The sequence below is a fragment of the uncultured Tenacibaculum sp. genome (assembly GCF_947499065.1).
In the GTDB taxonomy this organism is placed as follows: Bacteria; Bacteroidota; Bacteroidia; order Flavobacteriales; family Flavobacteriaceae; genus Polaribacter.
Map to the genome: position 1 here is coordinate 346,029 of NZ_CANMMT010000002.1, position 57,671 is coordinate 403,699.

At 30.3% G+C, this 57,671-nt stretch carries 52 protein-coding genes (2 of these 52 cut by a window edge); 14 read left to right on the forward strand and 38 right to left on the reverse strand.

The window, feature by feature from the left end; translation table 11 throughout:
• The 12 genes from Q0958_RS05845 to Q0958_RS05900 form a co-directional block, all read right to left on the reverse strand.
• Nucleotides 1-308, reverse strand: partial view of a SusD/RagB family nutrient-binding outer membrane lipoprotein gene (locus tag Q0958_RS05845; RefSeq protein ID WP_299120923.1) — the 5' portion only. Its footprint begins 1,114 nt before the window's first position; the window shows 308 of its 1,422 coding nt (coding positions 1-308); its start codon is at nt 306-308; the stop codon falls past the left edge of the window.
• Nucleotides 309-325: 17 nt separating this feature from the next.
• Nucleotides 326-3,493, reverse strand: a complete 3,168-nt coding sequence (locus Q0958_RS05850; RefSeq protein WP_299120926.1) for a SusC/RagA family TonB-linked outer membrane protein — start codon at nt 3,491-3,493, stop codon at nt 326-328.
• Nucleotides 3,494-3,900: 407 nt separating this feature from the next.
• Nucleotides 3,901-4,620 carry a suppressor of fused domain protein gene (locus Q0958_RS05855; protein ID WP_299120929.1) on the reverse strand — a complete coding sequence of 240 codons (720 nt, stop codon included), beginning with the start codon at nt 4,618-4,620 and terminating at the stop codon, nt 3,901-3,903.
• 66 nt (nt 4,621-4,686) lie between these two features.
• Nucleotides 4,687-6,294, reverse strand: a complete 1,608-nt coding sequence (locus tag Q0958_RS05860) for a class I SAM-dependent methyltransferase (protein ID WP_299120932.1) — start codon at nt 6,292-6,294, stop codon at nt 4,687-4,689.
• A 158-nt stretch (nt 6,295-6,452) separates the two neighbouring features.
• The gene (locus Q0958_RS05865) at nt 6,453-8,567 is read right to left on the reverse strand and encodes a BspA family leucine-rich repeat surface protein (RefSeq protein WP_299120935.1); all 2,115 of its coding nucleotides are present in this window, start codon (nt 8,565-8,567) and stop codon (nt 6,453-6,455) included.
• Between the two features lie 99 nt (nt 8,568-8,666).
• A complete protein-coding gene (locus Q0958_RS05870) occupies nt 8,667-9,416 on the reverse strand; it encodes a LytTR family DNA-binding domain-containing protein (RefSeq protein WP_299120939.1) in 750 nt (249 codons plus the stop codon).
• A gap of 1 nt (nt 9,417) precedes the next feature.
• Complete coding sequence (locus Q0958_RS05875) at nt 9,418-12,276, reverse strand: histidine kinase (protein WP_299120942.1); 2,859 nt, start codon at nt 12,274-12,276, stop codon at nt 9,418-9,420.
• A 144-nt stretch (nt 12,277-12,420) separates the two neighbouring features.
• Nucleotides 12,421-13,044, reverse strand: coding sequence for a hypothetical protein (locus Q0958_RS05880; RefSeq protein WP_299120944.1), 624 nt, complete (start codon nt 13,042-13,044; stop codon nt 12,421-12,423).
• Between the two features lie 28 nt (nt 13,045-13,072).
• Complete coding sequence (locus Q0958_RS05885; RefSeq protein WP_299120947.1) at nt 13,073-13,612, reverse strand: NUDIX domain-containing protein; 540 nt, start codon at nt 13,610-13,612, stop codon at nt 13,073-13,075.
• Nucleotides 13,613-13,650: 38 nt separating this feature from the next.
• Nucleotides 13,651-14,742 (reverse strand): M42 family metallopeptidase, encoded by a 1,092-nt coding sequence (locus Q0958_RS05890; RefSeq protein ID WP_299120950.1) that lies wholly within the window; start codon nt 14,740-14,742, stop codon nt 13,651-13,653.
• 21 nt (nt 14,743-14,763) lie between these two features.
• The gene (locus Q0958_RS05895; RefSeq protein ID WP_299120953.1) at nt 14,764-15,588 is read right to left on the reverse strand and encodes a lysophospholipid acyltransferase family protein; all 825 of its coding nucleotides are present in this window, start codon (nt 15,586-15,588) and stop codon (nt 14,764-14,766) included.
• A gap of 54 nt (nt 15,589-15,642) precedes the next feature.
• Nucleotides 15,643-16,272: a CoA pyrophosphatase gene (locus tag Q0958_RS05900; RefSeq protein WP_299120956.1), complete on the reverse strand. Its 630-nt coding sequence runs from the start codon at nt 16,270-16,272 to the stop codon at nt 15,643-15,645.
• Between the two features lie 103 nt (nt 16,273-16,375).
• On the opposite strand from Q0958_RS05900, the gene Q0958_RS05905 reads away from it, so the two are divergent.
• Complete coding sequence (locus tag Q0958_RS05905; RefSeq protein ID WP_299120960.1) at nt 16,376-16,672, forward strand: hypothetical protein; 297 nt, start codon at nt 16,376-16,378, stop codon at nt 16,670-16,672.
• A 59-nt stretch (nt 16,673-16,731) separates the two neighbouring features.
• Here Q0958_RS05905 and Q0958_RS05910 read toward each other — a convergent pair whose 3' ends face one another.
• Complete coding sequence (locus tag Q0958_RS05910; protein ID WP_299120963.1) at nt 16,732-19,578, reverse strand: endonuclease; 2,847 nt, start codon at nt 19,576-19,578, stop codon at nt 16,732-16,734.
• A gap of 181 nt (nt 19,579-19,759) precedes the next feature.
• Nucleotides 19,760-22,321 carry an endonuclease gene (locus Q0958_RS05915; protein WP_299120966.1) on the reverse strand — a complete coding sequence of 854 codons (2,562 nt, stop codon included), beginning with the start codon at nt 22,319-22,321 and terminating at the stop codon, nt 19,760-19,762.
• A gap of 170 nt (nt 22,322-22,491) precedes the next feature.
• On the opposite strand from Q0958_RS05915, the gene pheT reads away from it, so the two are divergent.
• Genes pheT through Q0958_RS05930 form a run of 3 tightly spaced genes read left to right on the forward strand, consistent with a single transcriptional unit; the run spans nt 22,492 to nt 26,617 of the window.
• Entirely contained in the window at nt 22,492-24,918 is a 2,427-nt protein-coding gene (gene pheT, locus Q0958_RS05920; RefSeq protein WP_299120969.1) for a phenylalanine--tRNA ligase subunit beta, read from the forward strand.
• A 46-nt stretch (nt 24,919-24,964) separates the two neighbouring features.
• Complete coding sequence (locus Q0958_RS05925) at nt 24,965-25,999, forward strand: quinone-dependent dihydroorotate dehydrogenase (RefSeq protein ID WP_299120971.1); 1,035 nt, start codon at nt 24,965-24,967, stop codon at nt 25,997-25,999.
• 3 nt (nt 26,000-26,002) lie between these two features.
• Complete coding sequence (locus Q0958_RS05930) at nt 26,003-26,617, forward strand: LysE family translocator (RefSeq protein ID WP_299120973.1); 615 nt, start codon at nt 26,003-26,005, stop codon at nt 26,615-26,617.
• A gap of 1 nt (nt 26,618) precedes the next feature.
• Here the strand turns inward: Q0958_RS05930 and Q0958_RS05935 are convergent, their stop codons facing one another.
• Entirely contained in the window at nt 26,619-27,302 is a 684-nt protein-coding gene (locus Q0958_RS05935) for a hypothetical protein (protein ID WP_299120975.1), read from the reverse strand.
• Between the two features lie 227 nt (nt 27,303-27,529).
• On the opposite strand from Q0958_RS05935, the gene lon reads away from it, so the two are divergent.
• Nucleotides 27,530-29,983 carry an endopeptidase La gene (gene lon, locus Q0958_RS05940; RefSeq protein ID WP_299120979.1) on the forward strand — a complete coding sequence of 818 codons (2,454 nt, stop codon included), beginning with the start codon at nt 27,530-27,532 and terminating at the stop codon, nt 29,981-29,983.
• A 128-nt stretch (nt 29,984-30,111) separates the two neighbouring features.
• Here lon and Q0958_RS05945 read toward each other — a convergent pair whose 3' ends face one another.
• The 3 genes from Q0958_RS05945 to Q0958_RS05955 all read right to left on the reverse strand — a co-directional run bounded on the left by Q0958_RS05945 (nt 30,112) and on the right by Q0958_RS05955 (nt 31,988).
• Nucleotides 30,112-31,344, reverse strand: a complete 1,233-nt coding sequence (locus Q0958_RS05945) for a radical SAM protein (RefSeq protein ID WP_299120981.1) — start codon at nt 31,342-31,344, stop codon at nt 30,112-30,114.
• A gap of 68 nt (nt 31,345-31,412) precedes the next feature.
• Entirely contained in the window at nt 31,413-31,646 is a 234-nt protein-coding gene (locus tag Q0958_RS05950; RefSeq protein WP_299120984.1) for a hypothetical protein, read from the reverse strand.
• Between the two features lie 135 nt (nt 31,647-31,781).
• On the reverse strand, nt 31,782-31,988 hold the full coding sequence (locus Q0958_RS05955; protein ID WP_299120987.1) for a hypothetical protein: 207 nt from the start codon (nt 31,986-31,988) through the stop codon (nt 31,782-31,784).
• 275 nt (nt 31,989-32,263) lie between these two features.
• Here Q0958_RS05955 and Q0958_RS05960 point away from each other — a divergent pair, with 275 nt between their 5' ends.
• On the forward strand, nt 32,264-32,452 hold the full coding sequence (locus Q0958_RS05960; RefSeq protein WP_299120990.1) for a hypothetical protein: 189 nt from the start codon (nt 32,264-32,266) through the stop codon (nt 32,450-32,452).
• A 9-nt stretch (nt 32,453-32,461) separates the two neighbouring features.
• Here the strand turns inward: Q0958_RS05960 and Q0958_RS05965 are convergent, their stop codons facing one another.
• From Q0958_RS05965 to Q0958_RS06030, 14 genes are all read right to left on the reverse strand, one after another.
• Nucleotides 32,462-34,177 carry a helix-turn-helix domain-containing protein gene (locus tag Q0958_RS05965; RefSeq protein ID WP_299120992.1) on the reverse strand — a complete coding sequence of 572 codons (1,716 nt, stop codon included), beginning with the start codon at nt 34,175-34,177 and terminating at the stop codon, nt 32,462-32,464.
• A gap of 104 nt (nt 34,178-34,281) precedes the next feature.
• Nucleotides 34,282-35,109, reverse strand: coding sequence for a M57 family metalloprotease (locus Q0958_RS05970; RefSeq protein WP_299120994.1), 828 nt, complete (start codon nt 35,107-35,109; stop codon nt 34,282-34,284).
• Between the two features lie 167 nt (nt 35,110-35,276).
• A complete protein-coding gene (locus Q0958_RS05975; protein ID WP_299120996.1) occupies nt 35,277-36,791 on the reverse strand; it encodes a hypothetical protein in 1,515 nt (504 codons plus the stop codon).
• 15 nt (nt 36,792-36,806) lie between these two features.
• Nucleotides 36,807-37,475, reverse strand: coding sequence for an SPOR domain-containing protein (locus Q0958_RS05980; RefSeq protein ID WP_299120998.1), 669 nt, complete (start codon nt 37,473-37,475; stop codon nt 36,807-36,809).
• 54 nt (nt 37,476-37,529) lie between these two features.
• Nucleotides 37,530-39,824 (reverse strand): FdhF/YdeP family oxidoreductase, encoded by a 2,295-nt coding sequence (locus tag Q0958_RS05985; protein ID WP_299121001.1) that lies wholly within the window; start codon nt 39,822-39,824, stop codon nt 37,530-37,532.
• Entirely contained in the window at nt 39,817-40,617 is an 801-nt protein-coding gene (gene fdhD, locus Q0958_RS05990) for a formate dehydrogenase accessory sulfurtransferase FdhD (protein ID WP_299121004.1), read from the reverse strand. Before fdhD ends, Q0958_RS05985 begins: the two co-directional genes overlap by 8 nt.
• 163 nt (nt 40,618-40,780) lie before the next feature.
• Nucleotides 40,781-41,959 (reverse strand): RsmD family RNA methyltransferase, encoded by a 1,179-nt coding sequence (locus Q0958_RS05995; RefSeq protein WP_299121006.1) that lies wholly within the window; start codon nt 41,957-41,959, stop codon nt 40,781-40,783.
• A 61-nt stretch (nt 41,960-42,020) separates the two neighbouring features.
• Nucleotides 42,021-42,707: a hypothetical protein gene (locus tag Q0958_RS06000; RefSeq protein WP_299121008.1), complete on the reverse strand. Its 687-nt coding sequence runs from the start codon at nt 42,705-42,707 to the stop codon at nt 42,021-42,023.
• 2 nt (nt 42,708-42,709) lie between these two features.
• Nucleotides 42,710-43,609: a hypothetical protein gene (locus Q0958_RS06005; RefSeq protein ID WP_299121010.1), complete on the reverse strand. Its 900-nt coding sequence runs from the start codon at nt 43,607-43,609 to the stop codon at nt 42,710-42,712.
• 22 nt (nt 43,610-43,631) lie between these two features.
• A complete protein-coding gene (locus Q0958_RS06010; protein ID WP_299121012.1) occupies nt 43,632-44,099 on the reverse strand; it encodes a CAP domain-containing protein in 468 nt (155 codons plus the stop codon).
• Nucleotides 44,100-44,138: 39 nt separating this feature from the next.
• Nucleotides 44,139-44,798, reverse strand: a complete 660-nt coding sequence (locus tag Q0958_RS06015) for a pyridoxamine 5'-phosphate oxidase family protein (RefSeq protein ID WP_299121016.1) — start codon at nt 44,796-44,798, stop codon at nt 44,139-44,141.
• Nucleotides 44,795-45,340, reverse strand: a complete 546-nt coding sequence (locus tag Q0958_RS06020; protein ID WP_299121019.1) for a GNAT family N-acetyltransferase — start codon at nt 45,338-45,340, stop codon at nt 44,795-44,797. The genes Q0958_RS06015 and Q0958_RS06020 overlap by 4 nt, the downstream gene beginning before the upstream one ends.
• Nucleotides 45,318-45,608 (reverse strand): DUF1272 domain-containing protein, encoded by a 291-nt coding sequence (locus tag Q0958_RS06025; protein WP_150898807.1) that lies wholly within the window; start codon nt 45,606-45,608, stop codon nt 45,318-45,320. Before Q0958_RS06025 ends, Q0958_RS06020 begins: the two co-directional genes overlap by 23 nt.
• Nucleotides 45,608-46,126, reverse strand: coding sequence for a DinB family protein (locus tag Q0958_RS06030; RefSeq protein ID WP_299121025.1), 519 nt, complete (start codon nt 46,124-46,126; stop codon nt 45,608-45,610). The genes Q0958_RS06025 and Q0958_RS06030 overlap by 1 nt, the downstream gene beginning before the upstream one ends.
• Nucleotides 46,127-46,206: 80 nt before the next feature.
• On the opposite strand from Q0958_RS06030, the gene Q0958_RS06035 reads away from it, so the two are divergent.
• Entirely contained in the window at nt 46,207-47,688 is a 1,482-nt protein-coding gene (locus Q0958_RS06035; RefSeq protein WP_299121028.1) for a PLP-dependent aminotransferase family protein, read from the forward strand.
• A gap of 76 nt (nt 47,689-47,764) precedes the next feature.
• On the opposite strand, the gene Q0958_RS06040 is transcribed toward Q0958_RS06035, so the two are convergent.
• The 6 genes from Q0958_RS06040 to Q0958_RS06065 all read right to left on the reverse strand — a co-directional run bounded on the left by Q0958_RS06040 (nt 47,765) and on the right by Q0958_RS06065 (nt 50,769).
• Nucleotides 47,765-48,010, reverse strand: coding sequence for a hypothetical protein (locus Q0958_RS06040; RefSeq protein ID WP_299121031.1), 246 nt, complete (start codon nt 48,008-48,010; stop codon nt 47,765-47,767).
• On the reverse strand, nt 47,997-48,371 hold the full coding sequence (locus Q0958_RS06045) for a hypothetical protein (protein WP_150898803.1): 375 nt from the start codon (nt 48,369-48,371) through the stop codon (nt 47,997-47,999). Before Q0958_RS06045 ends, Q0958_RS06040 begins: the two co-directional genes overlap by 14 nt.
• 22 nt (nt 48,372-48,393) lie before the next feature.
• Nucleotides 48,394-48,741, reverse strand: coding sequence for a hypothetical protein (locus Q0958_RS06050; protein ID WP_299121034.1), 348 nt, complete (start codon nt 48,739-48,741; stop codon nt 48,394-48,396).
• A 71-nt stretch (nt 48,742-48,812) separates the two neighbouring features.
• A complete protein-coding gene (prmC, locus tag Q0958_RS06055) occupies nt 48,813-49,694 on the reverse strand; it encodes a peptide chain release factor N(5)-glutamine methyltransferase (protein ID WP_299121037.1) in 882 nt (293 codons plus the stop codon).
• A gap of 11 nt (nt 49,695-49,705) precedes the next feature.
• Nucleotides 49,706-50,281, reverse strand: a complete 576-nt coding sequence (locus tag Q0958_RS06060) for a YIP1 family protein (protein ID WP_299121040.1) — start codon at nt 50,279-50,281, stop codon at nt 49,706-49,708.
• The gene (locus tag Q0958_RS06065; protein ID WP_299121046.1) at nt 50,278-50,769 is read right to left on the reverse strand and encodes a GNAT family N-acetyltransferase; all 492 of its coding nucleotides are present in this window, start codon (nt 50,767-50,769) and stop codon (nt 50,278-50,280) included. The genes Q0958_RS06060 and Q0958_RS06065 overlap by 4 nt, the downstream gene beginning before the upstream one ends.
• Nucleotides 50,770-50,807: 38 nt before the next feature.
• Here Q0958_RS06065 and Q0958_RS06070 point away from each other — a divergent pair, with 38 nt between their 5' ends.
• The 7 genes from Q0958_RS06070 to Q0958_RS06100 all read left to right on the forward strand — a co-directional run.
• Entirely contained in the window at nt 50,808-51,287 is a 480-nt protein-coding gene (locus Q0958_RS06070; protein WP_299121049.1) for an LEA type 2 family protein, read from the forward strand.
• Nucleotides 51,288-51,293: 6 nt separating this feature from the next.
• Nucleotides 51,294-52,346, forward strand: coding sequence for a bifunctional diaminohydroxyphosphoribosylaminopyrimidine deaminase/5-amino-6-(5-phosphoribosylamino)uracil reductase RibD (gene ribD / locus Q0958_RS06075; RefSeq protein WP_299121051.1), 1,053 nt, complete (start codon nt 51,294-51,296; stop codon nt 52,344-52,346).
• A complete protein-coding gene (locus tag Q0958_RS06080; RefSeq protein ID WP_299121054.1) occupies nt 52,339-52,947 on the forward strand; it encodes an HAD-IA family hydrolase in 609 nt (202 codons plus the stop codon). The genes ribD and Q0958_RS06080 overlap by 8 nt, the downstream gene beginning before the upstream one ends.
• Before the next feature lies 1 nt (nt 52,948).
• A complete protein-coding gene (locus Q0958_RS06085) occupies nt 52,949-53,812 on the forward strand; it encodes an EamA family transporter (protein ID WP_299121057.1) in 864 nt (287 codons plus the stop codon).
• Nucleotides 53,812-54,426, forward strand: a complete 615-nt coding sequence (locus Q0958_RS06090; RefSeq protein ID WP_272149066.1) for a YigZ family protein — start codon at nt 53,812-53,814, stop codon at nt 54,424-54,426. Before Q0958_RS06085 ends, Q0958_RS06090 begins: the two co-directional genes overlap by 1 nt.
• 570 nt (nt 54,427-54,996) lie before the next feature.
• On the forward strand, nt 54,997-55,365 hold the full coding sequence (locus tag Q0958_RS06095; protein WP_299121062.1) for a hypothetical protein: 369 nt from the start codon (nt 54,997-54,999) through the stop codon (nt 55,363-55,365).
• Nucleotides 55,366-55,371: 6 nt separating this feature from the next.
• A protein-coding gene (locus Q0958_RS06100) for a DUF6443 domain-containing protein (protein WP_299121065.1) crosses the window boundary here: on the forward strand, nt 55,372-57,671 show its 5' end (the start). The gene runs 3,451 nt beyond the window's last position; the window shows 2,300 of its 5,751 coding nt (coding positions 1-2,300); it begins with the start codon at nt 55,372-55,374; the stop codon falls past the right edge of the window.

Consider the following 57,671-nt stretch of genomic DNA (forward strand, 5'->3'; position numbering starts at 1 on the left):
AAATCAATTACTGTTTTAAGATCATATAAAGGATCAGCATAAAGGCCATAATATGACCAGTTTAAAGTAGCATATCTACTTTGATCTGGATATTGACCGTTTGCTAAATACTGTGTATAAAGCATTGGTGTCCTTTGAGTAACTTGCGTTCCTATAGATCTTAAAGCATTAGCTAATAATCCAGAGCTAGAAGCTACTGATGATTGGTTTGGGTTTATATTTGTATCTCCAAAATCAACTGTTTCACAACTTATTAGTAAAATACTAGAAAATAAGAACAGTAAAAATTTATTTATTATCGTTTTCATCGTATTGAATTTTTTAATTAAAATGTTAGTTTAGCATTCAGACCAATAGTACGAGCACTTGGTAATTGACCGTTTTCGATATAATTATAATTCCCACGACCTTCAATTTCAGAAGGATCCACTCCTTTTATATCTGATTTTATAAGCCAAACATTATTTGCAAATAAACCTAGGTTGATATTTGTAAAAGGTGTTTTTTCTAAAATAGCACTAGGTAAGTTATAATCAATTCTAATAGTTCTAAGTTTGATATAGGTAGCATCATTTATAAATTCTTCATGAACATTTCTTAAATTACTTCTCCATAAAACATACGGGTTTACTAAGAATTGTTGTGCTGCACCATTAGCATCTACACCAGATGTTAATTGCCCTCCTGAATTAGAGTTAGCATTTGCAAGATTTACAGACCATGGGACGCTAGTAGTACCTGTAATTGTGTTACGAACAGGGTTTCCTAAAGAGTTATTTCCTACAGTTTCAATACCTTGTCCTCCATAATTGCTATATCTTCTAGTAACTCCATAAAATTTACCACCAAATTGATAATCAAAACCTAAGGCTAGGTTAAAGTTTTTATAAGTAAAGTTAGTAGTTAAACCACCTGTAAAGTCAGGTAAAATTGAGCCTAGATATTTATTTGTATCATATTCATATAAACCATTAGATGTAAGTATTTTATTTCCATTAGCATCACGTCTATAAGCATTACCATAAATAGCTCCCCATTCTTCTCCTACACGTTCTTGTAACTGAGGTCCCCAGCTATTTAAAATATTAATATCTACACCATCTGCGATATAATCAACAGTTTTTTTAAGTGAAGCAATATTGAAGTCAATATTCCATTCAAAATTGTCTGTTTTTATAGGAACTAGATTTAATGAAAGTTCAAAACCTTTAGTAGTTTGTTTTCCGGCATTACTATAAAAACCAGTAATACCAGTAGAACCAGGTACAGTAACCCATGAAGGAAGTTCTTCATCATTTCTTTTAAAATAAGTAAAATCTAAACCAATCCTATTTTTTAAAAATTTAAGCTGAGTTCCAAATTCTATTTCTTTTTTATTTCCTCCTCTTAGTGTTGGATTAACTCCAGCGTTTGGCACTGTTGATGTTCCTGTAGATCCATAAGGGACTTCCGTAGTGTATGTTTGAGTTAAAGCATACGGATTAGGGAAATATGGAGCTTCTGCTAGTCCAACTCTAATTTTTCCAAAAGAAATAAGATCATTGTTTTTAATCAGTTTAGAAAAAACAAAAGAACCAGAAATACCAAAACTAGTAATTTTATTCTTGTTTGGATTTGCTGTAGAGCCCCAATCATTTCTGTAAGTACTTTCCACAAATAACATGTCTTTATATCCTACAGATAATGAGGTAAACAAAGCTTTTCTTTTTGTTTCTATTTTGCCTGCATCATAATCAGGTCTATTTACTGAAGTAGCAATGCTATAAAAATCAGGTGTTGTCATTCCTCCAACAGTATTAGTTACACTATACCTATCTAGTTGGTTTGTTATTTCAAAACCTGCATAAGCAGATAAATCAAAATCATTGAATTTTTTAGTATAATTTGCCATACCAGTAATTTCATCCTTGACTTCACTTCTAACATTTTCTAAATACCAAGGAAGGCCAGAGGTGTTAGAATTTAAACCACCCCAAGCTGCTCTATCATTATAGTTGTAACTGTTGTATGATTTTTTAAAAAGGATATCTACATTTAAATTTTCGTTGAATTTATAATTCGCACCAAAAGCTCCAAATAATGAATTTTTGTCTTCCTCTTTTAAGTTTTCATAAATTTCAAAATAAGGAGAATCCCAGTATAATGGCTTTGAATTTGTTGGAGAAGAAATGTTCCAAGAATAAATATTTCCATTATGCCTATAGTTTTTTAATCTATTCATGTCTAACTGACGTTGCCACCATTGATTAAAATTTGAACCTATGTTACCATAATTATTATCTGGATCGTTTTTTGTGTACCTATTTGTATAGTTAGCACTTACTCTGAAATTTAATTTTTCATTTATATCATAATCAGTATTAATACTAACAGTAATAGTTTTACGTTTTGTATTTTCTAAAATTAGTTCTTGATCAATTTTTGTTATAGTAGTTCTAATATTATAATCTTCACCACCTTTTAAAAAAGTTAAAGAGTTATTTTGAGTAATACCAGTTTGGAAGAAATCTTTGATATTGTTAGGATTTGCTGTCCATGCTCTTAATTTTCCATATTCACTAGTATTTGGTATCCATGAATCCCAATGACGTACCATTTGACCTTCTAACCTAGGTCCCCAAGATTCATCAGCGGAATATGTAGGGATTTTTTGACCATTATAATCTGTAAAGTAACCAATGGCATTAGTATCTCTTTCTGAATGACCTTTTGGTTTTCCATCATTTGCATAACCACCTCCATATTCATTCTGATATTCTGGCATTAAATACACATCAGAAAAAGCAACACTTGTGCTAAATTCAATAGAAGACTTACCGTCTTTAGCCTTTTTTGTAGTAATTACAATTGCTCCATTTCTACCTTCCGGACCATATATTGCTGTTGCTGCTAAACCTTTAAGTATTGTCATAGATTCAATATCTTCAGTATTAACATCAGAACTAGAATTTAATTTAATACCATCTACTACGTACAAAACATTACTTTCTCCTCTTAATCTAATGTTTGAATTTTTAAAAGTAGAAGTAGGTTGACCAGTAAATTGAACACCAGCGACTTTACCAGCTATTGCAGTACTGATATCTGTTTCTTTTGTCCTTGTAAGATCTTCTCCTTTTACGGTTTGTTGAGAATAACCTAATGCTTTTGCCTCTCTTTTTATTCCTAGACCAGTGATAACAACTTCATTAAGAAGATTGTCTACGTTGGTCATTGTTAAATTAATTTTATTTGAAACACCTACTGTTATTTCTGTAGTTTTCATTCCGATAAAACTAAAAACGAGAATATCTCCAGCTTTTGCTTTGATGTTATATTTTCCATCAAAATCAGTTTCTGTACCAATGGATGAATTTTTTTTGATAATGTTTACTCCTGGAAGTGGACCTGCTGTGTCAGATACAATTCCTGAGATAGTTCTTTCTTGAGCAAATGTAATTTGGACAAGAAGCACTAGGATTAGCGTTAAAACTCCATTAAAGTTGTTTTTCATATGTGTTGTTTTTGATTAAAAAGTCATTTTCTATATGAAAACAGGAGCGAATACCTATAATTACTTGATACCTAAATGCTATTTAAGTCCTAGTAAAAAGTACTGTTTTGTATTGAAACTAACTATTGATTAAAATTGATTAGCATTAAAGTTGATATGTTCTAAAAAAACAATGTCTTATAATGCGCCTCAATTTTAATTAAAATCAAAGCTTTTATACATGATGAATTAATAAACGGATGCTTTTGTGTAATAAACGGTATAATATATTGAATAAACGGAAAAATCAAGTAAGTTTGATTACTAGAAAAAAATACTAAGAAAGTAGAGATAATTTTCCATTTTTTTAAATTAGAAACTTTTGAAGAAAAATCCTCTTTTTTAAGTCTTTATTATTGAAGATTAAATCAAAACAAACCAAATATCTTTTTCCTTTTAACAGTATTAGGTCTATCAATTGTAAGGATATCAGAAATATTATGTTTATCAAAACCATTAAAAAGAGCTTCTACACCTTTTTTCATTTTTAAATTTACTTCTTCTTCATACAATGGAATTAATGAATAAAAATTAATGGATTTATTTTCAAGTCTTAGACAATGAAAATTTTCATTAAATATTATTGAGGGTAATAAAACTATAGTGTTTAACTTAGTATTTTCAGCAAAAGGCTCAGGAGGGTTACCATTTGGAATTGTATGTCCATAACTTAACCAAGTATTATATTTATGAGGAAATCTAGCTAAATATGTTAACCATCTTATTGGCCAGTAATTTTTTTCATCTTTAAAACTATCTTCTGATATCTTCCAGTTTTCTGGAAGGCAAATGCTTAGTTCTGTATAGCTTGAGTCTTGAATATCAGCTGGAGTATTCATAGGTTTATCACTCATTCCCGAAGTAATTAACGTATGAAAAGGTCTTTCTTTTGTTGGTTTTACCCAATGAATATCAATATGAACTTGATCAGAGATTATTTCATGAAAAACCATATGAATTTCGCCTATATATTTTTCTATATGGTTTGAGATTTCATCTATTGAAGATTCTCCAGATGCTATTTCAAATATATTTTTATCAGACCCCTTATATCTATAAATAGGAGATCCAGATTCAGATTTTTCCATTCTTTTTCATAATTTTAATCAAAACAAACCTACTAAATAAATTCTAAGCTAAAAATGTTTATTGAGTTATTTAGGTTTAAAAAGATTTACTGAAACCGTTGCTAAATCTGAATTAGGAAACTTTCTAAAAGTATTTTTATCAGAAACCAACCCAATATCTTCCATAGTTTTCATGTATTCGTCTAATTCTATAATATATTGATCTGAATATCCATGTGTAGCATCATAGGCAGTAGCCGCTGTTTTACCAATGTTTTTAGCTACTAATTCTGGTTTAGATGTGTGGAGTTCTATTAATAACAATCCAAACTTACTAATAAAAGGTGTCCATTTATTAAAATGCTGTTTTAATGATTCTATAACATAGTTGTTATTTAAACGTTCCCCCTTGTAAGCATAAGAACCTGTAGAAGAAGTAATAGTAAGATTTGAATTCGGTTTTGGTGTTTCCCAAATCCTATTATGGTCTAAAAACGTACGAACATTTAATAAATCGGAGAGATTAATACCATATTTGTTTTGCAAATCTTCCGACATAGCCTTAGGGTTTCCAATATCACCCCAAATTACTTTTGCCCAAATATCGGCTTGTACCAAGTTTTTTCTAGTTATTTTTAATGCAGCTTCGTTATAATCTACACCAATAAGTAATAGGGGATAGTCTTCTAAAACTTTTCCTCGATTGGTTTGATTTTCTATTACATTAAACAAGTGTTTTAAAAAAGCACCGTTTCCGCAACCTACATCTAAAATACCTTTAGGTTGCTCATGAATTGGTTTGTTGAATAAATCAATTACAATTTCATCAATAACTTTAAAATATGCTGCGTGAGCTCCACCGCTTCCCCAAACATTCATTTCTCTATCTACATGAATTTCATCATTGTGAATACTTGGTGTATCAAACATTTTTGGATCTCCAAAAATAAGCTTATCTAGTTTTCTAAGTGTAGGGATATAAGAAACCGTTACTCCATAAGCACTAGCTCTTCTGGCAAAAAACAATCCTTTATCGGTAAATTCATAAGAACCGTTGCTTTTTTTAAACCAGCCTAATTCTGAAAGAATATTTAATAAGCGACCAAAGTTTTCTGCATCGCTATGAAACTCTTCTGCCGTGAATTTTGTTTGCATAAAGTATTTATGAAACATCCCACTCATTCCTAACAAAACTATAGTTGGACCTACAATGATTCCTTCTATATGTGTTAAGATTTGTTCTAGAATTTTATTGTTATCTATATTGTTTATTCCAAACTTAATTTTAAAGTTTTTATATAACTCTTCTAGTTTTAAAAAAGGTTCTTTTTCAAATTTTCTAGCACTATAAGCTTCCGAAAACTGTAGTAATTTAAAAGCTTCTTTATATAAATGAAAAAGTGAAAATGCTATTTTGGAGTTTTCATTTGTTTCAAAGTAAACTTTGTTTTGAATATTGTCTACAGTTTGAATAAGCCAGCCTTGAGAGCATAGAGTTCTTAAAGCTACATTTAAATATCCTTCATTAGCTTTAAATTCTGACGTTATTTCTGATAGTGCAACCGATTTGTTTTTTAAGATATAATCAGTAATTCCTTTTTCAAATAACACATAAGCTGATGGACATGTAACTATACCATCTAAATGTCTAAACAATTGACTTCTTAGGATGTTTTTTTCTTGTTTGGTTAGCATATAAGACTTTTTGTCTTAAATATAATTAAATAAGTTTAAAAGTGTCTTATAAACAAGATGTTAAGTGCTGTTGAGTTTTGTTAGTTTAATATTTGTAATAAACATAACAAGCCAATCTGGAATTGATTGGCTTGTTAATATGGTTAAAAAAAAGAACTCTATGGACAGCTTACAGCTTCGTGAGAAGAAAGAAAAGTCCATCCTTTATCGTTTATTAACTTATTTACTGAAGAAGTATATTTAGAACAATATTGCCACTTATAACCAGAATTAGAATGTGAGAAAGTGATACCTGAAGGTGTTTTATTATTGTTAGCCCAACCTTGAAGAGTTTTACCCATATTTATGGCTGAGTTACGACTTAAAAAACTTCTAATTATAGTGTTGTTAGGTACAGATTCTAAAGTCCAATTACTTAAGTCTTGATTTAAACTATTGGCTGTATAAAAAACATTATTAAATGTAGTTACTTTACTAGTATCCCATTTTCCAATAGGTTGATTAAATCTTCTTGCGTTATTGAAGGTACTATTTAAAGAAGTAACTTTACTTGTATTCCAATTTGAAATATTTTGATTGAATTGAAGAGCGCCAGCAAACATTGAAGCCATAGTTGTTACATTATTTGTATTCCATGAAGTAATATTTCCGTTAAAGAATTTACAACCAGAAAACATCCATGCCATATTGGAAACAGAACTCACATCCCAAGAGTTTATATCTTGGTTAAAAGGTGTACCAGAAAACATAAATTGCATGTTGGTAACCTTACTTACATCCCAATTATTTAATGGTTGGTCAAATTTAGTTTGTGATAACAGACGACTCATATCAATAACTTTACTTACATCCCAGTTATTTAATGGTTGATTAAATGTTTTTGCTTTTTCAAACATGGATTTCAAATTTGTAACATTGTTTGTATTCCAATTACTAATGTTTTTATCAAAATTTTCTGCGTTTTTAAACATTTCACTCATGTTGGTAACTTTACTTACATCCCAGTTATTTAATGGTTGATTAAATGTTTTTGCTTTTTCAAACATTTCACTCATGTTGGTAACTTTACTTACATCCCAAGAGTTAAGATCTTGATTAAATGCTTTAGCCTCATTAAACATAGCATTCATGTTTTTAACTGAACTTACATCCCAATTATTGATATTACTATTAAAGTTAGTTGCTTTATAAAACATATAGCTCATATCAGTTACTTTAGATAAGTTAGGTGTATCTGTAGCTTTTATAACTAAGTTTTCAGCATTTCTAAAGAAAGAATACATGTTTTCCCATTCTTGGTCTCCCCATTGTTCTACAGTTCGAATATTTGGGCCAGCAAAACGCATATGAGGAAAATAACCCGTAATTTTAACAGTGTATATGCCAGGTGAGGTATAAGTATGTGCAACAGTTTGTGTTAGGTTAGATTGAATTATTCCATCTCCCCAATCAATTGTAAAGGTTGATGTTGAATTTTTTCCAGCACTAGTAGTGTTATTATTATTTGGTTTTGTAGCATCTCCACCTTGACCAGTATTTATTATAATTTTTTGATTTGAACTGGTAGTTTCCCAAGTGGTAATAAAAGGTTTGCCTCCAGGAATTTCATTTACATCAGTTACGGTAATTGTAATTGTATTATTAGCTGTTAGTTTACCGTCAGTTACTTCAATAGTAATTGTGTGGCTTGTAGTTGTTTCATAGTCTAGACTTTTACCATTAACTAAACTTAGTTTCCCATCTGAAGTTATTTCAAATAACCCATTATCATTAGTTTTTATTGAAAAACTTAAAGAATCATTTTCTCCATCAGTAGCGACTATTGTACCAATTTCTACTGTGTCATTAATGTTTTCTGCTACGGTAAAAGACTGTGAATTAATTGTTGGAGCAGTATTTTCATCAATATCAGTTACATTAATCGTAATTGTAGCTGAAGTTTTGGCAGTACCATCAGATACTTCTACCTCTAGCATATAAGTTTTAGTAGTTTCATAATCTAATGTTTTACCTGAAATTAGACTTATAGCTCCTTCTGAACTAATTTCAAATAATTTACTTACATCCGTTTTAATACTAAAAGATAAAGTGTTTTTATCTACGTCTGTAGCTTGTACTTTACCAATTATATAAGTATCATTTATATTTTCTTTTACTGAAAAACTCTGAGATTTTATAACTGGAGGGGTGTTTACAATAGCATCGTCTTTTGAACAAGAGCTAAATTGAACCAAGCCCAACATTAAGAAACAGAGTATGGTAATTTTTTTCATCATTTTGTAATTTAATTAAGATTTGAGGTCAAAAATCTTGATTATATTACATGAGAAATAGACTGACTTTCTAAAACGTAATTATGAATTGTTAAAACGTTACATATAGCTGACTACTTTTAAAAATTCTTCTTTTTTTTCTCTTGATATTGATACCGCTTGATCGTTAGTCATTACAATATATCCACCATCTTTTTTGATGTATTCCTTGATAAATTTTAAATTTATTAAATATGATCGGTGTGGCTTATAAAAAGTAGCTTGTGAGATTAACAGACTAGCAAAATGTTTTAAAGGTTTACTTATTAGGAGTTCTGAATTTTCTACAGTTGTAATTTTTGTATACATTCCATCAGCTTCGAATAAAATAATATCATCAAAATCTATAAATCTAATTCCATTAGATAGGGGAAGAGCAATCTTTTTTAACTCTTTAGAATTGATACTCTTTTTTAATTCTTCTAATTTTATATTTAATTCGTTTTTATTTATTTGTTTTAAAGCTTTGCTAACTGCATCTTTAATTTGAGTGGGTCTAACAGGTTTTAATAAATAATCTACAGCAGAAAGTTGAAAAGCTTGAATTGCATATTCATTATAAGCAGTAACGAAAATGATTTCAAAAGAGTAGTTTTCTTTATCAATAAAATCGATTATTTCTAAACCAGAATGTTCAGGCATTTCAATATCTAAGAAAACTAATTTAGGCTGTTCTTTTTTAATTAGATTCACTCCAGTAAGTAAATCTTCAGCTTCTAATATTTCTGAAATATCATTACAATTTTCTTCTAACAAAATTCTAAGTACGCTTCTAGCTTTTCTTTCATCATCAATAATTAATGCCTTCATTTTATAAAGTTTTATAAGGTATTTTTAAAACTACTAGTGTTCCATTTGGTTTTCCGTTTTCTTGATATAAATCTATAATTTCAACACCAATTTTTTCTTTTCTTCCATGGTTCAGCAAGGAAAGTCGGTCTTGGTTAGCTTTAGTAGCAAAGGATTTATGATACATTTTCCTTTTTTTGTTTAATTGTATGGATTTTTGTCTACCAATTCCGTTGTCGGTTATAATACAAATTAAATTAGAATTATCTTTTTCTAATGTGAATTCAATTTTTAAATTTCTATTGTTCTTTTTATGTAATAAACCATGTTTTATTGAATTTTCTACATAAGGTTGTATTAACATTGTAGGTATAGAAATAGTATCTAAATCTCTTATTCTTTCTGAAGATATTTGATATATAAACGAGTCTTCAAAACGTAGTTTTTCTAATTCTAAATATTGGTTTAAGGCAATTATTTCTTCTTCTAAAGAGATATTAGCTTTTGTGCTGTGATATAAATACATTCTAATTAGATCTGCAAACTTTCCTAAGTAATCTCCAGCTATATTTTTTTGATTTGTTAAAATATAATCTTGTATAGAATTTAAAGCATTAAATACAAAATGAGGATTCATTTGTGAACGCAAGTTTTCTAATTTCAAAAACACTAATTCCTTTTCTTTTTCTTTTTCTTTTAGTTTTTTTCTGTAATATCTTACTATAAATAAGCTTGATATTAAGATTAAAACGGCTATAAACCACCATTCTTTATAAAATGGATTTCTAATTTTGATTTTTATAGATTTTATTGGAGTTTCTTTTTGATCAATTGTAGAAACTTTTTTTATTTGAAAAGTATAATTGCCTGCTGATAAACTATTGAAAGTAATTTGATTTGAACCTGCTGGAACAGAGTTCCAATGTTTAGAGGCTCCTAATAAACGATATTGATAGTTGATGTTTTCTTCTGATAAAAAACCATTAGTGTGAAACTGAAATTGTACTTTATTTACTTTTGATGGTAATGTATATTCCTTTTCAATTTTCATATCTTCATCTTCAACCAATACTTTTGTAATGTAAAAATCAGGTAATTTTGTTTCTTTAAAGGCCTTATTTTTATTTAAAAGGTATAACCCTTTATTGGTGCCAAAATAGATTTGGTTTTTATAAGTAATAATATCAGAAATATTAAAAGATTCTAAACCGTCTTTTTTTGTAATATTTTTGAAGGTTTTGGTAATGGTATTTAAATATTGAATTCCTTTATCAGTTACAACCCATAAATTGTTTCCATTTCCTTTTACAACTCTTGTTTGATTGGATAGTAAACCATTTTTGGTAGTATAGTTTTCAATAACTTTTCCATTTTTTATTCCAATAATACCATCAGAAAAAGTAGCTATCCATGCAGTACTATCTTTGGTATTATCTATATCTAAAGCAAAAATGGGACTTTCTTTAAATTTGATTTCATGAGGAGTAAAGTCTTCTCTATAATATTCAACACCATCAACATAACCTACATAAATAGTATTATTTTGTATGTTATAATGTGTTGTGTAAGACCTTCTAAAGCCTATCCTTTCGGTAGTCTTATATTTTAAATTTGCAATAGTTGCATAAGCAAATGCTCCATAAACAAATCTGTTTTTATCTATAAATGAAATCTCTTTTGCTCCACCAAATTTGATAGGAAAGCCTAAAAGTTTTTTTATTTTATTATTCTCTATAACAATACCATTTTCTGCATGACTTACAATTATTTTATTGAAGTTATTAAAGGCTATTTCATTAATTATTGTATTTGAAAAAGTTGGGATTATTGTAGTTTTATCATTTTTCTTGTTTATCTTAAAAAGTTTTCCCTTTGTTGTACCATAAAAGAAGATGGAATCATTAATTTTTTCAATGGCACTTATATTTTGATTTGAAGTATTTTGATAATGAATTAAATTGATATTTGGAATAATATACACACCATTTCTTAATGTAGTTAGCCAATAGTTATCGTTACTATCCTTAATAATTTTAGTTACATTTTTATCTTTAAAAAAGTGATTTAATTGAGTAAATTGACCGTTTTCATATTCATATTTATAAATTCCCTTAGGAGTAGCTAACCAAACAATATTTTCGTCGGTTATAGCTCCATTAATTGTAGTTCCTAGGTTGAATTCATTTAGTTTAAGCTCTTTAAATTTATGGTTGTTTCGTAAAAAAAACTTTTTGAAATTACTTTCAATATCTATGGATTGAAGAAGGATATCATTATTTTTTCCTAGATTATCAATTTTTAATTCTCCCATAGCATATCTTCTATAAGAATTGTTGTTGATAGTGTCTATTCTTATAGTGTTTAAATTTGCTTTAGTAAATAAAATATCGTTTTTTCTACTGCAAAATAAACTATCATTATGTATAAAAAGAGAGCTATAAACTCTTGTAGAGTCTTTAAAAATCTCTTTTTTTTCCTTTGTTTTGAGGTCTATTTCAAAATTCCTCCCCATTACATAGGTGTAAAGTTTATTATCTTTAATAAAAAAAATAGGAAGTTGTCCTTCGTTTTGTTTTTTTAAATCGGTAAAATATTTAAGAGAATCATTTTCAATATAAAAATATTGTCCAGAGATATTATTACACCAAAGTCTATCTTTATGATCAATTTTCAAACCAAAGACTGACAAACCTTTTTTTTCAGGATGCGTATAGTTTTTAAATGATTTTCCATCATATCTGAATAAACCTTTGTTAGCTGCTAACCAGATAAATCCTTTTTTATCTTCTATAATATCATAAAATTCAATATCAGGTAAACCATCTTTTTCGGTAAGATGTATACTAACAGGTTCTTGGGAATATAGTAGACTGTTACCCAAAAACAGAAGTATAAAAAGAAGGTGTTTATGAAGGGATTTATGCATCTTTCAAAAATAAGATTCTCAAAATATAATTTTTATTACTTTCTTCTTAAATGACATATCTAATTTCTAAAAGGAGAATAATAGCTTATAATATTTATATTACTTGTAGGTAAGAATAATTGTTTTTAACCAGATTTTTCCCGTTTTCGTCGATTCTTTTGTTTGTTTAATACAATTACCTCTAGAATCTTTAGTTTTACAGCTTACAAGAATAGTATCAACAGGTTTGTCTTCTTTGTTGGTTATAATAATTTTTGAAAGCTCTTGATTAGTGTATTTATATTGATGTGTATAAAAAGTTGTAAAACGATCTTCTATTTTATTAATAAGGCCATTATCATTATGGTAAACAATGATTTCATTTTTTTTGTATTGTTTTTGGGTATAGCAACTAATTCGTTCTCGTTGTTTTGTCTTCCAACGCATTTTACAATAGTAAGGTTCTTTGTTTGGATAACTTCGTTTTTCAAACCATAACTTTTTTTCAGTTTCTTCGAGTGTATTTCCTTTATTATCTATTGTTTTTGATGTTTTTACTCGACCATTTTTAGTGAAATAAAGTGTTTTGGTAGAGATTAAATTTTCTTTCCCATCTTCTACAGTATACGTTTTTTCAATCATACTGATTATATCACTAGAGTAGCCGTGTTTTTTTAAGTATTTCTTAGAAACACATGAAGGTAATAATAATATAATAAGTGAGTAAAGTGCTAACTGTTTCATTAGTATGGTTTTATGCCTTTTTAATATACTAAATTTTTTTTAAGATTTCATCGTAAACAAAACTATAGTAATCATGATATTGAGGAAGTAATGTGTTATTGAGTTCTCTTGTTTTAAGTAAGGTTTTTAACTCAAATAGTTTTAATTCATCAACTTCTTCTTCCTGAATTTTTAATTGATGGATAGGTACTGTAAGTTTAGTAATATAAACATGATGAAACTCATTATCTATAATACCGTTTGCATGATTTACCATGTGTTTTCTTGTGCCTATTTTATATAAGTTTTCCGGAGCAATTGAAAATCCAATTTCTTCAGAAACCTCTCTAAGGGCAGCTTCTTCTATGTTTTCTCCAGCAGCAACATGCCCAGCAACAGAAATGTCCCAGAGTCCAGGAAATACCTTTTTTGTTAAAGCTCGTTTTTGCAATAGTATTTGTTGGTTTGAAGTATATATCCAAATGTGAACAGTAGGGTGGAAGTACCCAAATTTATGAGCTTCGGATTTTAAACAAGTTTTACCTGTGTAGTTTCCAAATTCGTCAACAATATCAATTAATTCATCCATAGAAGTAAAAAATCCCGCGTAAAGCGGGATTATAGTTTTTATTTGAAATAAGAGAAATCTTCTCCGTTTTCTATTTTTAATAGCGTTTCGTAAATCATTTTAATTACATTTTCTACATCTTCTCTGTGTACCATTTCTACAGTAGTATGCATATAACGTAATGGTAGTGAAATTAATGCAGAAGCAACTCCTCCGTTACTATATGCAAAAGCATCGGTATCTGTACCAGTTGCTCTCGATAAGGCTGAACGTTGGAAAGGAATTTCTTTTTCTTCAGCAGTTTCTGTAATTAAATCACGTAATTTTTGTTGTACAGCAGGAGCATAAGCTACTACAGGTCCTTTCCCCATTTCTAAATGACCTTCTTTTTTCTTGTCAATCATTGGAGTAGTGGTATCATGAGTAACATCTGTTACAATAGCAACATTTGGTTTAATTGTTTGGGTAATCATTTCTGCACCACGTAAGCCAATTTCTTCCTGTACAGAGTTTGTTACGTATAATCCGAAAGGTAATTTCTTTTTATTTTCGTGAAGTAAACGAGCAACTTCAGCAATCATAAACCCTCCCATACGATTGTCTAAAGCACGGCAAACAAATTTATTTCCGTTTAAAACATGAAATTCGTCTGGATAGGTAATTACGCAACCTACATGGATACCTAATTTTTCAACTTCCTCTTTAGTCGCACAACCAGTGTCAATAAAAATATTATCTGGCTTAGGAGCTTCTTCTTTAGCTTTATTACGTGTATGAATAGCTGGCCATCCAAAAACTCCTTTTACAATACCGTTTTTGGTATGAATGTTTACTATTTTACTTGGAGCTATTTGATGATCACTTCCTCCGTTACGTATTACATAAATTAATCCGTTGTCAGAAATATAATTTACATACCATGAGATTTCATCAGCATGTCCTTCAATAACAACTTTATATTTTGCATCTGGATTTATAACTCCAACCGCAGTCCCATAAGTGTCAGTAATAAACTCATCTACATATGGTTTTAAGTAATCCATCCAAATTTTTTGCCCTTCCCATTCATATCCAGTTGGAGCGGCATTATTTAAGTATTTTTCTAAGAAATCAATAGATTTCTCATTTAAAATTGATTTATTTTCTGACATAATATCTTGAAATTATGATTTTTATTCTTCTTTTTTAACATCTGCTCCCCAAAAACGACGACTTTCTATAAACTCTTCTTGTTCTTGTAATTGTTTTGGAGTTAATACTTTTAAAAATGAAGGATGCTGTTCTATTGCATATTCAATTTTTTCTACAATACTAGCTACTTCTTCATTTTCATAGTCTATTTCTAAAGGTTCTTTTATAACCATTGATTGTAAAACATTACGTTTCTTAATCATTAATCCTTTTTTATCAAAAGAACGTCTAAAACCATCAATAACAATAGGAACTACTGTTGGTTTAAAAGTTTTTATAATATGAGCCGTTCCTCTACGAATTGGTTTAAATGGAGTAGTGGTACCTTGTGGGAAAGTAATTACCCAACCATCATCTAAGGCCTTACCTATATTTGATATGTCGGACATTTTTACTTGTCTTTTTACATCTTTACCCGAACTTCTCCAAGTTCTTTCTACAGAGACCGAACCTACATAAGCAAATATTTTAGGTAGTAAACCAGCACGCATTGTTTCTCCTGCCGCTACATAATAAATATTTAGTTTAGGATTCCATAAGTAGCCTACATTTCTAATATTGTCATCACGTCCTTTTAAGGCAGCATTAAATACATGGAACATGGCAGCTACATCTGCAAAATATGTTTGATGATTTGAAATGAAAAGTACGTTCTTATCAGGGAGGTTTCTTAAAATTTCAGATCCTTCAATCTGTAATTGATTAAATTTTCGATATCTACTGTGTGATATTACACCAAGTGTTTGTATAAGAAACCTTTTAATGAATAATATATGTCCAAAAGGATTCCTTTTAAATAAAGGCATTTATAGTTGATTTTATTAGTGTAAAAGCTAAATTACAAAAGAAAAAGAAAATATTTACTGTTTTAATAAATCTTTAATTTCTGATAACATCATTGCAGTAGCACCCCAAACAATGTAATCGTTTAATTTAAAGCATGGTACGTCTATGTTTTTCATGTAAGAAGTTTCCATTTCTTTTGAGGTCAAATTGTCATCGTTCAACAAATCACTGGTTAAGACTTCTATTAAGTTGGCTACTTCATTGTTAGGAGTAAACTTTGGTTTTTCTGAAAGTAAGCCTAAAAATGGAGTTACTAAAAAGTTACTAGGAGGAATGTAAGAGTCTGAAAGTTTACGAATTACTCTAATAGAACTAGCATTGATTCCAACTTCTTCAAAGGTTTCTCTTAGCGCTGTTTCCTGAAGGTTCTTATCATTTTTTTCAATTTTTCCCCCAGGAAAACTAACTTGTGCGGAATGGGTACCATTATAACTGGCTCTTTCTGTTAATAAGAATCGAGTTTGATTGTTGTCATCTGGGTAAAACAAAGCTAAAACAGCTGCTTTTCTTGGATTTTTACTGTCTATTAACTCTTGAGAAAATTGAGTTCTCAGTTTAGGAGCGAGTTTAAATTGTGAAGTTAATCCGCCCAAAGGTTTGTTTTGTAATTCTTCTATTTGATTTATAAAATCAGTAAAAACCATTCGCTTTTAGTATTTTTAGAGCAAACATATTAATTTACAAGGTGAAACGTAAATAATTTGGCTTGAATTTTGATTTAAAACAAATTAGAATAAAATTATAAGAATGAATAGAAAAAATAAATATCAAAAGTTAGCATTAAGCTTAATTTTTGATGCTATGGGACTTTTATCGTATGCAATACCTGGTTTAGGTGAATTGTTCGATGTTGTTTGGGCACCAGCTTCAGCCTATTTAATGACAAAAATGTACAAAGGAAATAAAGGGAAAATAGCAGCAGCAGTAACTTTTATTGAAGAAGCTATGCCTGGTTTAGACATTATACCAACGTTTACACTTATGTGGTTGTATACCTATGTGTTTAAATCTTCAAATGAGCCTAAGAAAACAATAGAAGTATAATAAAAATAAAAAGGCAGCTTTTAAAAGCTGCCTTTTTTGAAATTAAATAATTAAACAAATTACTTTTTCATAAACTTCTTGGTAAATGATCTTTGGTTATCATTTACTTCTATAATATACATTCCTGTATTTAAGTCTCGTATATCTATTTGTCTGTCAATTTTACCCTGCATTACAGTTTGACCTACATAATTTGTAATCTTATAATTCGCATCTCTACCATCAGCTAATTTTAATACAATATAATCTGTAGATGGGTTAGGGTATACCTTAGCATCAAAGATAGGTTCTTCATTACCTAACTGTCCATCAATTTGAACAGTAGTAGTCATAGATTTAGAAAAGCTACTAATGTTAACTGTATAATCTTCAACTTCTCCATAAGAAATCGTTTCACAAGGAGTTGGAGCTGCATTCCATTTCATAGAAACTCGCATTCTTGTTGTACCTAATGAGGCAGATGAAGGAACAGTAAAGTTATAAGATAAGTTTCCTGCACTTGAAGAAGAACCAGAAACTACTTCTTCAGAAGATTCAAAAGTTCCATTCTTGTTAAAGTCAATCCATACTTTCCAGTATTCAGTATAAGAAGAACTAGCAAAACCAGCACTTACAACAATTGTATTGCTTCCTACAGCAATGTTCGCAGTTTGTGAAGTAAAATCACCATAACCTCCATTAGCAGATGTTACGTTTGAAACCCCACCGATGACTACATTGTCTATGTACTCATAGTTTACATTACTTCCTTTAGAATCACAGTAAGTAATTGTAGGAGATTTAGTCGTAACTCCAATTACATTACTTGCTGAAGAAATATTACCAGCTTGGTCTTTTGCTTTTACAGAAAAAGTATAGTTTGTAGCTGCTGTTAAATTTGAAACTGTATAACTTGTAGTAGTTACAGTTGTTATTTTAGTACTCCCTCTGAATACATCGTAACCACTCACACCAACATTATCTGTAGATGCAGTCCATGCTAAATTTACAGAAGTTTGTGTTACGTTTGAAGCTGTTAAACTACTTGGAGCAGATGGTGCTGTAGTATCTGGAGTTGGTAATGTTGTAATAAATACTTTATTACTTAGTGCAGAAATATTACCAGCAGCGTCTATTGCTTTAATAGAGTAGTTATATGCGGTATCAGCAGATAAACCTGAAACAGCATAAGAAACAGTTGTTACAGTTGCTATTTTTGAATCGTTTTGGTATACTTCGTATCCAGTAACACCAACATTATCTGTAGAAGCTGTCCATGCTAAATTCACTGTAGTTTGTGTCAAGTTTGAAGTAACTAAACTAGAAGGTGCACTTGGAGCTGTAGTATCAGCAGAAGAACCACCATCGATAGTATGACTACCTAATCCACTAAATGTATCTTTAGCTAAAGTATTCCATTCAGCTGTTGTATAAGTTGTATTTGGCGACTTTACAGATGATTTTCTTTGGAATGTTTGATCTTTTCCAAAGTTAGCACTATTGTTTTGATTTCCAATCACATCAATTAGAGTACTTCCTTTAAATAAAGCTACAGCATCATTACCATTAAAGTTCATAACTGAACTATTAGTTAATTGAGCTTTGTTTTTTACTGTAGTTGAAGCACTACTATGTGCAATAACAAAAACATCACCATTATTTAATTGACCAGTTAGTGTTAAGGTATTAGACCAAGTACCACCACCATTTGTTGCTTTTTTAATAGAGTATCCGCTTAAATCTACTGTTGCTCCAGTAAAGTTTGCTATTTCAATAGCTTTGTTATAAGAAGATCCTTCAACATATTCAGAGAATAATAATTCAGTTGCAGTTCCATTTCCTCCAGAACCACCACTTGTTGTAGTTACACTAACAGCATTACTTGCTGCAGAAACATTAGCTGCTGCATCGTAAGCTTTTACTGTAAAATTGTATGAAGTACCAGCTGTTAATCCAGTAACTGTAGCATTTGTACTTGTTGATGTAGCTACTTGTGTACTTCCATTGAAAATATTGTATCCAGTTACAGCTGTATTATCTGTAGAAGCAGTCCAAGCTAAGTCAACAGTAGTTTGTGTAATGTTTGATGCTACTAATCCAGAAGGAGTAGTTGGTGCTTGAGTGTCTGTATTTCCACCGCTTCCAAATAAATCTTCTGCTTGAGGTCCACCCCAAATTTTAGTTGCTAAGGCTGGATTATCTATAAAAGGATTACGATTTCCTTGTAATTGCTCTAATACAGGGTTACGTTGTTTTTCTAAATCTGACACAGGATCTTCAGCATTCCATTGTAAGAATAAATCAATCATGTTTGGATCGGTAGCTACAGTGTTACCAACACCAACACCAGTTGGTAAAGATTGGTTACCGTAACGCAAGTACATGTACATCATCATACGAGCTACATCACCTTTCCATTCGTCACCTGGGTACCAGTTACCTTGTGCTGTAGCACCAGAATTTCCTGAACCAGCTGCAAACTTACGGTTACTACGTGATGAGTTTCTTTGAGCATCACAAGGTCTTAAGTTATGTGCATCTGCACCAGGACCACTTGTTCCTAAGTTAGGATTAGCTAAAGATTTAGAGTACACATGCTCACGATTCCATACACCTGACCCTCCACCGTGGTTATCTTTTCCACGAGTACGATCGTTAGTAATATCAGAATCAGAATCATTCCAACCATAAATTAATACAACTTTAGTATTGTCTGTTGGATCTATGTCTGTTTGTTTTAATGCGTTCCAAACACCTGGTGTATAGCTTAAAATAGATGTATGTGAACCAATGATTTTAACAGCTAATGCATCTTTTAATGCAGTACCTGTTTGGTTTAAATTGACATCATTATAATAAGAAGGTATTTGTTGGGAGAAAACTGATAACGACGCTATCAGAAAAACGAAGGGTAATAGTTTTTTCATTGTTTGGGATTTAACGTTATGTTAGGTTTGGCAAAATTAACACTTTTTTAACATGTTTATATGTTACCTAAATGTTAAGGATTAATAAGTTATTAACAGTTTTTATTGAAAATAACGTATTTTATAGTTAAAAGTCTTGTCATTTTTATGACAAGACTTTAATTTTTTTGAGTGGTGAAAGTTATTTTTTAATGAATTTTTTAGTGAATGAACGTTGCCCATCATTCACTTCAATAATGTATAATCCATTATATAAATTAGCTATATTGATAGTAGCATGGCTAACTTTTCCAGATAATACTTTTTGACCTATGGTGTTGGTTATTTTGTAGTTAGCATTTCTATCATCACCCAATTGTAATTTTATAAAGTTTACAGCTGGGTTTGGTGATACATTGGCACTAAAAATAGGAGCTTCATTTCCTAATTTTCCGTCAGCTATAATAGATTGATTAATGTTTTTAGCGCTTACACCAATATTAACGGAATAATCTTCAACTTCTCCATAAGGAATTGTTTCACAAGGAGTAGGAGCTGAGTTCCATTTCATAGAAACACGCATTCTTGTTTTTCCTGATAATGCAGAAGAAGGAACTGTAAAACTATAAGATAAATTTCCTGCACTAGAAGAAGAACCACTTACCACTTCTTCATTGCTTTCAAAAGTTCCGTTTTTGTTAAAGTCAATCCATACTTTCCAAAATTCAGTATAAGAGGTACTTGCAAAACCAGCACTAACAATAATTGTGTTGCTACCGTAGCTTAAATTAGCAGTTTGAGAAGTAAAGTTTCCATAACCTGAATTTGAAGAAGTAGCATTTGATATACCTCCAATAGCAACATTATCTATGTATTCGTAACTAGAATTATTTCCTTTAGAATCACAGTAAGTAACTGTAACAGACTTGGTAGTAATACCAACTACATTACTAGCTGCAGAAGTATTACCTGCAGCATCTTTAGCTTTTACAGAAAATGTGTAGTTACTTGCAGCTGTTAGTCCAGTAACTGAATAACTAGTATTTGTAGTTGTTCCTATTTTGGTTGTTCCTCTATAAATATCATATCCAGTTACAGCAGTATTATCAGTAGCAGCTGTCCAAGATAAATTTGCAGAAGTTTGTGTTACTGATGATACTGTTAAGTTAGATGGAGCCGTTGGAGCTTGACTATCAGGAGGAGTTCCTCCTTCAATAGTATGATTTCCTAAACCACCAAAAGTATCTTTAGATAAGGTATTCCATTCAGAAGAGGTATAACTTGAGTTAGGAGATGTAATGGTAGATTTTCTTTGTAAAGTTTTGTCCTGAGCAAAAGTAGATGAGCTAGTTGGATTACCAATTAAATCAATTAAAGTATTACCTTTAAATAACCCAATAGCATCATTACCATTAAAAGATAAAACACTAGTATTGGTTAATTGAGCTTTATTTTTAATAGAAGTTGTAGCGCTACTATGAGCAATTACATATACTTTTCCATTGGTTAACTGACCAGTTAAATTTAAAGTACTAGTCCATCCGCCTCCGTTAGAAGCTTTCTTTAAAGAATATCCAGATAAGTTTATAGTAGCTCCAGTATAGTTAGCTAATTCTAAAGCTTTGTTATTAGACGAACCTTCAACATATTCAGAAATTAATAAGTCAGAAGCAGTTCCAGACGATGGAGTAGAAGAGGTAGTTATATTTACTATGTTACTAGCTGTTGAAATATTGTTTGCTGCATCTTTAGCTTTTACAGAAAAAGAATACGCTGTTGCAACAGTTAAACCAGTAACTGAATAAGTTGTACTTGTAGTTGTACTTATCTTTGTTGATCCGTTGTAAATATCATAACCAACAACACCTACATTATCAGTAGCAGTATTCCATGATAAATTTACAGAGTTTTTAGTGATATTTGAAGTAGTTAAGTTAGAAGGAGCAGTAGGAGCTTGTGTATCTGATGATCCACCACCATTTCCAAATAAATCTTCAGCTTGAGGACCTCCCCAAATTTTAGTAGCAAAGGCAGGGTTGTCTATAAAAGGATTGCGATTTCCTTGTAAACCTTGGATAATAGGGTTACGTTGCTTTTCAAAGTCAGATACTGGATCTTCAGCATTCCATTGTAATAATAGGTTAATCATATTACTATCTGATGAGTTTGCAGTACCAATAGCTACGTTACTTGGTAAACATTGGTTTCCGTAGCGTAAATACATATACATCATCATACGAGCTACATCACCTTTCCACTCGTCACCAGGATACCATCCACCAGAGGCGTTACCAGCATTTCCAGAACCAGCGACAAATTTTTTACTACTTCTCTGAGAGTTAAAAGAAATATCTGCTGGTCTAACATGATGTGCATCTGCACCAGCACCAGAAGTTCCTAAATTAGGGTTTCCTAACGATTTAGGATATACGTGTTCTCTGTTCCATTGAGTTCCAGCAGAACCACCATTCGCGTCTTTACTACGAGTTCTGTCTGTTACATAATTTCCATCAGTATCGCTATACCCATAAATTAAAACTACTTTAGAGTTGTTATTTGGATCTAAATCAGACTGTTTTAAAGCATTCCAAATACCTGGAGTATATGATAAATTTGTTGTATGTGTACTAATTATTTTAGTTGATAATGCATTTTTTAAATAGGTACCTGATTGATTCAAATTAACGTCGTTGTAATAAGAAGGCACTTGAGAAAATACTGATATAGAAGCTATCAGCAAAATGAAGGGTAATAATTTTTTCATTTAAAAAAGTTATGATTATTTAATTTAAGAGGGGGATGCAAAAAAACAATAATTAAAAAGCTTCAATGTTACCAAAACGTTAACAGTCAGTAAAGTAAATGCTATGAAAAAGGAATTCGATTTATTCCTTAAATTTATGTAAATTTGCGGGCTTAAATTAGAGATTGATTATGAAGATATCATACAATTGGTTACGACAATTTTTACAAACTGACTGGGAAGCAGAAAAAACAGGAGAACTATTAACAGACTTAGGTCTTGAAGTAGAAGGAATTGAAACTGTTGAAAGCATTAAAGGAAGTTTAAAAGGAGTAGTTGTAGGTGAGGTAAAAACATGTATTAAACATCCTAACGCAGATAAGTTAAAAGTTACCACTGTTGACTTAGGAGATGGTAATCCAGTACAAATAGTTTGTGGAGCACCTAATGTAGATGCAGGACAAAAAGTACCAGTAGCTACTGTTGGAACAACCTTGTATGATGAAAAAGGTGAAGGCTTTAAAATAAAGAAAGGAAAAATTAGAGGAGAAGAAAGCCATGGAATGATTTGTGCTGAAGACGAGTTAGGTTTAGGTAAAGGTCATGATGGAATTATGGTTTTAGATGAAGCTTTAGTTCCTGGAACTCCTTGTTCTGAGGTTTTTAATATTGAAACTGATTATGTTTTTGAAATTGGATTAACTCCAAATCGTGCTGATGCAATGAGCCATTTTGGTGTTGCTCGTGATTTACGCGCTGGATTAATTCAACAAGGAACAAACTTAGAGTTAATTTCACCTTCAGTATCAGATTTCCACGTTGATGAGCGTACTCAGAAAATCGATATTGAAATAGAAGATAAAAATTTAGTTCCTCGTTATTGTGGAATTACAATTACAGATATAGAAGTAAAAGAATCTCCTGAATGGATTCAAAATAGGTTAAAAGCAATAGGGATTGCACCTAAGAATAATGTAGTAGATATTACAAACTACGTTTTACACGAATTAGGGCAGCCATTACATGCTTTTGATGCGAATAAAATTAAAGGTAGTAAAGTAGTTGTTAAAACTTTAGAACAAGGTACTAAGTTTACTACTTTAGATGAAGTTGAAAGAGAGTTATCATCAGAAGATATTATGATTTGTGATGCCGATGATAATCCATTATGTATTGGTGGAGTTTTTGGAGGAATCAAATCAGGAGTTACTGAACACACTACCACTATCTTTTTAGAGAGTGCTTACTTTAATCCAGTTTCTGTTCGTAAAACAGCTAAGAGACATGCGTTAAATACTGATGCTTCTTTCCGTTTTGAAAGAGGAATAGATATCAATTTAACAAAGTATGCATTAAAACGTGCAGCTTTATTAATTGAAGAATATGCTGGAGGAAAAATGTCATCAGATGTTTTAGATTTTTATCCAGAAAAGATTGAAGATTTTCAAGTATTTTTATCGTATGAAAACGCTTATAGATTAATAGGTCAGGAAATTCCAAAAGAGACTATTAAAAATATCTTAGCATCTTTAGAAATAAAAATTAACAGTGAAACAGCTGGAGGTTTAGGATTAACTATTCCATCTTATCGAGTAGATGTTCAGCGTGAAGCAGATATTATTGAAGAAATTTTAAGAGTTTACGGGTATAATAATGTTGAGTTTTCACATAAATTAAACACTTCTATTTCCTTTGATAGTGATAAAGAAGTAAAAATTGAAAACATTGTTGCAAATCAATTAACGTCATTAGGATTTAATGAAACAATGGCAAATTCTTTGACAAAAGCGGATTATGTTGATTTATCAGAGAATTTAAATCCTGCATATAATGTGGAGATGTTAAATCCATTGAGTAATGATTTAAAGGTAATGCGCCAATCATTATTATTTAGTGGTTTAGAATCTGTTGCCTACAACATTAATAGAAAAAATAACGCATTGAAATTTTATGAGTTCGGTAAAACGTATCATAAATTTGAAAGCGGATATCAAGAAGATAAGCATTTAACATTATTTGTTACAGGTAATAGAACAAAGGAAAGCTGGAAAACAGCAGCACAAACTTCAGACTTCTTTTACTTAAAAGGAATTGTAACAAATATTTTAAGTCGCTTAGGATTAGATAAATTAAAAACAACTCCAGTAAAAACTGATATATTCTCAGAAGGTATTGTATTAAGTTTAGGGAAAACTAAATTAGTAGAGTTTGGAGTTGTTAAAAGAAGAATTTTGAAAGAATTTTCTATAAAACAAGAAGTATTATTTGCAGATTTTAACTGGCAAAACATTTTAACTTTTGTAGGGAAAAAGAAAATCAAAGTAACTGATTTACCAAAATTCCCAGCTGTTAAACGTGACTTAGCTTTATTGTTAGATTCTAAAGTAGAATTTAAAGAATTATATAATTTAGCTTTTCAATCAGAGAAGAAATTATTAAAAGAAGTTGATTTATTTGATGTATATGAAGGAGATAAATTACCAGAGGGTAAAAAATCATATGCAGTAAGTTTTGTTTTACAAGACGAAAATAAAACGTTGGCTGACAAGCAAATTGATAAAATCATGAAAAAATTACAGCAAACATTCGAAAAGAATTTAGAAGCTGTTTTAAGATAATTCAGAAGCTCCAATTGTATTGGGGCTTTTTTTATATTTAACTATTATGTATAAATTAATCATCCGTCCAATATTTTTTCTTTTTGATCCAGAAAAGATTCATCATTTTACTTTTTCATTAGTAAAGTTTTTATCCAAAATACCATTTGTACCTTCTTTATTTAGAGGGTTATATCAGGTAAATGATAAAAAATTGGAAAGGAATCTTTTTGGATTAACTTTTAAAAACCCTGTAGGACTTGCTGCTGGTTTTGATAAAAATGCAGTGTTGTATAATGAGTTAGCCGATTTTGGTTTTGGATTTGTAGAAATAGGAACTGTAACTCCTAAAGGTCAGGCAGGAAACCCGAAAAAGCGATTGTTTCGTTTAAAAGACGACCAAGGAATTATTAATCGTATGGGGTTTAATAATGAAGGATTAGCTACTGCAATAGAGCAATTAAAAAAGAACAAAGGAAAAATTATTCTTGGAGGTAATATTGGTAAAAATACCAATACAGCTCCAGAAGATTATACAGAGGATTATGTAGAGTGCTTTAAAGGATTGCATCCTTACGTAGATTACTTTGTGTTAAATGTGAGTTGTCCAAATGTTGGAAGTCACGCAAAATTAGATGATGTAGATTATTTAAAAGAATTAATTACTGAGGTTCAAAAGTTGAATAATCAAGAATCTGTTCAAAGACCTATTTTATTAAAAATAGCTCCAGATTTGAACAATCAACAGTTGGATGAAATTATAGAGTTAGTTGCTGAAACTAAAATAGATGGAGTTATAGCTTCAAATACTTCTGTAAATAGAGAAGGACTTAAAGCGTCAAAAGAACGATTGGAAGAAATCGGTAATGGAGGTTTGAGTGGACAGCCAGTAAAAGAAAGAAGTACAAGAGTTATAAAATATTTAGCAGACAATTCAAATAAGGCATTTCCAATCATTGGAGTAGGAGGTATTCATTCAGAAAAAGATGCTTTAGAAAAACTTAATGCTGGAGCAGATTTAGTTCAGATTTATACAGGTTTTATTTATGAAGGACCAAGCTTGGTAAAGAGAATCAATAAAGCTATTTTAGCAAAAAGTTAATAAATGATTGAAACCCTTATCTCTTTTGTTTTAGCTACTGGAACACTAGCTTTTTCTCCTGGCCCTGACAATATATTTGTTTTAACACAAAGTATCGTAAATGGTAAAAAATATGGATTAGCAACTGTAGCTGGATTAATGACTGGTTGTATAATTCATACTACTTTAGTAGCCTTTGGTGTTTCAGAAATTATAAATCAAAACCCTAAATTGTTTTTTATTATAAAACTATTGGGAGCAGGATATCTTTTGTATTTAGCTTATCAAGTATATAGAAGCGATGCTAAAATTGCATTTTCAACAGAGAATGTAGAAAAAAAGACAACTTTTGAATTGTTTAAAAAAGGATTTTGGATGAATGTTTTAAATCCGAAAGTGACTATTTTCTTTTTGGCTTTTTTTCCGCAATTTTTGTTTTCTGATAGTCTTTCAAATGTATTACAGTTTTATGTTTTAGGTGGTTTGTTTATATTAACATCGTTCGTAATATTTTCAACAATAGCCGTTTTAGCAGGTACTATCTCAGAATCTATAAAAAAGAATGCCCAAATAGGCGTTTACCTAAAATGGGCACAAATTATTGTTTTTGTTGGAATTGCGGTTTTAATTTTATTATAAATTAATCTTCTTCCTTTTTAGTAAGTCTTTTTAAAGCTCTTTTAGAACTTCTATTTTCTGGATTGATAGCTAACGATTTTTTGTAGTATTCTGTAGCTTTTACTGTGTCTTTCATTTTTAAATAAGCATCACCGGTACTGTCGTAAGTATTAGAACTTTTAGGGTATAATTCAATATTGATTTTAAAAACATTAAGAGCTTTTTCAAACTCTTTATTTGATAAATAACGATAACCTAAACGATTCAAACTTCTTTCTCTAATAACAGGGTTTAAGCTATCTTTTTGTTTAATGGCTTTATATCCTTTTAAAGCGGCTTCAAAATTATTTTCAGCTAGGTATTCACTTGGAGTTTTTTCACCTTCTTTAAGTTTGTTAAAAATGTAAACCTTGCCATGATGTTCACGTTTTTTTGCTAATTCAATTTTATTTTGTGCTGTGTTAAATATTAGTTTTTCGTTTAATTCACGAGCATAAAAAGTACTATCATTAACTTTTAGAGGTTCTAAATTTTGTCCACGCCATGTTAAAAATAACTTTCCTTCGTTAAATTTTACTTCTATAGTTTCATCAGCATTAAAAAAATAACGACCAGAGGCATTCTTAATAAACTCTTCAGAGTTTTTATTTGAGGTACAGTTGGTTAGGAATAATAATAAGGAAATAAAAAATAGTTTAGTTTTCATTGTTTGGTATAGCTTTTTGTAAAAATATAATAATATGACGACTCACTAAGGAAATAGTTACAAGTTTCTTATAAAGAATTAGTTGGCATAAGAATTGACTTATATAAATGAAGAAAACAAAAAACATACACGTATTGTGTTGTTAATTAAGATATTAAGGTTTTTGTAGTGCTTTTTGTATTATGTGTAGTAATAGAAGAATGCCACTATGACAGATATAAAAGATTATGAGTAAACCCAAAATAATACATTTAGACAATTTGTCGCTTCAGGATGCGTTTAATGAAAATTCTGAATTAATTCCTTTGTTAACTCCAGAGGATGAAGAAATAATAAATAAAGAAGAAGTACCTTCTGAATTACCAATTTTACCGTTAAGAAATACTGTGTTATTTCCTGGTGTGGTAATTCCAATAACTGCTGGAAGAGATAAGTCTATTCAATTAATAAAAGAAGCTAACGAGGGAGATAAAATTGTAGGTGTTGTAGCACAAAAGAATAGTGATGTAGAAAATCCTGGAATTGAGGATATACATAAAACAGGAGTAGTAGCACAAATTTTAAGAGTTCTTAAAATGCCTGATGGTAATACAACTGTTATTATACAAGGAAAAAAGCGTTTTGAAATAGATGAGATTACACAGGAGAATCCATACTTAAAAGCTAAAGTTAGAGAAGCAAAAGAGGAAAGAGATATTGATGATGAAAAAGAATTCAATGCAATAATTGATTCTATTAAAGATTTGGCTTTAGAGGTAATTAAAGAAAATCCAATGTTACCTTCAGAAGCTTCTTTTGCGATTAAAAACATTCAGTCAAATTCATTTTTAGTGAACTTTATTTCATCTAATATGGAATTGAGTGTTTCAAATAAACAAGTTTTACTTGAAAAAGATAACTTGAAAGAAAGAGCACTTTTAACTTTAAAAAACTTAGACAAAGAGCTTCAAAAGTTACAATTACGTAATGATATTCAGTCTAAAACAAGATCAGATTTAGATCAACAACAACGTGAATATTATTTACATCAGCAATTAAAAACAATTCAAGACGAATTAGGTGGAGTTTCTCATGACCAAGAGTTGGAAGAAATGAAAACAAAGGCAAAGTCTAAGAAATGGAATAAAAATGTTGCTGAAACATTTGATAAGGAGATAAATCGTTTAAGACGAATGAACCCTCAAATGGCAGAATATGGTGTGCAGCGTAATTATTTAGAGTTAATGTTAGAATTACCTTGGGGAGAATATTCTGAGGATAAATTTGACTTAAAAAAGGCTCAAAAAATATTAGATAGAGATCACTTTGGACTTGAAAAGGTAAAAGAACGTATTATTGAACATTTAGCCGTGTTAAAATTACGTGGAGATATGAAGTCACCAATAATTTGTTTATACGGTCCTCCAGGTGTTGGAAAAACTTCTTTAGGTAAATCTGTAGCAGAAGCCTTAGGTCGTAAGTATGTAAGAATGTCGTTAGGTGGTTTACGTGATGAAGCTGAAATTAGAGGTCATCGTAAAACTTATATTGGAGCTATGCCTGGTCGTTTAATTCAAAACCTTAAAAAGGCGGGTACTTCAAATCCTGTATTTGTATTAGATGAAATAGATAAATTAAGTCAAAGTCATCAAGGAGATCCATCTTCTGCTATGTTAGAAGTGTTGGACCCTGAACAAAATACGGAGTTTTATGATAATTACTTAGAAGTTGGTTACGACCTTTCTAAAGTGTTATTTATTGCTACTGCTAATAATTTAGGACAAATACCTTGGGCACTACGCGATCGTATGGAGCTTATCAATGTAACTGGATATACTATTGAAGAGAAGGTTGAAATAGCAAAAAAGTATTTATTTCCTAAGCAATTAAAAGAACATGGATTGTCAACAGAGCATTTAACTGTTGGTAAAAAGCAAATAGAAAAAATTGTAGAAGGATATACAAGAGAATCTGGTGTTCGTGGTCTTGAAAAGCAAGTAGCGAAAGTTGTGCGTTTTGCAGCAAAATCAATAGCGATGGAGGAGGAGTATAATGTTTCTCTAACAGATGAAGATATTGAAACAATTTTAGGGCCTGCTCGTTTAGAGCGTGACAAGTATGAAAATAATGATGTAGCTGGTGTAGTTACTGGTTTAGCTTGGACTAGTGTTGGTGGAGATATTTTATTTATAGAATCTATTTTATCGAAAGGAAAAGGAAACTTATCTATTACAGGTAATTTAGGTACAGTAATGAAAGAGTCTTCAACAATAGCGATGAAATATATTAAAGCTAATGCTGAGGAGTTTGGAATTAAACCAGAAGTTTTAGATAAATACGATGTTCATATTCATGTGCCAGAAGGAGCAACTCCTAAAGATGGGCCAAGTGCTGGTATTACTATGTTAACTTCATTAGTATCTGTATTTACACAGAGAAAAGTGAAAAATAAAATAGCAATGACAGGAGAAATTACTTTACGTGGTAAGGTATTGCCTGTTGGAGGAATTAAAGAAAAAATATTAGCTGCTAAAAGAGCAAATATTAAAGAAATAATTCTTTGTGCTGATAACAAAAAGGATATTGATGAAATTAAAACTAGTTATTTAAAAGGTTTAACTTTCCATTATGTAACTGAGATGAGTGAAGTAATTAATATTGCACTTACAAAACAAAAAGTAAAGAATGCTAAAAAGATATAGATAATATATCTGCATAACATATAAAATAGGGCCTAAACTTTAAAGTTTAAGCCCTATTGATTTATATATCTAAAACAGAATCACTATTGTATTTTTTATAATTTAAATAATAGCTTTTTTTAGTAGGTTTATGCGATTATCATATTTTTTTCTGAAAAAGATTCTAACTCCTTTTTGTAATAGAAATTTTTGTTAAAATCTGTTGAATCTAGATAATTAATAATTTCTGTTGGATTAATTTTTTCTACGTTTTCTTTTTCGTGTAAATCAGGGAAACAAGAAATAAAATATCCTTGGATGTGTGCTATAAGTTTAATTAAGTCTTTACAATAAACGGATGGATTATTGAAACCATTTTCTTTGCTATATCTGTGTACTAATCTACCTCCTTTACAAATTACATTTAAAGGACATTCTTGACATTGCTTGCATAGTTTGGATTCAATGTTGTTAAAATATAGCTTTCCTAAAGAAGTTTTTTCAATATCTTGAAAGCGATTTCTTTTAATGTTAAAACCTGTTTTTGTAAAGCCATGACCGCAGGCTTTTAAAGAATCAATAGCTTCAATTTCTCCGTTAGTTTCTATAATTAATACAGTAGATTCATTTTTAGAACTTTCATTAAGCATTGTTAAAGAGTTTAATAATCCTAAAAACATTGGTATTTTATATCGTTCTTGATCGCTAATCCATATGTTGAATAATTCAATTAACCAATCGCCCATAACTGTTTCTTTCTTGTCAAAAGGATAGTTGTTGTGAGTATAATCAGGGATTAAGAAATTTACATAACTAGCTCCCATTTTTTTAAAACTGTTGTATACTTCGATAGGTGTTTCTTTTGTATTAATTACGCATGCAATATCAGCAAAATTCATTTTATTTTTTAAAAGAGAAACCCCTTTAAAAACATTATCGTAACTACCATTTCCTTTATGGTCCACTCTATACATGTCGTGGGCTTTTTTGGTACCATCTACACTAACGCTTGGAGAAATGTTTAACTCTTTAAATAAATGAATCCAGCTTTCATCGAGTAAAACACCATTGGTTTGTAAATCGAAAGAAAAAACTACATTTTTCAGTTCATTCTGAATTTTTTTTACTTTAGATACAAAATCTATAAAGAATTGTTTTGGAGCAAGTAAAGGTTCTCCTCCATGAAATAGAAAAGAGAAATCTTTCTTATTGTACTCTTGTATGTGTTTTTTGGTTTTGTCAATAATATTATCGACAATTTCAGTAGACATAAACTTAGGTTGTTTTTTATAAGTTGTGTCTCCTAAATTATACATAAAGCAATATGAGCAATTGAGATTACATCTACTGGCAACTTTTATAGCTAAAGAATTAAAATCCATGATTAAATTGTTGGTTAAAAGAGAACAAAGAGGTTATAATATTTGATAACCTCTTTGAGAGTTAAAGATTAATTTCTTATGAAATCATGAGCTACATCAGCTTCTAAAAACTTAACGCATTTGCGTAATCTGTCACTCCAAACCAATCCATCTGGACATCGTCTACCACCTCCACCAGTAGGGATATAGATAATATCATCAGAAGGTATGCTAACAGCACCTCCTCTGACAGGTGATAAGTCATTAATTTCTAAGTTTGAAAATTTCTCAATTCCTTTAGATAAAAAAAATGTTTTTTTCATTGTATTAAATTTAGTTAGTATGCTTACTCTAGGGTTGTTTAATAGATTTAATACCTATATTTTCAGCTTCCTATAGATATTTATAAATTGTTTGTATTTTTTTATTCTGGCAAAATATACTTCAGTAATTATTGTTTACATGTCAACTTTTGTAGGCATACATACGCAGTATCCTAAAGAGAAATTGTACGTAGGTATTTCATTTTGTGTACAAGCAACAGGGTTAGGTCCCCAGTTATCTCTATTCTTACACCAAAAAGGAGATCCTGGACCACCTCCATTAATAGACTTCTGAGCTGTTTTATTTAAAATAATGCCAAGATTTGAAATTGATTTTATCATAATTACTTGATTGATTTAGTTATTCCTTACTCTATTTTTTAATGCTTTTCGGGTTTCTCATTTAATTACAAATATTGAAGGTTAAATATGATAAAGGAAGAAAAGTAGGTTGTGATTTATAAAAAAGGTAGGTACTATTTAAAAATTATGGTAGAAAAAACAATTGTTAATCTCTTGTTTTATAGCGGTTTGTGTTAGTGTTGGAGTTGAGATTGAGAATTAAGTGATATTGGAGTTAAAAAAATATAAATTGAGCTAACTTAAATTAACTAATCATGAAATTATTATCAATTAGCACTTTAGAAGCTTTCGAACTTACTAGAATCGAACAGCGAAATATTATGGCAAAAGGAACCAAATTAAGCGGAGGTCCAGATACTGATGGGGAAGAAGATTGTTTTCCGCCACCACCTCCTGGGAATGCTTTAGATAAAAAGAAGAATTATTGTTTTGATTTTATTTAAAATCTAAATTTATTTACAAAAAACTTCCTTGTCAATTTTTTCAATGAATTGATAAGGGGTTATTCCTGTGTGCTTTTTAAAAATTCTAGTAAAAGATTTAGCATTTTTATACCCTCCGATTTCACCAATAGCTTGAGTTGTGTAGGCTCTAACTTTTTTATCTTCACTTAGTTTTTTAGTAATATAATTAATTCTGAGTTCATTAGTGTATTCGCTAAAACTCATTTGTTTATATGCTTTTATAACTTTAGAAAGGTAAGTGGTGTTAGTTCCTATTTTTTTTGCAGCATTATACAAGTTAAAATCATCTTTTAAAAAGTACAATTTCTCTTCAATTTTAGATAAACCTTTAATAATTTGTTGATGTTGCTCATCTTTTATTTTTAAGTCGCTAGTTGAAGGAGTTGCTTTTTCTTTTTGAGAAGCTCTAGCTATTAGGTTATCTAATCTTTCTTTGGCTTTTCTTTTTTCTCTATTATTTTTAAAAACAAAAAAACTTGTAAATCCAGATATTAAAATTAAGCTAATAATAATTACGTTGTAATAAAAAGTTCTTTCATTATTGTCTTTGTTTAAAGCATTAATTTTTTTAGTAAAATTTATTTCTTTAGCTGTTTTATAGGCTTCTTTAAATTGTTGTTTTTCTCTAGTAGATATTTTATTATAGGCATTTAAAAAGGTATTTAAATAATAATTAGCAGAATCAACTTTCTTTTGGTTTAAATAAATTTTAGATAAATAATTATTTGTATACATATAGTTATAATCTAAAAGAGTATCATTTTTTATTTGAAGTGATTTTAGAAAATTATTTTTAGCTTTATTAAAATCTTTAGCCATGTAATAATTAACGCCAATATTGTAATAACCTTTATATAAATAAGAGTATGATTTGTATTTATGAAAAATCTCTAAACTCTTTTCGAGGTAAAGATTGGCTTTGGTGTATTCTTTTTTTAAGGTATAAATAGTTCCTAAACCATAATAAATTCTTCCTTGGTAATAAGAGTTTTCTTTAAGGTTATTGGTTTTGAGTGAAGAATTGTAATAGTGTAAAGAAGAGTCTGCATACTGGTTTTTTAAAGTATCATTTTTATACATGGTAGCGTAAATAGCGCCAATATTAAGAGAGGTTTTAAGTTTGTTAATTTGAAATTTACTTCCTAATTTTTCCTTACTTATTTCTAATAAGAAGTATTTTTCTTTAATTTTTAATATGGCTTCATTCAACTCTTCCATATCTTGATATATAAGAGCTATATTTCCTTTTATTTTAATAATTCGCTCAATGTCTTTTGTTTCAATTGCGTACGCCTCAGCTTTTGTATAGTTGTTAAGTGCTTGTTTAGTAAGTCCTCTTCGTTTTTTTGTATTTCCTAAAAGTATGTGGATGTCAAATAAACTATTATAGTTTTCTTTTTTTAAAGGAATTTTAGGTAAGTATTTAGATATGCTGTCTTTGAAAAACGAAAAATCTACAATTTGTTTTTCTCTTGTTTTTATGTATTCAATGGCAGCATATGCAAAAGTCTTATAAGGGATGTTGTTTGTTTTAACAAGTTTATTCATGTAAAATAAAGTACTGTCTATCCCAATTTTTCTATTTAAATAAAATTTCTTTTTTAAATCTATTAATTCATTTTCATTTAAAGTTGTATTGGTTTGAGAAAATAAAAGAGTAGAGGAAAAGAATACTAAGAATAGAGAGCAGATATATTTTAGCATAAGGGTTGAGGGACAATTGGTTATTTACTGCAAAATATAAAAAAAAGAGACTAGTTTAAAACAAAGTCTCTTTTATAAATATAAAACTTATATAGAAATTATAATTAATACAAGTAGTTTAAGGCAATTCTGTCATTTTGGTTAAATTCACCTGAAGAGCTGCTACTAAAACATGCTAGCATTAAAGAGGTTGGGTCGTAACCAGGAGTCGTGCCTGGTATAGGTATTGCACCAACACCAGCTTGTCCTTCGTTTACATTTTGTCCACAGCTTTGTCTAGTTTGCCAATCGGTATGTCTAAAACCAACAGAATGTCCAATTTCATGTGTAATTACATGTTCAATAACATCCAGGCTAAAATTACCTAAACCGTGAATTTCTACCCATTTATAAGGTTTTCCATTAGAAGGAAACCCTGCTGAACCTCCAGAACCTGGAGCATTTGCATCTACGTAAACAAGCATGTCTTGAGGAGAATAATTTGTGCCAAAAGTTAAGTTAAATTGAATATCTAAGTTAAGTTCGTTGTAGTTTTCTACAGCCATCCTTAATGCTGTTTGTTCTCTTGAAGATAAACCATAACCATCATTAGCATTGTACCCCATTATATTAATAGTAGTACCTCTGTCGACTAAATTACTAGTTCTGTAGTTTTTTCCTAAATATTGACCAACTTTTTCAAAGTTCATAATTTGCTCATGACTTAAATATATGTCGCCTTCTACAAGATACCTATCTCTCGAAGTACCATCAGGTAAGTGTTGTTTCGATAGAGTAACATTGTTTGTGTTAATGTTGAAATCTTTTAACTTAGTTAAGATTTGTTTTGGTATTTGTGTGTCTTGATTTAAAGAAGTTTCATTATCACTACAGCTTGTTATTAAGGTTCCTACAGCTAACAATGATAAAATTTGAAGGGTGATTTTTTTCATTTTTTTAATTAGTTTGATTAATAATTAATTGCTAGAAATTTCTATGCGTCAAAAATGAAATATTAAAACCGATTATATTTTGATTTAAATCAAAATATAATCGGTTTTTTTGGATATATAATTGTTGTTTAGGTGTTGGTTTGAGAAATGTTTACTTTTTTAAGTGTTTATTTAGCACTTAAATAAGAGAAGTTATAGCTGATTCCGAAATTTAAGTAAGAACTACTTAAATTTCCTCCACGAGCTTTAACATACCCTAATCCTGCTCTTAAATTAAGTTTGTCTGTTAGTTTGTAATTAATACCAGCACTTGGTTTAACTATTAAACCTTGTCCTGTACTAATTCCACCTCCACCAGCAGCTCCTGCTAATGCTTGTAAAAATACAGATGTGGTATTATTAAAGAAAGTGTTCGATTGTACTCCTAAACCAACAATTCCTTCAGCATACGCTCCAGCATCACCAAAATTAGCAAAAGAAGTTTGACCAGCACCGTAAAAATATTTATTAAAGAAAAAGTTAACTTGTAAAGATATTTGATGCATATCTTGATTTATCCCTGTATCTCTAGCTGCATTTATATATATATCGTGTTTTATAATTGTTTCTAATCCTTTAAGTTTTGCTGTTGAGAAACTATTCTCTTCAGATTTTATACCGTCTTTGTCAATATAATATTTAAGCCCAAAACCTAGAGTAGAGGAGGTGAAGTGCCCGTCAGGACTCATTAAAAATCCTTTATTTATTGATCCGTAAACATTGTTAAATAATTTTTGTTCAATAGAGATGTCAGGATAAATTAAAAAACCTCCTTTGGTATCTACACCACCGCCACCTCCGGCACCAATACCGAATTTAGCTAAAATATTAGTTCTGTTTTTATTCATAGAGAAATGATAACCAGCTCCTAATAAGATGTCCATATAGCCTGCTTTGATTCCATGATAAGCCCCATCAGCCTTTACAAAAAAGAAAATATTATCATTTAAATAAGAATTAAATTCAAAACCAGCTAAGCGTATGGTTTTTCCTTTAAGATTTCCTTTGGTAACAGAAAGGTTGTTAAGATGAACTAATAAAGAAGCTCGGTTTCTTTTTTGATTCCATGAGGTATTGGTTAGGTTTTCTATTGAAAAAGATTGTTCTCTTTCTTTAAAGTTAGTAAAATCAAAAGATAAAGGAATTTGTACAGCAACATTAAACTGACTGCTATTGATGTTTCCTTTATCAAAAAAGTTGATATAACTATAACCAGCAGTAGCAGAAAAATACTTGAAATCGTAACCTAAATTAAGGTGAGGTAAAATAAAAGCACCACCGCCATCTGGAGCACCAGCACCTCCACCACCACCGAAATGGAAACCAGTATCTAAAAATAAGTTTTTTGTTATTTTTTGTTGAATACCAGCATTGATTCCTAATGTGAAAAAACCGCCTCTAATTCCGCCAACAGCTCCATAGAATCCAAGTCCTGCATAGCTCCAATCATTAAGTTTTAAATTATAATGAAGCCCTGTAAAATCCATGTTTTCTTCATTTTCAGGCATTTTTATAGATAAAAAATCTAATTGTCCAAAACCTTTTTGGGTTTCTTTAGCTGGTATGTTAGTTTGAGCATAAAAAAAATGAACACTCATTATTAAACCTAATATGAGTGCTCTTTTACTAATTTTATTTAGCATTAAATATGTTTTGTTTTAATTGTGTATTTTTTGACGTTTTCCGTTTATGTATGAAGCTACAAATGCATCATCAAATCCAACTTTTACTAGTTCTCTTTGTAGTTTTTTAGCTTCTTTTAAAGTAGAAAATAAACCTATAGAATATTTAAAATATCCATCAGAACTTGTTACTGTAGAAGGAATTGTTTTTGAAGATAATAGCGGGTGATTTCTTTTAGAAAAAACACCTATTTGTACTGAATATATAGTTTTTCCAGAAGTCTTTTTTGATACATCAGAAGCAGCTTTGCTAATGTCTAAAGAACTGTTACTAGTAGATTCATCATTATTGGTATTAACTGCATCTCCAGATTTAGCTTGAGCTCTAGCTTTTCTTTTAGCTCTAGCTTGTGCTCTTTTAACACTGTCTAATACTCTAAGAGCTTCATTTTTCTTTATAGTAGCTATTTCGTCAGTAGAAGAAAAAGAGCTACCACCATTGTTAGTGTAAAAATAATAAGTGGCTGCTAAAGAAGCTCCTAATAAAAGGCCTAAGACGATAGGAATAACTTTAGACTTCTTTTTAAAAGAGTCATATTCTTCTTGAACTTGGCTTAATTCATTTTCAGCTTCTTCTCTTTTTAATTTTGAATTGTCTAAGTCTTCTTGCATTAACTTAAACTTTTCTTCTTCTATAAAAGGCATAATTGGTGGTTAATTAATGTTAAATTATTTTACTAAAATACAAATCTTTTTTAATTAGCCTTTTTCAACAGTTATTATTACTGTTTTAGAGGCTGGAGTATGACTAATTCTAGCTTTACTTTGTATTGGAACTAAAACATTTGCTTCAGGAAAATACGTAGCTGTACACTGTCTTGGTATGCTATATGGTATGACTAAAAATCCATTTGCAATTCTTCTTTCTCCTTTAAAATGACTTACTAAGTTTACTTTGTCAAGTTTAGATAAACCTTGGTTTTTCATATCATCTGGATTCATAAAAATAACTCTACGCTCATTTAAAACACCTCTATAGCGGTCGTTTAATCCATAAATAGTGGTGTTGTATTGGTCATGAGTACGAATAGTCATTAACATAAATTGATTGCTATCTAAAGCTACATCTGATGGTAAGTTTAAAGTAAAGTTAGCTTTCCCTGTTGCTGTAGGAGTAAAGTTATTATCTCTTGCGTTGTTTGGAAGATAAAATCCACCTTTATTTCTTACTCGTTTATTATAATTGTTAAAACCAGGGATGGTGGCTTCTATTTTATTTCGAATTAAATCATAGTTAGTAACTAATGATTTCCATTCAGTAGTAGATTTTTTTAAAGTAGCTTCGGCAATTCCTGCTACAATAGCTGGTTCGCTAAGTAATTCTGAAGATGATGGTGATAAATGACCATTAGATTTGTGTACAACTCCCATAGAATTTTCTACAGAAACAAATTGCTCTCCACTAGCTTGAATATCCTTTTCAGATCGTCCTAAACAAGGAAGTATTAAGGCTTGTTTTCCATGGACTAAGTGACTTCTATTTAGTTTTGTTGAAACTTGAACGGTTAAATTACAATTTCTCAACGCTTCAGCTGTGTATTCAGTATCTGGTGTAGCTGAAATAAAGTTACCACCCATACCAATGAATACCTTAGCTTCTTTTTTATGCATAGCTTCAATAGCTGCAACTACATCGTAACCATGTTTGCGAGGAGCTTTGAAATTAAATTCTTTTTCTAAGTTATCTAAAAACGAATCTTTTGGTTTTTCCCAAATTCCCATGGTTCTATCTCCTTGTACATTGGAATGCCCACGAACAGGACAGGTACCAGCTCCTTTTTTACCAATACTACCTTTTAAAAGAAGTAAATTAACTAACTCTCTAATGTTGTCTACAGCATTTTTATGTTGAGTTAATCCCATTGCCCAACAGATTATAATCTTGTCGTTATTTATAATTAACTCTGTAGCTTCTTTAATGGTTTCAATAGGTAAGCCTGTTTGAGGTAGTAACTCTTCTATTGTGTAGTTGTCTAAATCATTTAAAAATTCATCTACACCATGCGTTTTTTCTTTTATAAATTGATGATTGAAAACAGTGTTTGGTTCTTTGTTTTCCTTTTCTTTCATCAATTTTAAGATGATTTTCAATAAAGCTACATCTCCATTTATTTTTACTTGAAGAAATAAATCGGTTAATTTGTCACCAGAGCCTAACCATTTTAAAGGGTTTTGAGGATCAACATAATTCATTAATCCAACTTCAGGTAATGGATTAATAGTCATTATTTTTCCACCATTTTTTTTGGTATCTCTTAACGCTGTAAGCATTCTTGGGTGATTGGTCCCTGGGTTTTGACCCATTACAATAACTAAATCTGCATGATTAAAATCGTCTAAAGTTACAGACCCTTTACCAATTCCAAGTGTTTCAGATAGAGCACTTCCGCTACTTTCGTGGCACATATTAGAGCAATCTGGTAGGTTATTTGTACCAAATTGGCGAACAAATAATTGATATAAGTAAGCAGCTTCATTGCTAGTTCTTCCAGAAGTGTAAAATATAGCTTCATCTGGAGAGCTTAAGCTATTTAATTCTTTGCCTATAAGGTTAAAAGCTTCTTCCCAAGATATCTCTTCATAATTATTTGATCCTTCTCGCAAAATCATAGGGTGCGTAATACGACCACTTTTTCCAATTTTATAATCAGACCATTCAGACATTTCTTGAACAGAATGTGTAGCAAAGAATAGGGGAGATACCCTATTTTTTGTAGCCTCTTCAGCAACTGCTTTAGCTCCATTTTCACAGTATTCTGCAAGAAAAGCTCTCTTTTCATCTGGGTCTGGCCATGCGCAACCTGGACAATCAAAACCATTTATTTGGTTAAGATTTTGAAGCAAGCCAATTCCCTTACTAACTCCTGTTTCTGAAAAAACATGATTTAAAGCAGATTTTATTGCTTTGGTTCCAACTGCTTTTTTAGGAATATCAATTAGTTTGATTCCTGTTAGCTCTTCTGGTGGTTGAGCGTGTGTTTTTTTATCACTCATAATTTATATATTGAGGATTAGAATATATTGTCATTTTATTATTTCGGCTAAAACCGATTAAGCAAATACCAAATTCCTTAGCAAAATCTACTGCTAAAGATGAGCAAGCTGAAACAGCAATTATTATAGGTATTTTTGCTAGAAAAGCTTTGGAAACTATTTCGTAAGAAACACGTCCGCTTACTAGCATGTAATTGGTCGATTTTAAAAGATTTTTATTTAATAAATCACCAATACATTTATCTACTGCATTATGTCTACCTATGTCTTCCTTTATGGTTAAAAGGTTTTGTTTTCTGTCAAAAAGTGCACAGGCATGACTACCACCTGTAACTGAAAATAATTCTTGCATACTGTTCATTTTCAAATACATAGAATCTTTTATATGAAGTGATTCTTTATGTTTTTCAGTAAGTGGTTTATCTTCTGTTTTTAAATCTTTTATTTCTTTTTTTCCACAAATTCCACAGGATGAAACAGAAAGCAAAGTGCGTTTGTTTAAGTATCCTTTACCTAGCTTTTCTTTTGGGATAAAAACATTTAAAATTGATGAATAATCTTTGTTTTCTTCAATCGTTTCTATTTTTAAATCTGAAGTTTTTTTGTAAATATCTTCAGCATACAATAAACCTCTAATAAGTTCTTTATCATCTCCAGGAGTTCTCATAACAACAGTATAAGATTCTGAATTAATGTTTATCTGAAGAGGAGCTTCAATAACAAGACTATCTTCAATTTCAGATACTTGATTGTTGGATAATTTTATGGATTGATAGGTACTTGCTTGTTTCATGCTGTAAACAAATGTACTTAAAAGTAAGTGAATTGAAAAGCCTTGTTTGAGGCCAAGGCCTTTCGGTATGTTTTATCACCCCTTAATAAACAAAACACACCCAGATAGGGTAACCTTCTTTAATGCACAACGAAAAAAAGAAAAATATATTGTAATAGTTTGATTACTCTTTGCTACAATCTACTATAATTAGTTCGTTGTTAAGGTTTTTTGTGAAAAATAGATAGGTGTCACCACCATCTTTAATTTTAGTTTCTAATCGTATTTGAGCTACTGTTTTAGGGAAATTTCTAGTGGTGATATTAGCTTTTTCTGTTTTTATAAATTTTTTGACTTTCTTTTTATTGTAAGGGTAAATATTATTTATTTTAAATATTCTACCAGGGAAATTTTCTACTAATTCTTCAGAAGTATATAGGTGAGAATGTTGTTGTAGTTTATTAATTTTTAATTGATAAGAAACCTCTGTAAATCCTCCAGATTTCAAAATTGAAGCGTTTGGCTCATATAGGTAATTCTGTGGTAAAGAATAGGTTTCTGTAGATTGGTTTTTAAAAACAAAATTAAAATATTGAATACTGTTATTCAGTATGTTATGTGTTTTTATTTGAATTGATTCTTTATGGTTTTTTTCTAATAGGAATAATAATTCTTTTACTTCATTTTTTAGTGAAATAATATGAATTTCTTTTACAAATTTTAATTCATTAATAGTAGATGTAATGTCTAATATTGGTGAATTTTTAATGAGTATTTTATTGGCTTTTGTAAATAAGAAATCAATGTTTTCTGGGACATTAGGAAGGCAATCTTTAAGTAAAAACACTTTTCCTTTTATGTCATGTCTTCTAGAAGGATCAATATAAATACAGTCTAGTTTTTCATTAAACTGTTTTAAAAAATCAATTCCATTTTGAGCTATAGTTTGAATATTTGTAATACCTAGTTTTTCATAATTGTATTTAACTATTGCAGATAATTGTTCATTAATTTCGCAATGAACAACCTTTTTAAAATTTTTAGAAAAAGCTAAGCAATCGACTCCAAAACCACCAGTAAGGTCAATTATAGTATCTCCAGAAATCAATTTAGATTTATACTCGGCAGTTATTTCAGATGATGTTTGTTCTATACTTAACTTTTCGGGGTAATAGATGTTCTGCGTATTAAACCAAGTAGGTAATTTCTTTTCAGATTTTTGTTTAGCTACAATCTGATTAGCTAATTCTTGGATAGTAATATTATTAAAAGGACTTCCTTTTAAAATCAGTTTATTAATATCAGCTTTTAAATTCTGTTGGATGTATAATTGAACATCTGGTTGTAAAATAGCTTTGTTCACTGTAAAATAAAAATCTTATAGTATTACTAATATTTTTGAAGCTCCATAATGATAAAAAAGGTTAGTTATATCCTTTTACATCTCCCATGTCTAATGTTCCAATTGAAAGTTCATGTTTGGTAGGTAAAATAGCTCCAGATTGTGTGGTTATCCAATTGTTCCAAGAGGCTTCCATACCTCCTGTAGGTATAATAGATACCCACATTTTATATGCAATGGGTTTGTAGTTATCGTCTAAAATCCATAAATAAGAATCACCAGGGGTTGACCCTCCAGTTGTATATGTAATCATAAGAGCATCCTTATTTTCGTGTTGTACTATTTTACGCTCTATACCATCTTCAAAAACTTTATAAGGTGCAACTAACCAAAAACTATCATTATTAAAATAATCGATAGCCTTTTTTAACGTTTTTGGAGCGTCAACTTGTTTGCTGTCGATGAATACACTACTGTTTTCTTGGTTTTTTGTGTGTAAAACCACTCTATTGTTATCCCAAGAAACTTCAACAATATTGTTTTGCTTGTCCCATTTATAAAAATGTTTACCTCTAAAACTCCATTCTAAAAAACGAGTATTTTTATATGCTTCATAGTTTAATGCTTTTAGCATTTTATTGGCTAAAACATCAGCTTCTTTGTTGCTTTTTCCTTCAGGTAAACCTTCATTGTTTACGTAGTAAAAAATAGTAAGTCCAATAATTAAAAGTAAAATTATTGCTCCGAAAATTTTAAAAAACTTTTTCATGTTTAACTTAGTAGTTGTTTAATTCCTTCTGCTAGTTTGTTTGCTGCTTCTGGTTGTTTTCTAAACCATAATTCTGGTTCTACAAGCTCTAATTCAGCGATAGCTAATTTACCATTATTATCTGTAAAAATATCTACTCTAGCATAAATAGGTTCTTCTTTGCAGGCTTTTATAGCTTTTTCAGCAAAATTGATTTCTTCCTGAGTTGGTATGTAGTTTTCGATAGTACCTCCAAAGTCGTCTTGTACTCGAAAATCTCCTTTTTTTGCTGTCTTTAAAATAGCATGTGTAAACTTTCCATTAATTACTACAAGGGAAATTTCTCCTTTATCAACTATATTTTGTTGGAAAGGTTGAAGTATCATTGCCTCTTCTTTTATTAATTGAGAAAATGTTTCTTCGTATTGTTCTATGTTTTTTGAATTAATTTTATAAGTGTGTCTTCCACCACCAGAAACACATGGTTTTAAAACAAATTCCGATAAATTAAATTGTGTAGCTAGATTTTTTAGGTTTTTAGTTTCACCTATTTCTATAAAGTAAGATTCGCATATATGAACTCCTTGCTTTTGTAAATCTAGCAAGTAATGCTTGTCGATATTCCATCTAATGATATTTTCAGAGTTTAATAAGGTAGTTTGTTTACTAACTTTATTTAACCAACTTGAAAATTCTTGAAAGTGTTTATGGTAATCCCAAGTAGATCTAAACAGTATATATTTAGTTTGAGACCAATCAAATTTTTTATCATTCCAAGGTAACCGAAGTACTTTTAAATTAAGTTTTTCTAAAGCAATTTTAATGTAGTTGTCTTCGTTAAGCACATTTTTTACGATGTTGTTATTTTCAACAGGTTTTAAGTGTTCATTGTCTGTAAGAATAACAACATCGTAAGTTTTCATAATGCTAAATGATTTTATAAAATTATTTAGAATAGAATAATTGTGTAAAATAGTAATGCCCAGCACTATTTTTTTCAACACCTATTCCAGTATGGGTATAGTTACCTTCAATGTTTTTTCTGTGTCCATTACTATTTAACCAAGCGTTTACTACCTCTTCTGCTGTTTTTTGAAGAGCAGCAACATTTTCAGCAAAAGCCATAGCGTTGTCTAAATTTTGTAGCTCTTTGAATCGATCGTCAGATTTATCATGATTAATTTGATTAAGCCCAATCATATATTTTGTGTGTTTTAAAGCAATTACTGAAGCTTCATTACTAAAAGTAAGTTCAGATTTACCTTTACTAACTCTATGCTGATTTACAAGTTTATGAATTTGCTGTGTAATTTCGGCATGTTCTCCAGAGATTATGTTTTCAGAGTCATTGTCGCTACATGAAATAAAAAATAAAGTTACAAATAGGGCTATTAGGGATTTTTTTAACAACATGGTTAAATTTTAAAGGGGTTAATAAAGTCGGCTAATGTACTATTTATTTTGATTATAATAATTTGTAACGTGCTGAGGAATTTCAATTCCTTCTTTTAATTTTTCATCAGAAATAGGAGGTAGGGCTATTTGTTTAATAGGTACCAAGCCAGCCCAAACATCTAAATTGTAATCTTCTGGCTCATCAGCTACTCCAACATCTCTAATTTTAGCAGAAGCTGTTTCAATAGTCATTTCTACAACCATGGTTCTGTCTAATTCTTTTTGATGCATTGGGCGTATTCCATCCCATCGACCTTTCATCATGTGCTCCATAAAACAAAATAAAGCAGCATCTTTTTCTTCAGGATTAGTAACCTTTTTAACTGACCCAAAAAGAGTTGCTGATCTATAGTTTACTGAATGATGTAATCCAGAACGCGCCAAGACTAAGGCGTCTATATGCATTACGGTCATGCTCATTTCTTTAGCTTCTAGAAGAGCTAATAGCATTCTGTTGGCTTGTGAACCATGTAGGTATATTTTGTTGTCTTTTCTTCCGTAAGCCATTGGAAGTGTAATAGCTCCTCCTTGATAAACATAGCTTACATAACCAATAAAACCAGCGTCTAAAATTGTATTAATCTTTTCAACATCGTAAGTAGCTCTATTTTGCCCCCTTTTTACTCTGTTTAGTTTTGATTTTGAATATTCTTTCATAATTTAATTTTTTTAGATAAAACGAAGTTTTCATAAGAATTTCCATTAACTAAGAAATCTAATTTTCCTGTATCTTTAAATTCATTTCTTTTGTAAAAACGTATAGCTCTTTCGTTTTTGATGTAAACAGAAAGCCATATGGTATCTAATTGTAATTCTTTAGCTTTCGATTCGATGAAGGTTAAAAGTTGTTGCCCAATTTTTAAAGGAATAAAATCATTTAAAATGTATATTCTTTCAAGCCTACAATTAGTGGTAGACGTTATACTTTCATGTGTTGCATTAAGTACTAATTTAGCGTATCCAACTGGTAAGTTGTTTACATATAAGATGTAGAATAAGTTGTTGTTGTTATCTATGTCTTCTTTGATTTTTGCGATTGAAAACGCTTTATTATTGTAGGCTAACAGGTCATTTTTATCATTAATAAAATGACCGTGAGATTCACTGTAAGTTATTCTCCCAAGTAAAGCTAAAACTTCAACATCGGTTTCTGTTGCTTTTCTAATATGTATTGTTTTATCTTCTTTCTGGTTTAACATCTTTAAATTTTTCTGAGTTTATTTTTGTTTTTGAGAGTTCTTTTGGCTTGAAAATGCGATTAGATGAAGCAGGATATTTTTCAATCATTTTTAAAGGTCGAATAGGTCTTTCCACAAAATTTCCCGAGCAACTTGGGCAAACATTTTCAAAAATTTCTAAAGCACAAGTTTTACAATAAGTACATTCAAAAGAGCAAATCATAGCCTCGGTTGATGTATTAGGCAAATCTTTATTGCAGTGTTCGCAATTTGGTCTAATTTCTAACATTATAAATAGCGTTCTTTAATAATTTCTATATGCCAAATGCTATGTCCTAATAAAGTAAAAGCACAAGCTCTGGCTGATATTTGAGATTCACTGGCAGTTCCTATGTTTTGTAAGTTATTTTCTGAAATACTATTTATCAGGTTTATTGAATACAAACGAGTTGTAGTAAATTCATGAATTAATTCTTCTAACGATTTGTTGTTAGCTTGCGACGGAGAAATGTATATGTTTTGATCAAAGCCAGCTAAAGCAGTTTTATCGTTTCTGGCAATTCGTAAGAACCGATACATAAAAATTCGTTCAGTATCTATAATATGTTGCAATACTTCTTTAATACTCCATTTTTCTGGTTGATAGCGATACTCTAATTTATCTTCAGGTATGGAAGAAAAGAAGTTAATTACCATGTTTTTATCTTCTTCAAAGCCTTTTGAAATACTTGTGTTATTAGCAACCTTATTGATGTATCTAGAAAAGTATTCGTTGTATTCAGTAATTTTTAAATCTTGTTTAAGCATGTTTTGTTGTTTTGTTATCCAAAAATACTATTTTTATGGACTATTGTATTAGTCCAGAATAAAAAGAGTTTGTAGTCCAGATGTTTCCATATAAAACTAGTTTCAAAATTAATAGAGATATAAAAGAGCCTTTGTATTTGCAATTAGCAAATCAATTTATTGTTTTTATAAAGGAAGGAAATCTTTCATCTGGTACAAAATTATTAGGAACAAGAAGTTTTGCTGAATTACTGAATGTGCATCGAAAAACAATTGTAGCTTGTTATGAAGAATTGGCATTGCAAGGTTGGGTTGAAAGCATTCCGAAAAAAGGAACATTTGTACATGGTAATCTACCTTTGTTAAATACAACTAGTATTGTAAAAGAGAGTGTTAAGAAAGAAAAGTTGAAGACAGGTTTTTCTTTTTATGAAAACAATGAGTTGTTGTCAAAAGGAGAAAAAAAATCATCTGATATGATTTATATAAATGATGGGACTTCTGATGAAAGATTAACTCCGATAGAAGAAATAGTTAGAACTTATAGAAGAATAGCATCAAAGCAAAGTATTTATAAAGAGTTTGGCTATGGTTCAACTTTTGGAAATACTAAGCTTAGAGAAACATTGGTTGGTTATTTGAATAAGACAAGAGGGTTGCAGATTTCAAAAGAGAATATTTTAATTACTCGTGGTAGCCAAATGGGAATTTGGTTATCGTCGAAACTATTATTAAAAGAAGGAGATAATATTATAGTTGGCGAAACTAATTATGTCTCAGCTGATGTAACTTTTTTACATCAAAAAGCAAACTTGCTACGTGTATTGGTAGATGAAAATGGTATTGTAACTGAAGAAATTGAAAAGCAGTGTAAAAAACAGCAGATTAAAGCTGTGTATGTAACATCACATCATCACCATCCAACAACGGTTACGTTATCGGCTGAAAGGAGGATTCATTTATTAAACTTAGCTAAAAAATATAAGTTTGCGATTATAGAAGACGATTATGATTACGATTTTAATTATAATCATGCGCCAATTTTACCTTTAGCAAGTCATGATGTTAATGGAAATGTAATTTATATAGGTTCTGTTTGTAAAACTGTAGCTCCAGTATTTAGAATAGGTTATTTAATTGCTTCAAAAGAGTTTGTAGATGAAGCTTCTAAATTACGTGGTTTTGTAGATAGGCAAGGTGATGCGTTATTGGAACTTACTTTTGCCGATTTTATTAAGTCGGGAGATTTGGATAGGCATATTAGAAAAGTATTGAAGATTTATAAAGCACGTCGAGATTTGTTTTGTGGTTTGTTAAAGGAGAAGTTATCAGATTATTTTCAATTTGAAATTCCTAAAGGTGGTATGGCTGTATGGATTCAATTGAATAAAGAATATTCATGGAAACAGGTTTATGAAGAAGGGCAGAAACATCAATTAGAGATAGGAGAGTGGTATCGGTATGATATAGCAAAAACAGGACATAATGCTATAAGAATGGGGTTTGCGAGTTATAATGAAAAAGAAATATATAACTTGATAGATAAATTAGTTTTGGTTTTTGAAAAATTAAAAGCACAATAATATCATTTATTGCGCTTTTACTGTGGTTTTTATTGTTAAGAGTATTTAATACTTTGTAAATGAACTAAATTTAAGTTTAAATCGCATTTTTAATTTGATGTGAAAAATCCTTCATTAAATCGTTAATACTATCGTATTCCTTAAATAACAAGCTTAATAAACTCGTAGAATTTTCTTCTGAGTTTTTTTGTTGTTCACTAGTAGAAGTAGTGTTGTTATTTAAAACTTTTAGTTGATATTCTTCTTGAAATGATTTAATAAAGCTTTTGAATTCATTATCAGTATTAGTTTGCTGAATGTTGATGGCTTTATAAGACTGCATTTAACTCGATTTTATATTTGTTTAGCATAGTTCTAGTTAAAGCTAAATTCGCTTTTTTGCTATCTACTGCCAGATAAATAAAGTAATCACCACCAGGCGACATATTTATAACGTGAATGTGATTGTCTAATTTAAAATGGATATCTCTTAGGTTTTCGTCTAAACCAAGAGTTTTAATAGCTTCTCTTTTGGAGTTAATGATAGATACGTTAAAAGCAGATGCTAGTGCTGGGTCAAAATCTGGGTCAACAGAATCTGACATTAATGATTCTCCTGTTGACATTTCTGCAACACTAATTGCAATAAATCCAGGGATGTTTTCTTTTACGTTTTTGATTAAATCTTTTAAAATTTGTTCCATGGTCTGGGGGACTTAAGTGTTTTTAAATAATTAATTTTTGAGTGTTTTTCATTTGTTTTTTTAACATTAAACTTAGTAATCCAATGTTGGTGGCTTTGTCTGTCAAAAAACATAAAACATACTCTTCGTGTTTAAAAAGTAAGAGCGTTTCATTAGTAGATTTTAAAATTATTTCGTTTAATTCTGTATGGAAGAACAGATTAAAAAAGTTTTCGGACATATTAAAGATAACAGCATCAAAAGCTGCTATTTTTTCTTTAAGGTCTACTAGTTCATTTTCCTTTGGGAAAAAGTCTACTATTTGCCCTTCATTATCTATTAAAAAAATAGCTTTGCTGTTTGTGTCCGTAAGTAGTTTTTGTAAATCCAATTTTTTTAATCTTTTGTCTTATTAGCTAATATACAGAAAATTATAATTAAAAAAAAAGGAAAAAATCGCTTTTATAAGTCGTTTTTTTTGGATATTTTAATCATCCTATCATTGTTAAAAATATCCTTTCTAAGCTCATTTGTTACGAATTTTTTATCCTCTAACATTTTTAAAGTTTCTTGACCTAAATATTGGTTTATTTCAAAGAATAAAAGTCCATTGTCAGTTAAATGATTTTTAGCTAAATCAGCTATCTTTTCATAAAAAACTAAAGGGTTATTATCATCAACAAATAAAGCCAAATGAGGTTCGTTTTGTAAGACGTTATTTTTAATCTCTACTTTTTCTAAATTTCTAACATAAGGAGGGTTAGAAACAATAATGTCGTATTGTTTAGGTAATGAATTGGTGTTAAGGATGTCTTTTTCTATAAATTCAACATCTACCTCATTAAGTTTAGCATTTTGATTGGCTGTTTCTAATGCTTTTTCAGAAATGTCTATGCTTGTAACATCAACATTAGATAAATTCTTTTTTAAACTAATAGGAATGCATCCTGAACCGGTTCCAATGTCCAAGATTGATAGCTTTTTATCTGAACCTAGCTTTTTTCTCATAGAACTGACCTCTTGAATAACCCATTCTACAAGTTCTTCGGTTTCAGGGCGAGGAATTAGTGTATGATTGTTTACTTTAAATGGTAATCCAAAAAACTCAGTATGCCCAATAATGTATTGAATAGGTTCTTCGTTTAAAAGTCTTTCTAAGGCATTATTTAAAACCGCTTCTTTTTCTGCAGGAATCTCAAAATCAGGTTTCATGATGATGTCTATTCGTTGCAGTTCCAAATACTCTTCAACCAAATATGTAAAAAAGGTGTCAATTTCTGTTTGTGGATATATAAATGAAAGTTGTTTTGAAAAATTGGTTTTATATGTTTTTAATGTATTCAAAGTGTAATTTCTTAAAGGTAAAAGTTGCGTAAATATAATTGGAATACTATTAAGCTAAAAAATGGAATTAGTATTGGAAGTATTACGATAATTGCTTTTTTCAAACTAATATTATAGATTTCTTTAAATCCTATCAATAAAGCTCTTAAGGAAATAAACCAACTTATAATAAAGAGAAGAATTTTAAAATAATATGTGGAGAGTTCAGAATTATATAAATGTGGGTGATTTAACAAATCTAAAATAAACCCATAGCAAAATATAGGAAAGTAAGAATACATTAATAGAGCAAATGTTTCTTTGTAGTATGAATTTCCTTTTAAAAACAACCCTAATTTATAAATAATAAAACTTAGTGTTGTAGAAATTAATAACCATAAGCAAATCTGAATAATTTTTTCAAAAAGCTTAAAATAAATTAAGAGAGTTTTATTATCCGGTACTACTGATTCACTATTAAAACTGTATATTATACCGTATAAGAAAGCTAAAAACATACCTTCTTTATAAAGGTCATCTCTAAATCTATTCTGAAAGTTAATAGCTCCATTTTTTGGAGACAAAATCAATAATATTAATGTTTTCATAACTTTTTAATCATCCAAACATTACAAGAGTAATGTCCTGTGTTTCCCATTGGTTTGTCTAGATTTGTAAAACCATTTTTTTTATACAAAGCTCTAGCAGCTTCCATATAAGGCATGGTTTCTAAATAGCACTGGGTATAACCTTGCTTTTTAGCTTCGGTTAAACAATGATTTATTAGTTTACTTCCTAATCCTTTTCCTCTAGTAATAGGTAAGAAATACATTTTTTGAAATTCACAAATAGCCTCTTCGGCACCATCTAATTTTGCAAAACCTGCGCCTCCAACAATTTTATTATTATGTTCAATTACAAAATAAGAAGCATTTTCTTTTTCGTAAGTTTCAAACATTTGATCCGTAGCTTTGTCTTCATAAGCAGTGCCTACTTTAGGAGCTCCAAGTTCAATTAATACTTCACGAATTATTTGCGCTACTTGTTGATTGTCATTAGGTTGTATTTCTCGAATAATAAAATCAGAGGGTGTCATAGGAATACCTTATTTTTGCACTGCAAATTAGCTAAAAAATGAGAATTCGTATGAAGAAATTGGTGTTTTTTGTAGTGGTATTACTTATTATTGGTTGTTCTGTTAAAGAAAAACCAGTATTTATTAAGGTTGATGATGTAAAGATTATGTCTATAACACCAGATACAATACATTTAAATGCAAATGCTTTTTTTAAAAATCCTAACGATATTGGAGGGAAAATATCTACAGATGAAATAAAAGTTTTGGTTAATGGAGATGAAATGGCCAAGGTGTCTTCAGAAGTGTTTAAAGTTCCAGCAAGAAAAGAGTTTGCAATTCCATTAAAAGTTGTTATTCCTACTAAGAAAGTATTTTCTAGTGAAGGTGGTGGAATTTTAGGAGGATTGATTAATTCATTACTAAGCAAAAGTAAAAGTGTAAAAGTTCAGTTTAAAGGAGATATAAAATATAAAGTTTTAGGCTTTTCACATATTTATTCCATTGATAAAACTGAAGATATTAAAATAAAACTATAGCTTTTTTTGAATCACGAAAAATACATAAAACGCTGTTTGGAATTAGCAGAGAAAGGGATAGGTACTGCACGCCCTAATCCATCTGTTGGGGCAGTGGTTGTTTATCAAGACCGTATTATAGGTGAAGGGTATACAAGCGTCTATGGGGGAAATCATGCAGAAGTAAATGCAATTCATGCAGTTAAGAATAAAGAACAGCTAAAGGAAGCTACTATATATGTAACGCTAGAGCCATGTTCACATTATGGTAAAACTCCACCTTGTGCAGATTTAATTGTTAGAAGTCAAATACCTAATGTGGTAATTGGTTGTATCGATACGAATAGTTTGGTAGCAGGAAAAGGTGTAGAGCGATTAAGAAAAGCAGGATGCTCTGTAACTGTAGGAGTATTAGAAAAAGAGTGTAAAGAGCAGCATAAACGATTTTTTACAGTACAAAACAAAAAGCGTCCGTATATCATATTAAAATGGGCGGAAACCAATGATGGTTTTATAGCTCCTATAACCAAAGATGAACAAAAGCCTGTTTGGATTTCAAATCAATATTCACAACAATTAGTTCATAAGTGGAGAAGTGAAGAACATGCCATTTTGGTTGGAACTAATACGGTAATAGCAGATAATCCTTCGTTAACTGTACGTAGTTGGACTGGACATAATCCTATAAGAATAGTATTAGATAAAAACTTGAGAATACCACAAGAAGCAAATGTGTTTGGTGGTAATGTGAAAACTATTCTTGTAACAGAAACTAGAGAAGAGGAGAGGCAGATTTCAGAAGAAAAAGAAAATATTGTTTATGAGGAAATAGATTCCAAAGCAAATATTGCTCAGCAGATATGTGAAGTTTTACAAAAACATCATATTCAATCGGTAATTGTAGAAGGAGGTACTAAAACTTTGCAAACATTTATAGATGCTGAATTATGGGATGAAGCTAGAGTTTTTGTAGGGAATATAGAATTTAGAAATGGAGTTAAGGCTCCAGAGATAAAAGGAAAAATAATAAATAAAGAAAGCATCGATAACGATGTGTTAAAGATATATTTAAATGATTAAAAACATCATTTTTGATTTTGGTGATATATTCATCAATTTAGATAAGGAAGCAACCTATAGAGAATTAGCAAAATTAGGAGTAACTGATATTTCTCAAGATATGATAGAAACCTATTATAAATATGAGATGGGGCTAATTTCTACTGATGAATTTGTTGATTTTTATCAAGTAAAATTTCCGCAATTAAATAGAGAAGATCTAGTAAATGCATGGAATGCTATTTTGTTAGATTTTCCATTGCATAGGCTAGAGTTTCTTAAAGAACTTGTTGCTTCAAAAAAATACCGAATATTTTTATTGAGTAATACGAACGATTTGCACATTTCGTGGATTCAAAACGATTGGGGAGCAACATTATATAATGAATTTAAAAGTTGTTTTGAGCAATTTTATTTATCGCATGAGATAAACTTTAGAAAGCCGAATGCGAATATTTATGAATTTGTATTGAATGAAAATAATTTGAATCCATCTGAAACAATCTTTATTGATGATACAGAGGAAAATACAAATGCAGCAAAAGAATTAGGAATACACGTTTGGAATTTAGCTCCTGGAAAAGAAGATGTAGTTGATTTATTAAAGAGGAAAGAATTTTAAAGTGGATTATTTAATATTAAGTGTTTTAGTCTCTAGTTTATTGTTTGTAATCTTTAAGCTATTTGATGTTTTTAAGATTAATACATTACAAGCGATTGTAGTAAATTATGCTATAGCCTTATCTTTTGGTTTATTTACTTCCGATATATCAATGTCTGTAGTAGAAATACCAGAGCAGCCGTGGTTTTTTGGAGCATTTTGTTTAGGGTTTTTATTCATAACAGTATTCAATGTTATGGGGCTTACAGCACAAAAAAACGGACTTTCGGTAGCTTCAGTTGCAGGAAAAATGTCGGTAGTTATTCCTATAATTGTAGGGATTGTTGTTTATAAAGAAAGTGTTGGTTTTGTAAAGGTTGTAGGGATTTTAATGGCTTTAATAGCAGTTTATTTATCTTCAGCAAAAAGTGATACTTCTCCCGTAAAGTTTAAAAATTTAGTATTTCCATTATTGTTATTTGTTGGTTCTGGATGTATTGATGCAGGATTGAAATATGTAGAGAGTACATCTGTACCAGACGGAACAGTACCTATGTTTTTAGGAACAATATTCGGTTGTGCATTTATATTAGGAACTTTCTTTGTAATTATCCAAATGATTAACGGTAAGTTTCAGTTTCATTGGAAAAATTTAATAGGAGGGATAGCTTTGGGTATTCCAAATTATTATTCAATGGAGTTTTTAATTAAAGCATTGCAAACAAAAGGATTGGAGAGTTCTACTATATTTACTATCAACAATGTATCAATTGTAATTTTGACTACGGTTTTTGCTTTGTTATTTTTTAAGGAAAGATTGATTAAAAAGAATTGGGTGGGTATAGGATTAGCGATAATTAGTATTTTATTAGTAGCTTCGGCATAATGGAAGAGATTAAAGACACATATAAAACAATTGATGTTCCTTCAGAAGAAACCTTGTTTAAAGATAGAAACAGTAAGTTTTTTGGTTATGCATTTCCTGTGTTTTCTGAAGAAGATATCAAAGAAGCTTTAGAGGGCTTAAAAAAGAAACATCATTCTGCACGTCACTTTTGTTATGCATGGCAACTTGGTACTGAAAAGATTCGATTTAGGGCTAATGACGACGGTGAGCCAAGTAATTCGGCAGGACAACCAATTTATGGGCAAATTCAAGCCTTTGAAGTAACTAATATATTAATAGTGTCTGTTCGTTATTTTGGAGGAACTAAACTAGGAGTAGGAGGTTTAATAAATGCTTATCGAACTTCAGCTCAATTTGCTTTAGAAGCATCGGAAATTATTGAGAAAACAATAGATATTCGATATAAATTGACTTTTGAATACGATATGATGAATAAAGTTCAGCGTATTATAAAAGAAAGAAATTTAACTATCGTAGCTCAAAAATTAGAAATGAATTGCGAGTATACTATTTCTGTCCGTAAAAAGGAATCACAAACCATATTTGAAATTTTTGATACGTTGTTTAAGGTAGAGATTGAAGAGTTGGAATAGACTTAGTGTTGATTTTTCGTTTGATTTTTAGACTCTTTTTGAATATGCTAAATATCGTTGATTAGGCATTCTAATTTATCGTAATCACGTATAAGTTTGGTTTTAAACTAAAAGTATACTAATTAATGGAACCTTAAAATATTTATTTGGAAGAAAAAAAGATAATCGATATGAACTTTTTGGTGTTAAAACATATGTTTTATGTGGTAAATGATATAGCGGATTAAAATTTCTTCATAATAAAGTTTGAAATGGAGAATTGAGTGAAATTATTGGGATGTAGATAAGAACTTTTTCCTTTACTATTTGACAGGAGATTTAGTTTAGGCTAACTCTAAATATAAAAACTACTTTAATGAAAATTAAGGTAGTTTTTTTATGCAAAAAAAACAGCTAATTTTTTAAACGAAGATGACAAGAAAAAAGTTATTTCATGCAAATTAAAACTATTAGGAATAATTTAAAACTTCTAGCGATTATTTAAAACTACAGGTTTTTGTGGTTTAATAATGAGGTGGTTAACTTAGTTTCGATAAAAGAAAGTGAATTGCTAACTTCAATATAATTCTTATGAAAAAGTCTATAGTAAGCATTATTATAATGCTTTTAATTCTACTTGTAAGTACCCCAATTACAATATCTCACAAACAACACCTCATTAGCTATGTTATTCCAGTCTTAAATTCTGATAATGATAGAGTTCAAGGATTTTATGTTAAGGAAAGAAGCCTTAGATATTGGTTGATTGAGCTTAAAAAGTGTTTTTCAGATACACAAATAACCACATTTACTTACGGTCTATTAGTTAGAACAATAGGTGTTACAGATTCAAGAGGTCAACTCTTGTGTTATGAATTCGGTGATTTTAACCAATTAAAATTTATAAAAAACAATGAAGGAAAGCTATTAAAAGAAATAATACATAATTATAAAAACTAGTAGGCTATGAAAAAACTAGAAAAACAATTATTGCTACTCTTATTACTTTTAGGAGGAGTAATTTATGGGCAACTTATAGAAAGAGGCGATGTAAATGATGTTGAGCCAGGAAACTACATAAGAGGGTTCATAGAATTAATCGGAATTTATGGTCCAACTAACGTAGATTTGAATAGTGTACATACTTATAAGTTAATATCTATTGGGCATATACAGCCAAGCAATGAAGTATGGCAGGTTTCAGGGGGAACAATAATTAATAGTTCTGCAACCCAAGCAACCATAAAATGGACAAGTTTAGGAAGTGGAAAAATTATCTATAGAAGTCGTTTAGGTTTTGGATTGTTTATGGGGCTAAGTAATATAACGGTAAACCAAGCAGTGACACCAGCGCCATCAGCACCAATAATTTTAATTGAAAATTGTGGAAGAGCGCTTTTATCAAAAGGTATACCACCAAAAGGAGTTACTTGGTATTGGCAAGGAACCAATGGTAATGGAACTGCTGAATATGATTCAAGTAATCTTTACCCTGTAACTAGTTCAGGACGATATTATTTGCGAGCGCGAAATGATAGAAGTGGACTATGGAGTGCTAGTTCATCTTCTGTACAAATTACAATTAAAACGATTCCAGATATACCTCCCGTTCCAATAATTACAAAAAATTGCGGAAGTACGGTATTAACTAAAGGAAGTCAACCAAGTGGTATTACGTATTACTGGCAGTCAAGTGTTAATGGAACATCAACAAGTAATTCATCAAGTAGTATAACAAGAACCAGTGGTTCTGTATATTATTTAAGAGCGAGAAATAACAGTACAGATTGTTGGAGTTCAGCAAGGGCGGTAAGTTATAGTGTTAAAAGTATTCCATCTATACCGCCAACAGTGTCTGTATCTAACAACTGTGGAAGTTCAGTATTAACTAAAGGAAGTCAACCAAGTGGAATTACATTTTACTGGCAATCGAGTGCAGGTGGAACATCAACAAGTAATTCATCGAGTAGTATAACAAGAACCAGTGGTTCTGTATATTATTTAAGAGCGAGAAATAACAGTACAGGCTGTTGGAGTTCAGCAAGAGCGGTAAGTTATAGTGTAAAAACAATTCCATCAATACCTCCAGCAGCGTCAGTAGTTAATAACTGTGGAAGTTCTGTATTAACTAAAGGAAGCCAACCAAGTGGTATTACATTTTACTGGCAATCAAGTTCAAATGGAACATCAACAAGTAATTCATCGAGTAGTATAACAAGAACCAGTGGTTCTGTATATTATTTAAGAGCTAGAAATAACAGTACAGGATGCTGGAGTTCAGTAAGATCGGTAAGTTATAGTGTAAAAACAATTCCTTCAGTACCGCCAACAGCATCAGTAGTTAACAACTGTGGAAGTTCTGTATTAACCAAAGGAAGCCAACCAAGTGGAGTTACATTTTACTGGCAGTCAAGTTCAAGTGGGACATCAACAAGTAATTCATCGAGTAGTATAACAAGAACCAGTGGTTCTGTATATTATTTAAGAGCTAGAAATAACAGTACAGGATGTTGGAGTTCAGCAAGGGCGGTAAGTTATAGTGTAAAAACAATTCCTTCAGTACCGCCAGCAGCATCAGTAGTTAACAACTGTGGAAGTTCAGTATTAACCAAAGGAGGTCAACCAAGTGGTATTACATTTTACTGGCAATCGAGTGCAGGTGGAACATCAACAAGTAATTCATCAAGTAGTATAACAAAAACCAGTGGTTCTGTATATTATTTAAGAGCACGTAATAATAGTACAGGATGTTGGAGTTCGGCAAGAGCTGTAAGTTATAGTATTAAAAATATTCCATCAATACCTCCAGTAGTATCAGTGGTAAACAATTGTGGAAGTACAGTATTAATCAAAGGAAGTCAACCAAGTGGAATTACATTTTATTGGCAATCAAGTGCAATTGGAACATCAACAAGTAATTCATTGAGTAGTATTACAAGAACTAGTGGTTCTGTGTATTATTTAAGAGCAAGAAATAATAGTAGTGGTTGCTGGGGAAGTGCTAGAACAATAAGCTATACAATCCAACAATCATCAATATGGTATGCAGATACGGATGGCGATGGTTATGGAAATGCATCTAGTACTAAAAGAGCTTGTTCAAAACCATTGGGTTATGTTTCGAATTCAAGCGATTATAACGATGGTACAGTGAATATAACTAACATAGCTCCACAAACATTTTATTTAGATGCGGATAATGACGGCTTTGGAGATCCAAACAATAGTGTTTATTACAGTGTAAAACCAGCAGGTTATGTAACAAA

Coding starts and splice junctions, on each gene's coding strand:
- Q0958_RS06040 (WP_299121031.1), bottom strand. CDS start 48,010: ATGCAGTCTTATAAAGCCATCAACATTCAGCAAACTAATACTGATAAT.
- Q0958_RS05895 (WP_299120953.1), bottom strand. CDS start 15,588: ATGCCTTTATTTAAAAGGAATCCTTTTGGACATATATTATTCATTAAA.
- Q0958_RS05965 (WP_299120992.1), bottom strand. CDS start 34,177: ATGCTAAAATATATCTGCTCTCTATTCTTAGTATTCTTTTCCTCTACT.
- Q0958_RS06035 (WP_299121028.1), top strand. CDS start 46,207: ATGTTTCCATATAAAACTAGTTTCAAAATTAATAGAGATATAAAAGAG.
- Q0958_RS06005 (WP_299121010.1), bottom strand. CDS start 43,609: ATGAAAACTTACGATGTTGTTATTCTTACAGACAATGAACACTTAAAA.
- Q0958_RS05970 (WP_299120994.1), bottom strand. CDS start 35,109: ATGAAAAAAATCACCCTTCAAATTTTATCATTGTTAGCTGTAGGAACC.
- Q0958_RS05975 (WP_299120996.1), bottom strand. CDS start 36,791: ATGCTAAATAAAATTAGTAAAAGAGCACTCATATTAGGTTTAATAATG.
- Q0958_RS06080 (WP_299121054.1), top strand. CDS start 52,339: ATGATTAAAAACATCATTTTTGATTTTGGTGATATATTCATCAATTTA.
- Q0958_RS05930 (WP_299120973.1), top strand. CDS start 26,003: ATGATTGAAACCCTTATCTCTTTTGTTTTAGCTACTGGAACACTAGCT.
- Q0958_RS05890 (WP_299120950.1), bottom strand. CDS start 14,742: ATGTCAGAAAATAAATCAATTTTAAATGAGAAATCTATTGATTTCTTA.
- Q0958_RS06015 (WP_299121016.1), bottom strand. CDS start 44,798: ATGAAAGAATATTCAAAATCAAAACTAAACAGAGTAAAAAGGGGGCAA.
- Q0958_RS06060 (WP_299121040.1), bottom strand. CDS start 50,281: ATGAAAACATTAATATTATTGATTTTGTCTCCAAAAAATGGAGCTATT.
- Q0958_RS05850 (WP_299120926.1), bottom strand. CDS start 3,493: ATGAAAAACAACTTTAATGGAGTTTTAACGCTAATCCTAGTGCTTCTT.
- Q0958_RS05955 (WP_299120987.1), bottom strand. CDS start 31,988: ATGATAAAATCAATTTCAAATCTTGGCATTATTTTAAATAAAACAGCT.
- Q0958_RS05960 (WP_299120990.1), top strand. CDS start 32,264: ATGAAATTATTATCAATTAGCACTTTAGAAGCTTTCGAACTTACTAGA.
- pheT (WP_299120969.1), top strand. CDS start 22,492: ATGAAGATATCATACAATTGGTTACGACAATTTTTACAAACTGACTGG.
- Q0958_RS06020 (WP_299121019.1), bottom strand. CDS start 45,340: ATGTTAAACCAGAAAGAAGATAAAACAATACATATTAGAAAAGCAACA.
- Q0958_RS05905 (WP_299120960.1), top strand. CDS start 16,376: ATGAATAGAAAAAATAAATATCAAAAGTTAGCATTAAGCTTAATTTTT.
- Q0958_RS05880 (WP_299120944.1), bottom strand. CDS start 13,044: ATGAAACAGTTAGCACTTTACTCACTTATTATATTATTATTACCTTCA.
- lon (WP_299120979.1), top strand. CDS start 27,530: ATGAGTAAACCCAAAATAATACATTTAGACAATTTGTCGCTTCAGGAT.
- Q0958_RS05870 (WP_299120939.1), bottom strand. CDS start 9,416: ATGAAGGCATTAATTATTGATGATGAAAGAAAAGCTAGAAGCGTACTT.
- Q0958_RS05865 (WP_299120935.1), bottom strand. CDS start 8,567: ATGAAAAAAATTACCATACTCTGTTTCTTAATGTTGGGCTTGGTTCAA.
- Q0958_RS06045 (WP_150898803.1), bottom strand. CDS start 48,371: ATGGAACAAATTTTAAAAGATTTAATCAAAAACGTAAAAGAAAACATC.
- Q0958_RS05925 (WP_299120971.1), top strand. CDS start 24,965: ATGTATAAATTAATCATCCGTCCAATATTTTTTCTTTTTGATCCAGAA.
- Q0958_RS05935 (WP_299120975.1), bottom strand. CDS start 27,302: ATGAAAACTAAACTATTTTTTATTTCCTTATTATTATTCCTAACCAAC.
- Q0958_RS06070 (WP_299121049.1), top strand. CDS start 50,808: ATGAGAATTCGTATGAAGAAATTGGTGTTTTTTGTAGTGGTATTACTT.
- Q0958_RS06030 (WP_299121025.1), bottom strand. CDS start 46,126: ATGCTTAAACAAGATTTAAAAATTACTGAATACAACGAATACTTTTCT.
- Q0958_RS06095 (WP_299121062.1), top strand. CDS start 54,997: ATGAAAAAGTCTATAGTAAGCATTATTATAATGCTTTTAATTCTACTT.
- Q0958_RS06010 (WP_299121012.1), bottom strand. CDS start 44,099: ATGTTGTTAAAAAAATCCCTAATAGCCCTATTTGTAACTTTATTTTTT.
- Q0958_RS05950 (WP_299120984.1), bottom strand. CDS start 31,646: ATGAAAAAAACATTTTTTTTATCTAAAGGAATTGAGAAATTTTCAAAC.
- fdhD (WP_299121004.1), bottom strand. CDS start 40,617: ATGAAACAAGCAAGTACCTATCAATCCATAAAATTATCCAACAATCAA.
- Q0958_RS05915 (WP_299120966.1), bottom strand. CDS start 22,321: ATGAAAAAATTATTACCCTTCATTTTGCTGATAGCTTCTATATCAGTA.
- Q0958_RS06000 (WP_299121008.1), bottom strand. CDS start 42,707: ATGAAAAAGTTTTTTAAAATTTTCGGAGCAATAATTTTACTTTTAATT.
- Q0958_RS06025 (WP_150898807.1), bottom strand. CDS start 45,608: ATGTTAGAAATTAGACCAAATTGCGAACACTGCAATAAAGATTTGCCT.
- Q0958_RS05900 (WP_299120956.1), bottom strand. CDS start 16,272: ATGGTTTTTACTGATTTTATAAATCAAATAGAAGAATTACAAAACAAA.
- Q0958_RS05860 (WP_299120932.1), bottom strand. CDS start 6,294: ATGCTAACCAAACAAGAAAAAAACATCCTAAGAAGTCAATTGTTTAGA.
- Q0958_RS06090 (WP_272149066.1), top strand. CDS start 53,812: ATGGAAGAGATTAAAGACACATATAAAACAATTGATGTTCCTTCAGAA.
- Q0958_RS05910 (WP_299120963.1), bottom strand. CDS start 19,578: ATGAAAAAACTATTACCCTTCGTTTTTCTGATAGCGTCGTTATCAGTT.
- Q0958_RS05855 (WP_299120929.1), bottom strand. CDS start 4,620: ATGGAAAAATCTGAATCTGGATCTCCTATTTATAGATATAAGGGGTCT.
- Q0958_RS05885 (WP_299120947.1), bottom strand. CDS start 13,612: ATGGATGAATTAATTGATATTGTTGACGAATTTGGAAACTACACAGGT.
- Q0958_RS05980 (WP_299120998.1), bottom strand. CDS start 37,475: ATGCCTTTTATAGAAGAAGAAAAGTTTAAGTTAATGCAAGAAGACTTA.
- Q0958_RS06065 (WP_299121046.1), bottom strand. CDS start 50,769: ATGACACCCTCTGATTTTATTATTCGAGAAATACAACCTAATGACAAT.
- Q0958_RS05945 (WP_299120981.1), bottom strand. CDS start 31,344: ATGGATTTTAATTCTTTAGCTATAAAAGTTGCCAGTAGATGTAATCTC.
- Q0958_RS05985 (WP_299121001.1), bottom strand. CDS start 39,824: ATGAGTGATAAAAAAACACACGCTCAACCACCAGAAGAGCTAACAGGA.